Source organism: Paraglaciecola psychrophila 170 (assembly GCF_000347635.1).
Lineage (GTDB): Bacteria > Pseudomonadota > Gammaproteobacteria > Enterobacterales > Alteromonadaceae > Paraglaciecola > Paraglaciecola psychrophila.
Map to the genome: position 1 here is coordinate 3,575,630 of NC_020514.1, position 57,671 is coordinate 3,633,300.

Consider the following 57,671-nt stretch of genomic DNA (forward strand, 5'->3'; position numbering starts at 1 on the left):
AAACGTTTGGACTATTCCCACCTCAAAGATGAAAGGCAAAGAATCACACACCCTACCCTTACCTATTCAATGCACTAATATTTTAAAACGACGAGCTGAACACAAACACCCCAATGGCTTTGTGTTCCCTGCAAAAACCCAAAACAGTAAGTTAGGTCATATTGCAGAAAAAACCGGCGAGAACTCCTTCTGGCGAAGAATAACCAGAAATGCCGGGCTCTACTCAACAAACAAAGACCAAAACTTAACAGTGCACGATTTAAGGCGTAGTTTGGCCAGTTGGCAGATCAATAACGATGTAGACCTCTACACCGTATCTAAAACACTCGGCCATAAAAGCATCACCACCACCCAAAAAATCTATGCTCACTTAAATTCAGATAAAGTTAGAGATGGAGTATCAACTGCCGCATCAGCATTGGAGCTAGCTTCAGTTAAGAATAAGCATGATTCGCCCTTTCCCAAGCTTAAGCAGCTTGCTGAGTCGCTGAATGAAGATGAACGGAGCTATTTATTGGGTTTGTTATCGGCTGGAAATTGACTGAATGTTTAAGCTTTGCCAGCGAACTATTTACTTGTAGTCACAGATAGATTGGTAGAATGGACTCGTACTTCACTTGAACACACAAATTATCATGACCGTTTTCGCAAAAAAAACCACATATTAAGTGGGCTTGTTGATTTGAGGATGCTTCACTTAATGATGCTGTTCAGAATTAGTTTTATTTTCAATTCCAGCTTTTGCGAACTGAAGAATGTTATCCATGTCTGCAAATTGGTCAACCTTAACCCCAAGCTGCTTAATTTCACCCACCACGTCATCGTAGACTTGGATCATATCAGTCTTATCGTTAGCTGGGCGTTCAACCGTAAACAAGGCTCTTTCTTTAAGTACAACACGCTTTTCAATCAATTTCTCTACACGTCTTAACCAGTGAACAGCGTGTTCATATGCTTTCAACGGTGTTTTTTGTTCAAAGGCCAATGGTTTGATAACTCTATATCCTTGAGCTCCTTTGTGAACTAATGGCATAGGTATATCTAACACTCCTGCCATTAAATTCTGCTGAGTAAACTTTAGTTGTAATTCTTTAACAAAAGTTTGTCTCAATACTTTAACCATTTGCTGTTCGCGGTATTCATCATTAACAAAATCACGCACCACAAAACGCTGATAAAGTTTATCAAGCTCTACTAAATCGGTTTCCCCCATCATGCGGCCAATATTGCCAAAATGCAGAACAGACTCTCTATGGCGAGTAACTTCAGTAAAGTATTCAACTAACTCTTTACCGCGTATTCCATTGTTAATGCAATAATGTTGGATTCTATCTAATTCTGCAGTAAAAGTTTCGATGGCATTTTTATACAGTTGCCCATCTAAATCGTCGAAAAACTTAGTAACACGGCCAAAACGTTTAGGTGCAAGTTTAAATAAAAACTTTCCGGTCTTAGGCGCAATCAGCACTACACCTACGTTGGCAAACTCTCTGGTTTCAATAAAGGGCATAAAGCGCACTACTGCGTATTGGTAAACAGCGTTAAAAGTGTTGTTCATTGTAGTGCCCTCCAGAAGTCGTCGTGATTGTATGCGCCTAATACTACTCTTATCCGATCTATTTCGCCAAGTGCATCTGGTATCTCTTGTAACCATTCATCAGGAATAGTGGCAATAATTGCATCCAAGCCATCGAGTGCATTGGTAAATTTATCTACATACATTTGTTTTTCGAACATAGGTTCAAACATGTCAGTTTGGCCACGAAACAAAAAACTCGATACGTGTAGTTTTTTATGTTCTTCAATATTAAAGTCTTGCTCAAATGCTAAATTATGGTCGAAAACCACAAGATTATTTGAGGCTAAATTGAAGTATAGATTTGGATTCCCTCCAGCTTCAGTCAGAGTTCTATCGCCATTTTGAATCCAGTTATCAAACATAAACAAGTCAGTTAAAATTTGTTTATCTGCTCTTCGCAATAAATTGACGTTAACTTCCTGTAAATCAGGTTGCAAACGAGAAGCAAAAGCAACGCCAGAACCAAGCCCAACCAATAAATCGATGTCATACTCAACCAAAGATTCATCGACGTAAACCAGTGCACAATCTGGGATGGCCAAACCATATCGCTGCCCTAAATTGGCCGCAATCCATTCATACAAACAACCTTTAAACGTAGCATTCAAACGCTTAACTACATATTCATTATTATCATCACCCAAACAAAGCCAAGGCTCAGTTTTGCCCTGTGTCATTTTTTGCTTTATTTCGATGATGTTTATCATGCCTTATATATTCCTTAGTACAATTTAAACGTTAGCAATTTACAAAATGATTGCTCGTTTCATTGCTGTCCTATTCATTTGCCTGATGTTTGCAATCCCATCAAATTAATATGAGTGTCTTAGTCATTCATCAATAATGAACACCTTATATATCATTGACTCATCACTAAAAAGTCATTAATTACCATGAATTCAGTTGTCTCTTTTAGTGCTGGGCTCACAGTTCCAAACTTATTCATTAGATTTCCCAAGAGGTCATTATTCCATTTGTTTTGATTACTAAATATTTTAAACAGCAACTGAAAAGCTTCTTCTGGATACTTTTCAATTACATCGGAATTATTAAACTGGTCTAACACTAGGTACATATCATCAATTGAGCGTAGCATTGGTGTAACAGTTTTTAGTGCCTCAGGGAAAGTATCGTCTAACTGAAGTAGAAGCAGAGTAAAATGTTGTGCAATTTCTTGTGTTAAATAGCTCCCTCCCTTAGGCCACGCTTTACGAATTAAAGGGTTTATCCTATTCAACCAATAATTATCACGCCCTTCTGACTCATAAGAAACAGAACTCTCCATAAAACCTACAGCATAAGCAAGACCTTCGTTACCCATTGAACGAAATGCCTGTTGAATTTCTTTATTTGTATATAAGTCTTTGTATTGAAGGCAGGCTAATGTAAACAAACTTACTAATTGCTCTAAATTCCTCCCCGTAAGGCTTTTGGCTTCTAACGCTTGAAGCATGGGCTCCTTCAAATCTATTGCCAAGTCGGCAGACAACCGAGGATTCCATAAATAACCTTGCCAAAAATATTTTGCATCATCAGATGTATCAAAATTTAATAACGTAATCATTTTGGTTTGAGTCCATTCCGGCTCAACTGAATAAAAATACATTAGTCGTGAAAACAAAATCACTCGCCCTAACGTCAGTAAATCACTATCTAATAACTGATCTAGTAATTCAAAAGGTTGGGGCCTTGGCAATTCATCCTGTGATTCAAGTTTATATAGATTTAGTCGATCTAAAATGGCTTCAGTCATTATTCCAACAGGATCATTGATAGCCCTATCTATCGCATCGAAATCTTCTCCAGTTTCTAGTTCAGAATTCCCGCTCAATTCAAATAACCGTGATGCGATATTCCAAAGGTGAGCTTCATCTATACTTTGGGGAGCCACTTTTGTTCCGGCTTTTCTTGCCCACCATGCGACTGCCCATGCTTCTTCTCTGAAGAATTCATCCGGTAATTTTGCAACCATTGGAGCTACTGTAGACCAGGTATTTTCTTCATGCTCTGCTATGCCGGTTAATCCAGCACTCCATGATTTGTGATGCCAATCATCATGAGCAAACATATAGGCTAGTGTTTCAATAACATCGTTTGGCTGAGCCTTTCCAGCATAACGAAACACATCGTTTCGACCTTCATTAAATTTAGTGTTTTTTTCAGTAAGCAGCGCTACGCGCTTAGGTAATGGTAGTGAAAAGAGTGATTCGGATGTAATGTCAGTATCATTCCCGACACTAGTAGAATGCCAATGAGTAAACTCATCACGATCACCTTCACTTAGACTCCACATAGGGTACTGCAGTGAAAGCTTTTTATACAAAACCTGAGCTTCGCCAAATAATTCACGATCAAAAGTTTGTAATTTTGCCAACATCACCCAACGTTCTCGGTTTAACCTTGTGTGAAATTCTTCATCACTTATGTCTGTGACATACTGTAGTCTAGGGGGGCCATTTACAATAAAGTTAAGCAGAATTTCAGCTTTATTCTGACTGGCCTGCGGCCATGCTTTATTTAGTAACCTGTAAACCTCTCTTGTCATACCACTAGACCAAAGCCACCATCCATCATCTTCCAACAAATAATCGATAGTTTCGTCTGCGGGTATTACATCGTTATAGGTATAAGCATTTAAGATAAGACGTCGAAATATTGGAAACCGATAGCCATTCCAAATTTCTAGAATCAATCTAGCTTTAGATTCATTCGATTGAAATAACGCTCTCCATAAGTCTCGACATAATTCGACCAAAATCGGAAATGATTTATAATTACTATTTTGTGGATGAGGTTGAATTGAAATAATATCCCAATGAGAGCGATCCTGTTTTGCATTAGCTAGCCCAACAATAGCAAACAGTTCCATCGCATCTAAAAGCGCCTCGCTAGCAGGTACAAGCGCATCCGTATAGTCTTTGGGATAATTATCAGATTTTGTTAGCCGTTTAAATTCATGTTGGTCAATATTAAGGACTACATCTGTAGAAAATGCTTTTCTCTGTGTATTTCCATCACGAATATCCTCCCCGCCCCAATAGTATGCTTTAGTAATCTGATAGCACGGCCTTAATAGCTTTTTAAACGTCAAAAGTGTTAAGGCATCAGGGCCATTAGCCATTTTACTGATCACTTCATAATTATTTGACTGATTTGTGCGTCCTAGATAGATATGGTCTGACGTGACTATCTTCCAAAATGACAAGAATGGCTCAATGGGAGGTTGGCTACTTAGTTTCCAATTTACCAATTCTTTGAACAAAGGGTGTAAGCCAAGACCTTGATCAATAACCCATCTAATTAAGATTTCTTTGTCTAAATGATGAAGTAACCATTTCCAAATATTTTCTGATATTTTATTTGGCATGACTAAATTATTTCTGACTGGGTTAGTACAAATCAGATTAATTGTTTTTCTAATTTGACTAATCGAAAGTAATCCATTTTCCTGTAACAAAGGCAGCCACTCAATTGGAGCAGGTGGGTCTCTTAACTCAGAAAAAACTTTCGCCGGATAACCACTAACACTTTCATGATTGTTATCTACCCTTTCCTTTAAGGTATCAAGCACTTGCTGGATCGATTCATCCTGATCATAAGGCGCTCTTGGTGCTAACCTAGCTTTAGATTTAATAATACGCTGTTTGCTACTTAAGCCATCTCTCGCATGAGCAGCCCAAGCTTGTAAAGAGTTATGAAGATTAGGATGATTGGCACCACCCTTTACATAAAGTACAGGTTCAACTCCTTTCGCTTGCCATTCCTTAATCGCGTTTAGCCTTTTCTTATTTGTCGTATCCGCAATCACATAGGGGTCTTTGAATAATTTATTATCCTGTCTGCGGTCCGCTGCAATCGCATCTGTCATATACCTTATTACAGGATCATTAAGGCTGTACCCCACAAAAACAACAGTGAAGTTAACAAATAATTCCGTAACAAACTTACTCGCCCACCTCTCAGTTAAGTAAGCCGAACCAAAATCACCACTAGTAAAAACTAAATGTTCACCATTCGGGTCTTGTTCAACATCAATCAGACCATGAAGATGGACTACAGATGCCCACTTGTGTGATTTTGGCACTGGAAGCTTTGGAGCTGAGTCAGACCGTTTAATTGCATTACCTTCTGCTGTCAAAAAACCATGATCAACATTTGTTGTTACTAACCGATAGTTACCGGATCTAGTTTTTGATAATTGCAAAAGAGCCTTATGAGTGGCTACATTGGCGTCAGGCTTTAACGTTAGTTCATTGATAATTTCTTTACGTACTAAGTTAATACCAGTTGTATTTCCTATTTGAGTACGAGCCTCTAATAAACCCAGAGCCCGATCATAAAACCCTGCTTTTATTGCCTGTTCTTCTATTTCATCTTTTTCTTGATGTAGATTCTGATATACCGCTTCTACGAGGTCATTGAACCCTGCCAAGCCAGAAGGATAAGAAACTCCCGCGCCACAAAAAAAAACCAACTCATCATTTTCTTGAGCTTCAATTAATTCAAGTGGAATATCGGGTGCACCTTTTCTAGCAATAAATTTCATTTCAATTCCATTTTCAATTTACTAAAAAGCTTTATTTACAACAATAATTTCAGCTATGTAATTCATAATGCTTGTTCCACAATCGCATCAGTGAGGTGGAGTTGGGTGGTTTGGGCTTGGTTTAAACGTTCTTTAAGTGAGTCACATAAGGCCATTAACTCATCGACTTTTTCGACTATTCGTTCTTGCTCTGCGAATGGCGGCAATGAGATAGGCAATGTACCAATATGCGTTTGGTTTACTGTCTTTTGTCCGGCTGTGCTTACGAATAAATTAGCAATTTTGGAACGGATTAAATCCGATGAGCCAAGTAGAAATAGGTATGGCGTAAATAGGCACTCTATGGGGAAATTCATGCGAATAAAATGATCGCAGTAGATTGTATCAAGGTCGCTTTCGCAAGTAATGAATCGACCTACGATATCAGCGCTGCCATTAACACGGATAATCAATACATCTCCCTTCTTCAGCGAGTATCGTTTAATTGTTTCTGCCGCTATCTCAAGAGTCCTAGTGTCGTTTAACGATATTTTCCAATTTTTAATATCGGCTAATCTCAATACTATGACGTCTTTCCCACCCTTATCACCTCGACTTGATGCACCATTTTGAAACTGTGGTAGCAAACTATTTAAATACGCCCACTCCCAGCCACTTGGCAATGCAAACGGTTTCTCTTCATCTGATATTGGCGGCAGTGGTTTTTGTTTTTTAATTTTGCCGTCTTTGATCAGTTGTTGTTTTTCGGTGGCAATGCGTTCTAGTAGTTTGGATGCGGGTTCGTCTTTGGGGTCTTGTTTGACGAGTTTGCCCATGACTGCGAGTTGCAGGATGGTTTGTTTTAGTTGGTCTATGCTGGCTTGGGTGGTGAATAACACGTCGAAGTGTTGGCTAATCGTTTGCCAGTTTTCGTTGAGTTCGTCGGCGTCTTTGGCATCGGTGAGGGTTGCCAGCAGCACTTCTACCAGTGTTTTATGGGCGTCGATACTGGATTCGGTTTGCGCTTCAAGTTGGTCACATAGGACCATTAATTCGTCGACTTTGGCGACTATGCGGTTTTGTTCTTCGAAAGGGGGTAACGGAAAAACAAACTCTTGAATACTCTTAATACCAACATTTGGCTGAGTCGTTCTATTTTCAGCTTTTCTACACTGCTCTTTGACAAAAGGTGAAATAGAAAAAATAAATTGAAAATCCGAATTAATTCTTCCATGCAATGTTTTGATTACACAACAAGAGTATGACGCTAGAAAATCAATATCCGTATCAACTAAAACGTTAGCACCTATTGTTCCATAGCGAGGGAAAATAATATCACCACGTTGAGGTTGAATTTTTTGCAGCAAGTTTTTCAAAATCTTCTCTAGAAATTTTCTTGGCATTTTCAAATTTAATAACATTATTTGGATAAAAATCCCTTGGCGAAACATAAGGATATCCAGTTAATTCCTCACTAGGCATTTTGTGATCAATATCCCCAATTTTTAACGCTAAATTATTCCATCGTTGCCATTCCCAACCTTTTGGTAGCTCAAACGTTTTTTCTTCATCTGTAATTGGCGGCAATGGCTTTTGCTTTTTAATCTTGCCTTCTTTTATTAACCGCGTTTTTTCAACTTCTATTTTTTTAAGCAACTCACTAGCTGGTTCATCATTAGGATCTTGCGGGACTAACTTACCGCGCACCGCCAACTCTAGTATCAACTCACGGAGTTTTTTAACACCGACTAATTCCAGCTTTTTTGAACTCCCCCGCCCTGCTGCGGATTTGGTTTTGATGGCGGAAGTCCAGATATCCAGATGCTCAGTTATTAGATTTTCAACCGACATTACTTGGCACCTGTACTTAGAGCGTCGGCAAGTATGCCTTTAAGTTGGTCGCGCAGTTGTTGAATATCCTGCTGCTGGCTTGCATATTGACCGAGTAACTCTTGTGGATCGTGATTGATTTGCTCGCCCACATGAGGGTTTTTAATGTCGAGGTTAAAGTTACGGGCAATGATGTCGTCAATGCTGACTTGCCAGGCTTGTTCGGATTCTGTTCTGCTTGCAAAACCATCTTGCTCGTTGCCCCACCATTCGTTTTCAGTTTTGAATTCTTCAAAACGCATAGGTTTAGTTTTGTTGTAGTTTTTTACGCCTTCTGGGTAAGGGTGTTCGTAAAACCAAATGTTTTTAGTGGGTGTGCCTTTGGTGAAAAACAGGATATTGGTTTTAATGCCTGTATAGGGGGCAAACACACCATTGGGTAAACGTATAATGGTGTGTAGGTTACATTCTTCCGTCAGCATTTTTTTGATTTTGGTTTTTACGCCTTCACCAAACAAGGTGCCGTCGGGCAACACCACGGCGGCTCGTCCACCGTCTTTGAGGACTTCAATAATCAACTGCAAAAACAAATCGGCAGTTTCGCGGGTTTGCATGTCTGATGGGAAGTTTTTCTCTATACCGTCTTCTTCGGTGCCACCAAATGGCGGGTTGGTAGCGATAACATCAAAGGTGCTGTCCCACGATGAGAGGGGCTTATTAAGGGTATTGCCGTGTTTAACCTGCACGGGTACTTCGATACCGTGCAGCATCATATTGGTGGTACATAACAAATGGGGTAGCTGCTTTTTTTCTACGCCGTGAATTTGAGTTTGCAAGGTTTGATGGTCGCTGCCGGTTTTAACGTAATTGTCTTTAATGTGGTCAACAGAACAGGCCAAAAAGCCACCTGTACCACAGGCAGGGTCAAACACTTGTTCACCTAGTTTTGGGTCGAGACGGTCAATTATAAAGCGAGTGACAGCCCGTGGAGTGTAGAATTCACCGGCGTTACCGGCGCTTTGTAAGTCTCGTAGAATTTGTTCGTAAATATCACCGAACAAGTGGCGCTCTTTTGAATCCCCAAAGTCGACTTCGTTTAGTTTGTTGATCACCTGGCGCAGCAGTGTGCCGTTTTTCATGTAGTTAAAGGCATCGCTAAAGGCTTCACGCACCACAAAACCACGGGGGTTTTTATCTATAGGTGCAGTGAGATTTTTGAGTTTTTCAAAAAGTTCGTCGTTCACAAAATCCAGTAATTCATCACCGGTTATGCCTTCGGCATCACTTGCCCAGTTACGCCATAAGAACTGTTCAGGGATAGGTGCACGGTAGTTATCTAACTCAAGCTCTAGGTCTTCTTCTTGGGCATCAAATATTTTTAAGAAAAGTAGCCATGACATTTGACCTAAACGCTGTGCATCGCCGTCTACACCGGCGTCTTTGCGCATAATGTCTTGAATGGATTTAATTACGGAACTGACTGACATCTTATAAAAGTCTCTTATTTTAGTGCTTAGGTTTTAGTGCTTAAGCGGATTTTTCCGGAAAGGAGTTATATATAGCGGCTTCAAGCTCGGTAATGGCTTGGTCGTATTGTTGGCGGCCACCGAAGCCGTTCTTTAGAATTTCTTTAAACGAACCTATCTCAGTAAAGGGGTAAACCTTAATGGTTTGTAGGTTTTCTAATTCACTCACACCGGCATCAGCGTATTTTTCTAACAAACTGTTTAATACACTTTGTGCCTGCTCTGAATATTGGGTGAAGTAATTGCGTTTTTTAACGTTATTTGCCCGTTCTTTGCGAGTAAGTGCTGGCTGGTCAAATACTACGTGGCAGATCATATCAAAAGGGTCGAGGTCTTTTCCGACTTCTTGCTCAAGTGCATCCCAGATAATGCCTTCGTCGGCCATTTCATCAATAATGCTTTGTTTACGTTCGGCTTCGTTCCACTTGCGCACAAAGGCATCGAGGGTGGCGAATTGTTTGTTGAGGGTTTTGCGGGTGTAGTCTTTAAAGGATTCGGTGACTAACTTGCCGTCGGTATCGTAATACTGCACACGCTCGGCAACCTTGAGCACTTTGACGCCTTTAACATGATACTTGTGGATTTTTTCTTCGTCTTGCCAGTCGCCCCCCATTTCACCATCGGGTAGTGCATTGCCATCATCGAAACCAGCTTCGGGGAAATCCGTTGCATCGCTCGTTGAATCTGTTTGCTCCTCGTCTTCTTGCCCTTGCATTTTTTCATCAAAGTCAGACTCAGGATCGTTTATCTCTTCGGGTTTGCTCACAATGACTTTTTCGGGCACACCGTCGAATGCTTCATCGGCAAACAGTTCGGTGGCTTTTTTGAAATCTAATATGGTGAACCAGAGTTTGTTGTATTTGTCGTCGATACGGGTGCCACGGCCAATGATTTGTTTAAATTTGGTCATGGATTGAATAGTTTGATCGAGCACGACTAACTTGCAGGTTTTGGCATCGACGCCTGTAGACATTAACTCAGAGGTGGTGGCGATAACCGGATAGGCGCGTTTAGGGTTAATGAAGTTGTCGAGTTGCGCTTTGCCTAATTCATCATCACCGGTAATCTTCATCACGTATTTTTCGTTTTTGGCGTATTGCTCTGGGTTACAGTTAATCAGTGCTCGGCGCATACGATCTGCATGATCGATGTCGTTACAAAAGACTATGGTTTTGTCCATCTCTCCGGTGCGTTTTAGATAGTTGGTGATGGTTTCGGCGACTAACTGTGTTCGCTCATCGATGACCATAGTGCGATCAAAATCTTTTTGATTGTAGATGCGGTCGTCAATCAGATTGCCTTTTTTATCTACCTGCCCCTTTGTGGGTCGCCAGCCTTGTAAGTCTAGGTCAATGTCTACCCGCACCACTTTGTATGGCGCTAGAAATCCGTCTTCGATGCCTTCTTTTAACGAATACATGTAAGCGGGGTCACCAAAGTAATCAGTGTTAGAGACTTCTTCTGTTTCTTTGGGCGTGGCCGTTAAACCAATTTGGGTAGCAGCGCTGAAGTATTCGAGGATTTCACGCCACGCACTGTCATCGGCGGCACTGCCACGATGGCACTCGTCAATGATGATTAAATCGAAGAAGTCAGGGTCAACTTGCTTGTACGCTTTTTGTGATTCTTCGGGGCCAGTTAATGCTTGATAGAGCGCAAGGTGAATTTCGTAGGCAGGGTCGACATGACGGCCTTTGATTTTGGTCATAGCTTGGCCAAAGGGCTGAAAATCATTGATACGGGTCTGATCAATTAATACGTTTCGGTCGGCTAGAAATAGAATGCGTTTTTTGGCTTTAGCCTTCCACAAACGCCAGATAATTTGAAAGGCGGTATAGGTTTTACCGGTTCCGGTTGCCATTACTAGCAACACCCTGTTTTGGCCTTTGGATACGGCTTCTAGTGTTTTATTAATAGCTTGTATTTGATAATAACGCGGCGCTTTACCGCTACCATCGTCATAATAATCTTGAGTAATAATGGGCAGTTGCTGTGCGGTATATCCTTTATAGGCGCAAAACTTAGCCCAAAGCTCTTGAGGGCTGGGGAATTCAGTTAGGGAGATTTCGGTTTCAAGTTGGCTTGGGTTAGTTTTATCGTGAAAAATAAAACCGTCACCGTTGGATGCAAAAATAAAAGGTACGTCTAACAGCTTGGCATAGTCCAGACCTTGCTGAATGCCCTTGCCGACCTCATATTTGTTAGCTTTGGCTTCGACCACCGCAAGAGGCATGGATACTTTATGATAAAGCACGATATCAGCAGACTTAACCTTCATCCGTGCCGCAGCCATACCTCGCACAACTACTTTACCATCTCGAAGTTTTACCTCCTGACGAATTTGATACATATCATCCCAGCCTGCATCCTTGATGGCAGGCATGATGAACTTGGTAATTATGTCAGTTTCGCTAAGTGCTTTTTTATTTATAGGTGGCATACCGCTTTTCCCTGCCCTTTGCATTCTGATTATTTTCTGCAAACTTAGACTAGCATGATTGTGAATTATTTTTCACTAGGTAAAACCCAAGTTTGGGAAAAATATTCTTGAAAATTAGATGTTTAGTCATCTATTTTTGTTTAGCTAAATACATTTGAGCAGCTTGAACAAGCTCTCGATTTGCAGTACCAAAAACAATCTCTGCCGCTGTTATTGGATCCGCGGACGTTTTGTTAGTTCGATAGAGGTCAATAAACACCTCTTCATTAACATTATCTAAAGGGATATTTATATCTATTTGACTAGAAAAATCATTACGACATTTTGCACAATATACCAATAAACGACCAGCCTCATCTTCAGTATTATACCTGAGTGAAACCAGATTAAGCGGTGATTTACTTCCACAGCGAGAGCATTTGACGGGCTTATTCATTTAGATTCTCATCTCCCGCTTTTTGGGGTTTTACCCAGACTTTTTCCGTTCCTTTATAACCTGGCATTTGCCTGTAATAGTAAGCATTACAAAAACCACATGTTCCCCCCTTATTATTGCTTCGTGGGAGGAAAAACCAATCACCCACTCGAAAAAGGAGAAGAACACCGTCAACTACAGGCCAAAATACAGCGACAGTGGCGCATTCAGAAAGTATATCTTTCAGTGAATATTCCCTGTCTAGATCAGGGGAACGGATATGGCCAATCAAAATCACAAAAAAGCGAACAACTGCAACAACCAAATAAATCATCAGTACTGTAAACATAAGTTTTCCCTGTTCATCCTATTCACCAATTGAACTCCAAAAATACTGTTGTCATATCTGAATACTAGACCTCGACGAGTCACTAAGCACTCAATAAAATATGTCACCATGCTACAGCACCTTCCCCCCCCCTGTAATGGACACGCGTTAAATACACGCGTTATATTGCACGCGCAATGCTACGTCATTGTTTTACATAGCATTCCCCCGATTATAGCGTGCGTAAAACGTGCCATTTAATAGCGCGTAAGCCTAGAGAAACCGACCTCTTTTTCGCGCTACCTAGACGATTCGTCAATCAAAACATCAATCTCTTTGATGTAGATTGTGTGGGATTCTTATAGAGCCCACATGCTGTCTACATTTCCAGTAACACAGACTTTTTTGAAATACTCACTTTGTACTCAGTTTTAGGCTAAATAAAAAGAATATACAAGAAGCAATAAAACTACACTTTAGATAAGTTGCGGATTCTTATTTTCAAGTGAAAATTATCCTTTCATAAAATAAATACGTTCCACTAAACGCCCTATTTTAGGGATTTATATCTTTTAATATCAGATAGTTATGATCAAATAAGCTTGCAAATACTTAATCAAAAAGGTTAGATTAAATACCTTCCATTAATCTTCAGGAAAAAGAATGCAATGGCAAAAGTATTCGCTGTTTCTAGCCCCCCTTTAAAGCATATAGCTAGACCAACAGTTCGATATATTGCTTTATAAATAACCAATAGATGGGAAATCACCAGCAATGCTGATTGTTCATTTACGTAGAGTATTTTTGCCTGTTGTTTGGAATCGTTAGCTGATTAGTACTTATCAAATTGTAACTTTAGGAAGACATATGTTTATTAATACCGTACCAATTAGCAAGACAATTGATTTTAAGGAGCTCAGCAGTGTAATCAAACTTCGCGACCAGGTGGCTTTAAAACAATTACTGAATAGCTTTAACAAAGAAATAACTTCAGATGGGGCTCTGATAAAATCCTTAGATTCACAAGAAGGTGATTATGAGTTATTTATAATTAGTACCCGTCTAGTCCTTCGCACAATAACATTTGTCAATCCTGACCACATCATGCCATCAATCGACAGTATGCTTTGCGAAAGCGATCTACTTGACGATGGTTCAGAAGTAACTCGGAACCATCCCTTTAAGTTTTTACAGAATCATATTTTAAACGCAGGGGCTGATAGAATTATTGAATTCTATCTATCGTCATCCAAACAGATCCCCCTTGCAATAACTAACCTCTATATTGAACATGTGTTTAAGATGAAATTCCTTGATTTTAAACCGCTGTCTTTATCAAAGACAGAAGAATCCTTAGTCAACAATACAGGCGGCAATAAGTTACTAATTTTATTATTGATATCTTTGCAACGACTCGAGGAAGATGACCAAGTTCTGCATGTTTATCAAAAAGAAATCGAAACACAAAACCCAAAACTATACCGGAGTATACTTTCTCTTATCAATCCACTCGACGATGGGTTTCAGGAAGAAGAATACTACTCATATTTCATTGGGCCTTGCCGGGAATATTTGGCACAAATGCATACAGAAAGCACGCCTACAAGGATTCAGACCAAAGAGGTCCTTGAGTTTATTAATCATAATTTACAGAATATACACACTTACGGGAACAATCCCCATGAGTTTGATCAGAACTTTTTTACTGTATCAGTATTGGCTGTCTTTTATAACCAGCTGGACCGATTCAAATCAGTCTTTGCAACAGCAATACGAAAGTTAATCGAAGCTAAGCATCTACCTGGAATAAAGCCACGTCAATTTCCTTTGATAAAAGATTTTTATAAATACTTCACTAAACAAGAAAGAGTGTGGCTAGCTAAACACGATTACACGTTATGCTCCATTGAGATGCTGTATTACCCACAATTATACAAACCACATGAATTGAGGAAAATGCTGCTAAATTTAATGTGTTCAGCAGGTGATGAGGAACAAGAGTTAAGTTGGTTTAATGTAAATGAACAACCTGAATGGGATGAGGAGGGTTTGCACCTTATTAACGACGTGTTTTGGCCAATGGAAATGGCGGAAATGCTTAAACAAGTTTTTTATCCGTTAAACAATAAAGCAACTGTCAAAGCTACCTATAACGTGATATCTCGATGGATCGATGCATTTAGATATGACCAACTCGATGAAGAATGGACAGATGCACCTGACCCCAATTTAATTGATCCACTTCGCTTGGCGACTTTTTATAGTGACATTATACAAGACGTTGTGAATCATGAGCGTTTTGGTGATGACAAAATAGCCCGCAGGTTAACTAACTCTGTGTATCGCTTTTTGACTGATAAAGACGAATACTTACCGACAGATTTGTTGTTTTTCGTTGCATACTTTTCAACCGATAATAAATTTAAAGAAACTGCATATAAACAAGTTTTTGAAAGACAAGAAGACTATTCCTCTGCATCTGCAAACAATCTCATTTTAATTAAACTGGACCAAGGAGATTTGCAGGAAGCTCAAGCGATTGTAGACAACATGGAGGAAAGTGAATTAAGACAAAAATGTCAGAAGCTTATTAATGAAAAAGCTGAAAAAGCTAGAAAGCTTTCTGCTTTAATCGCTTTGCCAAAAACAGATTTGGCAGTTTCTGACCTCTCAGATTTGCATTTGATTTTTTTAACCGCAACCTGCCTGTCAGCACTGTCTGTTCGAGATGATCATATTAATCATAGAAAAAAACCACTTTCTGCCATGCTTGTACCGGATTACGACACTTCTCATAAGATAATACGCCAGTTATTAAGAGAAAACATTTTAAAACCTAAAAACAATAGTTGGATAAATATCGACCCCGAAAATGTATCTAAGTACGCTATTACAGAGCTTCCTCTTATCCCAAACGTAAAAGGTTACTTTCAATTTGAATCGTTCGTGGAATTACTTCGAGATGAACTACGGTGTCGCTGTATTGCTCCTTCAGTCGTTGCTAAAGCTAACGTGAAAATTAAGATGGGATGGCTACTAAATTCCTTCTACCACACTCTTGAAAAAGTGAGTATCCACTGGAGTATGTGGCGCTCGCTATTGACGATTACGAAAGAATTGAAGAACTAGTAGTGCGTTTTAGTTGCGCTCAATTGTCATCTATAGGTTGGAATACGGTAAATTTTGTGGCTGGTACCCAGAGAACTCATGGGTTCGGCCTTCAAGTAGCTTGTGATAGGATGATTCCTAGACTTATAAAAGGACTGGGAAATTTTTCTCCTCTGGACTTTAAGAGTAAAACATATAGTAGAAATAAAGCTCCTAGCTTTGGGCTAGAATCCGCATTATATCTTGTCGATGGAATAGAAGTTGAAGATCGCTATGAGCAAACCTAAGATGAATTAGTCTCATCCTCATTAGCTGGGATACTACCCAATTATTAGCAATTAAGTGAACATAACTAACTTAAATTTATGTTTGGAATTAATGGGATCTGATTCTTCTACTTATGAAGGCTAAAATGAGCAAATAAAATAGTCTAAATCTGCAAGTAAGAATAAAGAGTTTGCCTGCTGATTCCAAACTCTTTGGCTAATTCACTTTTGTTACTTCCAGCAACAACTCGTTCAATCAACACAGTAACCTCTTCGGCTGATAATGACCGTTTACGCCCTTTGTAAATGCCTTTTTTCTTAGCCAGCTCAATACCTTCCCTCTGGCGTTCTTTAATCAGTGAACGCTCAAACTCAGCAAAAGCGCCCATCATGGACAGAAGCAAGTTAGACATTGGCGAATCAGCTTCATTAGTAAAAGTTAGGCCTTCTTTAACAAAACGAATACCAATGCCTCTGTTCGTTAAACCTTTTACAATTTGGCGTAAATCATCCAAATTACGAGCAAGCCTATCCATGCTATGTACTACAACTTCATCCCCTTCCCTGGCAAACAATAGTAATTCTTTAAGTTGTGGTCGATTGGTATCTTTGCCAGAAGCTTTATCAACAAAAACACGATCTAAAATTTCTTGGTCTAATTGCCTTTCTTCATTTTGTTCAAATGAACTGACTCGCTTATACCCAATCTTTTGACCTTTCATAACTAAACTTCCCTAAATTGTTAAATTAGAGTCTAGACTTTACCTTACACATGTAAACAAATCAATAAATAGACTCTATTTTGACAATTTTAGCTTAAATAAAAATGTAAGGTTAAGGTATACCTTATTATTACAGTCAGAAATTCCAACTCATATGTTGGCAACCATCAAAGTGTGAAACTAAAATTTCATCTACTTTTATCAACCAAATGATTGCCATGAACAAAAAAGAAAAAGAATACCTACTTTACTATTTGGAGCAGCTAAGCCTGAAGCTAAGAAATAACATATCTGAAATGCAACAAGGACTAAATCATATTGCAGATATATCGAAAAATATCAGCCAAGAAATACCAACATCTCCAAAAGTAATGACTTTTGATCCATTGTCGACTGATAAGTTGGCCGAGAAACCACCTGAATGCTTGATTCGTATAAGGGAAGTCTGCCTTTTAGTTTCAGTAAGTCGTTCAACTATTTTCAGAATGGTGGAAGAAGGAAGTTTCCCTAAACCTTTAAACTTGGGACCTAGGTTTAAAGCCTGGCAAAAACGAACAGTGGTAGATTGGATAATTTCACACGATGACAATTAATGAAGCATTGCTTGGGTTTAGCGTTTGAACTCACGGCTAAAAGGGGCCATTCGCTCTAAGGCTTGCTGTTACCAAAAGCTTACGCTCAGTAATGCCAAATTAACTATGCCACTAAATAGCTATGAGTATATACAGCGGATATTAACAGCCTAGTATGCCATAGTGATATTTCTATTTAATAAATGGAGTTATTTAAAAGCGGACGTTCGTTAACGCCTCGTTTAGAGGCAATAAAATAGTTGGATAAAATTAGCGACTAAGGAGCAAAAGCCAACTGTTTTATTGCCTCTAAACGACTTGTTATATGTGCCATCCTATTGCCTAGAAGTTACCAACACTCCCTATTTGTTTTCTTTTAGGTGTTGTTTTATTTCGCTCACTCGATGGCCTTTGAAAATTGTATGTTCTTTATATGAAATATGTTTTGTATAACGCTGATCTTCTCTTCCCTTTTTAGTATATCTACCAAAATAATTTCTTTCGCTTTCATTACCAAAACCTAAGTGAGCGCCATAACAAAGAACTGAAATAAAGCAGATAACACCATATATAATAACCCCAACAGTACTTACAAAGTTTGTCAGTATTGCTGTTGAAGCAAAGCCAATAAAAAAAGATAGTATATATTTTCGTCTTTGCTGTACATACTCATAACAAAGTTCAATATTGAGAGTATTTTTATTCACTTTTACACCTTAACATTTATTCTGCCGTGAAATCTGAGGCCATTTAAGGCTGCGAATTTGGGGCGCGCGTTGTTTGCGCGTTCATACCATAATTTGTTTATTATATTTCACGCCCATCGAATCCAATTTACAAGTGCGTCTAGACCTGAATAATTGAGCACACGAATACGGTAAAGATTGATCGACTTGTCTAACAGTTCCGATACACGACCTAATGCAGTGCTTGGATTTTCGGAATTGTACTCAGCAGCCAATTTAACATCACCTGTTAAAAGTAAACGACTTGGCTTGTGAGTTACAAAAATTGAGGCTTCTTTACCTGTTAGTCCCTTCACTCTTGGGTCAAAAGCTATCTCAGCTCCAGTATCTAGACGATATGAAATCAGGTAACGATTGTTATCCTCTGCTAGCAAGGTGGCGAAAAAACATTTGTTTAGATAATTATCAACATCTGAGCCATTCATAATTCGAAACGTCCTTGTGAAATATAACGCCAAATTCAGGTGTTCCGTGGGCGTCACTTGGATTTTCTTGTTATGTGAATTACAGCTCGTAACATACATCAGACTCCGAGGCTGCTCGAATAGTATTCGTTGCCATTTCAGGATCCACAGAAATTAAGCGCCCATGTACCGACTTGAACCCTTGAGCCTGACCAAGAGCAGTGAATTTATAAAAGCCAGATAGGTGATACATTGATGTTTTCTTGCAGAAGAAAACCTCATCAAACCCAGATTTGGAATTTTCGACGCCATCTAAAAATACGCTAAATTTTTCCGGTCCATAACCAAACGACGCAACATAAGAAATTTCATCTTTTGTAAGATCATACTTTGGTAGACTGATTCTATACCCACTGTCATTTTCAATTTCCCTCAAGGTATTAGCATACATTTTTAGTCTTATGAAAATAGTATCGCCTTTTGTCGTTGACGCATTAATCAAGCTGGTAAGCTTCAATTTTTGGTCAAACTCACCCTCATATGCATATATTCTTAATATGTTGTCTGCATTTCTGTGTTCTTCACGTGTTTGAAAAGAATCGTAATTAAATTTTGAGGAGTCTAGATGAGCATAGTGGTCTACATATGATTGATAAGTTTCAATCTTAAAAGAACCTATCAAGTCGATACTTAAGGCATAAACTAGAGAAAGTAAACCAAGCAATGTACCTACTGCAGTAAGCTTGCTCGGCAAACTCCATTTTTTCCACTGCTTATCACTCGGTACTAACATATTCATCTCGATTCACATAACGGCCCAATAACAGGCTAAGTAATGGTTGGCTAAAGTTTTGTAACGAAACGTAGCCAACTGTTACGTGACCTTGTTAATTTGTTAGGTGAATTATTTACCAAGCTCCTATTACGCTATTTCCTTGTAAAGCAATAGAGTTTAGCTGCCCTTTTCCATCCTTAATTTGAATTGCACTGTTCATTTTCTTAGGAGGCTTTTTGTACCATTGACTACAAATATCTGCTAAATCAGAATACGCAAGACTAGAGGCTAAATATTCCATTCTATTCTCTAGGACTTCAGGGTTTGCATCAAAATAGAAATCACCTTCTTTAGTGAGATGATTTAGTGATTCAGCCATTTCAGATATCGGTTTCTGCATCATTTTGGCTTTTAGAGGAACTTTACCTGTTTTAATATCAGAAAAAGCTGGTGCCATGAAATCAATTAACCAGCCATCTACAACTACCCAACAGTGGAAAGCATCTATATCTGATGAGAAATTATCACCATCTAATTTTGCAAAGGATAAAACGTCGTTATTGCCACCCATATGATAGAAACACATACCAGCAAGGGGCTGAGCATCCATTTTATAATGTTCTCGTAGAATATGTGCACCATAAAAGCTAAAAAATGTACATGCAACAGTAGGGTCAGCATTTTCATTTTTTACGATGCTGTTAATTGTTTTATAAATTCTTTCGTAATCCTTCAGCTTAATCTTCATCTAAACTCTCGATTCACCTAACGAGGCTGTAGAATTTCTCTTTTAGAAAAAACAGTCTCAAAAATTATTAAAAATTAAGCCTCAAAACGCGTTCCTACGTGAAATCTGAGGCAATATCCTACTAGAAAAAGATTTTTACAGTCTCTCTGAACATAAATTTCAATCGCCATTTTCCACTTTGGAGAAATTTTAAAGCCTCAACGCCTCGTTAAGAAGCAAAAAAGTGTTGGCTAAAATTAGCGATGAAGGAGCAAAAGCCAACTGTTTTTGTCCTTTTGAACGACTTAGATTTACATTACACACCTACACCAAACCAACTGGGCTTCTGACAGCAAGCTAGTATTAGTGTTTAAGTAATTAGTACTGGTATCAATTATTCTTACAGCCTTAGTTTTCGTCTTATCATATGAGATTCTAGTTAACCTAGAAAATTGACCAGCGTTAATCCATAGGTCATCGTACGATTTCACACTATCTTCATAGAAAAAGCAAAATTTCAATTTTCTCCTTTTCTTATAGCTTTGACTTGGTAAGAAATTTAACAGTGTTACGTATACATATGGTAAATATTGCGGTTTTAAATTGGCATAGCTGTATACATTTAGTCGATTGGCTTCTTTGAGCAGCTTTAAAAATTCCTTTAAGTCTAAAAAGGGAACTATATCTTTTGTTCTAGCCCAAAGCTTATCCATATTCAAATCAGCAAAGTTTCGATTTTGTTCGACTGTTTGAGGATCTGGTCTAGTTGGTGTAAGTCCACGATATGGGCGTGCTGCGGGATCTTTTGTAGGGCAAAATTGGCTATCGTTATGATAAAAATGTGCGTTAGCTTTTGTATGACCCGCTTTTACTTTCATGTCTCTATTGCAAACTGGACACTGAGTACTAGGTGAAAGATTCATGTCTTGGAAGCCAAGCTGAGTAGCTAACTTCTTGAATTCCGAACAATCTATCAATTGATTTTTATAGGTTGGATTAGAGTGCTGTGGGTGTAATGCTTTATGCAACTTTATACTCCTGTAAATCTAACGCCCGCTTAAGCGAAACAAAAATGGTTGGCTATAATGTGAAGCCGAGCGAAACGTAGCCAACTGTTTTTGTTCCGTTTAAAGCGCTTATTAGGCCTTTAAGTTCAAACTTTCCGTATACCCAACCCACTAAGATCTTCACTTTCAACGACTTCGAAATATTCTACGTCATTTTGTATAACCTTATTGATGAGGATCTTATAAAAGTCTCTTCGCTCATTGCTCATTCTCATGCCAAAAACTACTTGGCTCAATATTCCGGGGAAATCAAATAACCCATGACTTTCTTCAACATAGCGCCATTCCTTTTCGTATTCCCATGCAGGTGTTTTAGTGCTTATTGTAGATCTAAATACATCATCTTCGAACGATACCCTTTGAACATTTTGTACCCCGCTACCTGGAGCCATAATTTGTACTTCATTCTTAATGCCAGCCTTGAATGTAGGCTTCTCTCTGTTGTATGTAGCAGGCAAACAATGTCTAGGGTTTGCTAATTTGCAGTCGTTAGACCAACTAAAACCAAACGCTACACCTTCATGGTTAGCACCATAATGCGCCCACATTAACTCATTAGCGGAAGTCCCACTAAGACTAAAGATCCCTACTGAAGATAGACGCTTTCGCATATCCCTAAATATATTCTCAGGATTAGACAACCGCATACCATGATCTGAATATAAAGACCTCATCGCTTTTACTTTCCTGCTATGAGTCAACTTTTTGAAGCGCTTTAACCATTGTTTAGTTTCTCGCTCACTCAACGAAAAAAGTCGTTTAGGTGGCTCAAAAAATGGTCGTTGAGCCACAAGGCCCATCAATTGCCCCTGTTCCATTTCACGGATTGTTTTAGCTTCCCAAACTGGGGGGATCTCTCCTATACGACATTCTAGAGGATCATTCAGCTGAGAAGGTGATGATAGCCAAATTTTCTGATTTCTTATGATATCTTGAGTACGTTCCGAGTCATCTCTGTACTTAAAGAGTACCTTAGGTTTTTCTTGTTCATTTATTTTCATTTATAAACTTCATCTATTGATAATTTACGCATCGATTCTGGCACTGAGGCCTAACGCTTCTAAGTACAGGCGCGCGCTTTTTGCGCGTCCGTGTGGCTTATTGATTAGCTGCCACATTGCGGGCTGCTGTTTGAATTGAATGATGAACTAACAAACTGTGACTGCCTTGTTTGAATTGTGTAACTGCAATTTCCGTTGCCTTAACTTTGTCAGTGTTTGATGATTAATATTGCCAGAACTTACTAGTTACGTGAATCTTTTTTACCGATTGTAATTAGCTAAAAAGCTAACCGCATTGCACACCACTTTAGGTAGCCCTCTGTAAATACGCTTTAGAATGCTAACGCTTATTATCGAACATGTCGTATATGCAACTTCTCGATTTGATTTTTATTTTCGTCACTTTCAGTACTTACCTTTTGATTTTATTAAGTATTTCTCACTCTGATTCGATCAAAATCACAAAAATTTGCGAAAGGAGACCTGACTTTAACGAGACTTTTCTTCTTCCTATTAAAACTATGTGAAAAACATTTTCCATAGTTAAATTATTAACTTAGCGTTTTTGAGAAAAACAAAGTGAGACAGACAAAATTACATAATAGGAAGCGACATAAGCATTATTCACTAAATTTCATTATACCTGATTTTGTACACCGTCAATTTCAGTAGAAACTATTTAGCGAACCAGTTAATTCAGAGTCCGCTCTATCGAAACTTATAACGAGAACTAAGCCAGTGGCGAATGACCGTTATTGGCACTTTTAAGTCTTAGTGGGCCGAAAAATCATAAGGATTTAAGTTGCTTGAGTTTACTTGAAAACCCTAGTCCGTGAGCTATGTTTATTAATAAACGTACTCACGGACGAGCATCATGCAAAATCCACTATACATACTAGTTAAAACTTGGCTTCAACTCCTTCAATTTGATTTGGAGCATGAAGCTAAAAAAAAAGTCGAAAACAAAATTGTAAAGGCTTTTGGCAGCATAGAGATTGCTATTATTTTTTGCAAGAGAGGGCTGGTGCTTGAGGTTGTAATGTCTGGATTTGGTGCTGACCAGTCTTATAGCTGACTGATTTAATTGAGGGATCTTCCGGTTGTCGCTTTTCATTCAATCCGCTGAGCGCTCTTTGAAAACCTTCAGATTGAGAACACTCCCCCCAACAGCAAATTTCAATGCATATTTCTACTGGGTAAATCTACACACAATCCGTAATTTCATCATGCCACTTTTCTAACTCGCCACGGATAATTTTGAATACACTGGTGTGTATATAAGTTCGGTCTAGCGCAGTCATTTTATGGTTCAAGATGCGTTCTACAACATAATAATCTACTTCCATATCCCTTAGGTAGGAAGAACCGTATTTGCGTAAGTCATGGAGTCGAAGTTTTGAATTAGAATGCCTAGAAATAGCATGAGCAGCCTGTGATGGCGTAATTGCTCTATAGCCATTGGTTCGTGGAAATAGAAATTTTGAACGTAGCCGTTTTCGCTGCCAAGCTTTGTAATGCAGTAAAATATATTTCATTTTTGGAGTAATGGGGTGAGTAATGCTCTGCCCCGTTTTGGTATTGCTCGCTGGTATATGCCAGAGCATCTTATCGAAATCAAAGTCGTTCCAGGTTGCCAAAGCTGTTTCACCATTTCTGGTTAGATAACCCAAGCAAAGTATGCAGAACATTTTTGTGTCTTCTGGAAACGCCAATATTAGATTCAATAATTGCTTAAGTGTCCAACGTTCAATCTTACTTTTTCTGGGTATTACTTTGCCTGCTGTAATATCGCTAAAGGCGATTTCTTTAACAGGGTTATTGGCCAAATATCCCAACTGTTGGGCTTGGCCAAACGCTGCCTTTAAACATTGAAAGGCTCCTTTAAGCGTCGATAGCCCATATTCATTAAGACTGGGAATTATCCAGTTCTCCGCCAAGTACATTGGCGAAATTTGTTCTATTTTTACTACCCCAAAGCTTGGCATTAGTAGATGCGACACTTGATGGATAACATTCCTTTTGGTATTTACTGATATCCCTAAATCTGACAAACGAAATTCGATATACCAGTTCAGTAGGTCTTTGCCATTAACGAATATTCGTTGACGAGACACCGTAAACTTATGTTTTTCTAATTCCAACAAGTAGTTGGAAGCCGCTAATCGAGCTACTTTAATAGTTACTGTCGGGTATGAGCCAATAACTTTACTGGACGTTTTTCCTCGCTGAGTAAAGCGCACATGAAATGTGCCTATAGGCGCGTATCTTTTTGAGTAACGAAAAATAAGGGAGGGACATCCTTTATCTCTTAATTGAACGCTACCACTTATATTGTTATTAATTGATTGGCTACTCAACAGCAACGTAATTGTCTTCATTTGCTTGGTTTCTGAGTTGTAATATCAATCAATAATTCTGAAAATTTCTCCTTAATATATTCGTCCTGAATGAAGGGTAATCGCTTTAATTTTTTGACTTTCCCGGTCGAGTAAGTAGTTTAATAGCTTCTTTTTCACCAACGACATTTACTAACGCTTGGTTTATTCTCCCGTATTGATGTCTAGAGTACATCGCTGAACGCCCCAAATTAGCGGCATACTCAAGGCTTTCCCGAAAGACGGGTGGGTAATACTTCGCGCTATTTACTAATGAATGAAACAACTTAGGGTAAGCGCTAAAGAAATAGTCTGTCTTGTAGTCAAGTATCTCTTTAGGAATGAGGTCACGGCTATTCGAATTAAATCGGACTTCTGCCCTAACCCAGTCAATAAATTCTTCATGATTAATACCTAGTTGCTTCGCTTTCTCATAAATACAGGCTTGCTTGTAAGCAGTTGGCCCGCCAATGTAACGTGTCCGACCTTGTTTTTTATTACCTACATTTCGTTTCATTGGGCGACGACCGGTTATGCTATTACAATTACCTCGACTATGGGCCCTATCAACTTTTTCTATCTTGAATAATCCAGTGTAATCATCCACTGCTAAGTCAATCCGTTTAATTTTTACATTATTCTGAAACACAATTGAGCGGATCCAAGTAAATGAATCATATTTCTCTGCCATAGAGCAGCCCCGCCCTGTTAACTCAAATAGGAACCGACTTAATTTCACACTGTATTTAATGCTGCCACATACGTCGTTTTCATCTGACACTGTGCATATTTGATATGCGATGTCGTAGCCAATGGGTATAGCTGCCCGTCTTTTAGAAATGGTTAATCCAAAAGACTTAAGGTGATTATTAACCCACATAAGGTATGTCGCGTGGTCATTGATGTTGCTAATAAGTAATGTTAAATAGTCAATAAACACTGGTGACTTATCGGGTGATACTCTACCGTCTTTTTCTTTGCTATTTAGTGGGACGAGACTTTTAAAACTATGCATTTGATGCCCTTACAATAAATACGAATGATCCGTTTGTGATCTCTGTAGATCTACCAACATTAATCAGACTAACTTTCATAAGGCACCTCCAGTCTTTTTGAGATGCGTATGCAAATGCGTTTGTTCACTAAGAAACGCGTCGATATCTGATGTCTTATATCGAACACAGCGACCAATCTTTAGATATGGGATTTGACAGGTTCCGGTGCTTCGCCAAACAGCCAAAGTGCCAATGGTGACACCAAGTTGCTCAGATACCTGCGTGGGGGTTAATAATGTATTTTGTGATCTTTTGGGATGCATAATGTTCGCTCTTGTTTATTCAAATTGAGCGGACATTGAAGGTGAATATAGTTAATTTTGTAAGATAGGTAGGTTAGGCCCTCTCTAATAAAAATCACAATATATTCAAAAATTTTTATATAAATCAAATGGATAACTGACCGTAGGTTATGATAGGAAAATTTAGTCTGATGGGTCGTACATAGTGAAAATATGGGTTATTTAAATTAAGAGTTCGGTGTACCACCATCATGGTTTAGATTGCATAGGGTCAAAATCCTATTTTTCATTTCGTTCGAAAAATTGTCTATGTCTATTCCCTCTTTGGAAAGACCATCTTTCATTGCCTCACCTTCCCAAATGCCCTTCAACAAATTTTTATACCCTTTTCGACTAGCCTTGAATTCTTCAAAAGTTGGTGACAACTTATATAATTGTATTGCTGCTCTAAGTGCATCTGGAGCTTCTTTAAACGGTTCTAACCATGTTTTTTGTTCAACCTCATCAATTAACTTTTGCTTTTCTAATCTGATTTTATTCCGCGCTTTAACTTTTGCAGTTTTGACTTTTTCCCGGGCTGCTTTTTCAAAACGTTTTTCTGCAGATTCATGAACTTCAATAACTTTATGATAGCTAGATATGTAATCTAATCCTAACTTAAGATCTTCAAGTACAGGTTCAAACTGTCGATTTGCATAAGCTTTCTTTTGTTTAGATTTAGGTAAATTAGAATAAGTGTTAAGTACTATTTCAATTGTTTTCTCCAATCCAATAACTTGATCTATAATGGAATACATTAATTCTACTTCAACATCATCATTATCCTGATTGTCATCGATGTTTGACGGCATATAATCAGGGGGATTAGATTTTGTATCAGAATTAGCGTTTGTTTGAGGATTGGTATCTATATCGGTTTTAGGCATTTATATTCCAAAATAAAGTAATTTAAGTAACTTCCCTTTCTATATTGCTGTAAACAATTCATTCGTATACATAGTTCTGTCGCTCGTTTCAAAGATGGTTTTGTTAAAATGCTAAGATTACCTAAATAGCTTCAGACTAGAAACGGTTTTATATATTTGATCAAAAGATTAGTAAGAGTTGAAATTTAAGTGATGACAAAATAAACAAAGCTGTTGCACATGTGTTGCACAAAGATAAATATACAAATTAAACACTTAAATATCAAATGCTTATGAAATTAAATGCTGAACAGGTGGGGATACCATTCAGTACAAATAAATAGCACTTCAATTTTTATCTACTTATTCATCCCCAAGTTACATCAAAATAAATATTTATAGAACTTTGTATTACGGTAGGAAAGACCTCCTAGGATATGTGGAATATTGCAGGATTATTGACCAAAACTAAAATAGGCAATCCAGCTTTGGGCGCCTGAAGTACATCGCTTAAAATCGACATTAAAGAAACGTTTAGGGCTTTTACACCTGTGTTGAACCAATTCAGAAGATAGAACTCATTCAGTCATAGACTCATCTTAAATTGATGTGCCCAATTCGCTCTGAAATGCGTATCTTGAGGTGGTTTGGGTATACATTGCTATGTATAATAAATTTATATTTACTTCAATAAAGAATGACATGGCGACTGACCCTTTAGATGACATGCCGAAAATCAGGTTAGAAAAAGATGATTTGGAGTCTTTTCATCGTACTAGAGCACAATCAACCAAAAAAAGCTTAAACAAAGGTAACTTGCCAGATGAGACACCTGCGACTTCAAGTTCCCCATCTTGGTTTGCTATTTTGTTTTTACTTGTCGTTATTGTTGCCGCAGCTGGTTATTGGTCGGCTCAACAATATAAAGTATTACAACAGTCACAAAACCGTATCGCTGAACTAGAGAGCCGTTTGTCTGCAACAGGTGAGGACATGGATCAATCAGCTGCAGCTTTGCAAGTTAAGGTATCTGAATTAAGTGCAAGGACAGAAGATTTGTGGTCACAAATGGACAAACTGTGGGCCTCGGCTTGGCGACGTAACCAGAGTGAAATTGGCGAATTAAATAAAACCGTGATGTCGCTAAAAGCATCAACTGAGAAAAGCACAAAAAGCCTAGGCAATGAAACGGCTAATAACAATACAAGCATCGGCTTAGCTAAAGAACAACTGGAAAACCAAGCGAATTTGCTGAAACAATTAAATGATAAATTTGGCCAAGTTAATAATGTTGATGCCGACTTTGAACAGCAACTTGCTAGTTTGCGTGAAAAACTGATCTCAACTGCATTAGCAAATAATGATTTAACCAATCAAATTGATGACTTACGTCGAAGAGTAGTGGCTGCAGAAAAAAAGGCCAATCAAGTAGAAAACATGCTTACTGGGCCAACTTCATAGTAATTAAAGACAAAAAAATAGAGCGCTAAGGGCTCTATTTTTATATCTGGTGTTGGGTTTATTCAGCTGGAGTCTCACCGGCTCTTTTAGCCGCAGACTCTTTGATTAAAGTCTGTAACTCGCCTTGTTGGGTCATTTCCATAATGATGTCACAACCGCCAACTAACTCACCATCAACCCAAAGTTGCGGGAACGTTGGCCAATCTGCATATTTAGGTAACTCAGCCCGGATATCAGGATTTTGTAAAATATCAACATAAGCAAACTGCTCGCCACAAGACATCAGAGCTTGGGTGGCTTGAGCAGAAAAACCACAGTTAGGTAATTTAGGTGAGCCCTTCATATATAAAATTATGGGATTTTCTTCGATTTGTTGTTTAATTTTTTCAATAGTATCCATGTAACGGCTCTCATTTAAATTTTGATGATAAGGATCTGGTGATAAGTTTAACGTTTTCAACTAGTGATTAATACTCTACTGATCTTTTGTTAGATCGTTTTAGTAAATTACATACTAAGAATTAATTAATCTTACACTTGAAAAACATTATCAAGACGCAATATCTATACATATAGAATTTGTTTTAACAAATAACAAACCATTGCTCTTACATTATAATATAAAGTACTAGCATTTATCGGTTCTAAATTAAAATACACATCACCCTTTATGGAGAAATAAAATGGCTTTTGAATTACCAGCACTTCCTTATGAAAAGAACGCGCTAGAACCACATATCTCTGCTGAAACCTTGGAATACCATTATGGTAAGCACCATGCGACGTATGTCACTAAACTAAATGGTTTAGTTGAAGGCACTGACATGGCCAGTAAAAGCCTAGAAGATATTGTTAAGAATTCTGAAGGTGGCGTGTTTAACAATGCTGCACAGATATGGAATCACACGTTCTATTGGAACAGCTTAAGCCCGAATGGCGGCGGCGAACCCACGGGTGCTTTAGCTGAAGCTATAAACGCCAAATGGGGTTCTTTCGCAGACTTCAAAGCGGCCTTGAATGATAAAGCGGTTAACAACTTCGGTTCTAGCTGGACTTGGTTAGTTAAAACAGCTGACGGTAGCTTAGATATAGTTAACACTAGCAACGCAGCCACACCTTTGACTGATCATACCTTAACGCCTTTACTGACAGTTGATTTGTGGGAGCACGCTTACTACATTGATTACCGTAATGTACGTCCTAAGTACCTTGAAGGTTTCTGGGCATTAGCTAACTGGGATTTTGCTGCTGCAAACTTCGCCTAATAGCCAACTATCCAAAAAATAAATATCAGCCCTGTTAATCAGGGCTTTTTTTTGCTATTTTTCAGCAGACAATACCTATCAAAAGTAAATAATGTGAAATGAGGTTTTTATGTCAATGTCTAATATAATTTGTGGCATTGTTGTGGTGATGTCCATGCAAATGTCGCAACTGGCTTTTGCAAGTGGTAATGGCATAGTGGTATTCCAATCAGATTTTGGTTTAAGTGATCAGGCTGTATCAGCGATGCATGGTGTTGCATTGGGTGTAGATAAAAACCTTAAAGTAGAGGACTTAACTCACGATATTCCTGCCTATAATATTTGGGAGGGTGCATACCGTTTAGACGCAGTAGCCGACTTTTGGCCTGCAAATACAGTATTTGTGTCCGTCGTCGACCCAGGGGTGGGCAGTGATAGAAAGTCAGTGGTTTTAAAAACCAAAACTAATCATTATTTTGTTACTCCAGACAACGGTACTTTAACGCTAGTGGCTAAACGATTAGGTATTAGTGAGGTCAGAGAAATTGACGAAAAAGTCAATCGATTAAAAGGTAGTGAAGCATCTCACACTTTTCATGGCCGTGATGTTTATGCTTACACAGGCGCCCGTTTAGCAGCCAGCGCAATAAATTTTGAACAAGTAGGACCTAAGTTAGCGCCAGAGGTGCTAAGTATACCATTTGAAGCCGCACGTATTGATGCCAACTCGTTAATCGGCGGAATTCCCATCTTGGATCCCGCTTACGGCAATGTATGGACCAATATTCCTATGTCATTACTGTTGTCGCTCACAAAATCAAAAGATTATGCGAGTCTTTATACCCAACAGTTTCTAGTAACTGTGACACGAGGGGATAAATTTGTTTTATCCGAAACCATCAGTTTTGAACGTTCCTTTGCAGGTGTAAAAGAGGGACAACCGTTACTGTATGTCAATAGCTTAGAAAACTTGGCGTTAGCGCTGAATCAAGCTAACTTTGCAGCCGCATTCGATATTCAGGCAGGCGGTGAATGGCGAATTGAAATTGTACCTAAATAAAGAACTTCTATGACTGAACAACAAAACAACCCTCTTCATGGCCTAACCTTGCGAGTTATTCTAGAAACACTTGAAAAAGAACTTGGCTTTGAAAAAATGGGGCAACAGGTCAAGGTAAATTGTTTTACCAGTGAACCGTCTATTAAATCAAGCTTAAAGTTTCTCCGTAAAACGCCTTGGGCAAGAGAGAAAGTTGAGCAGCTCTATTTATACACCATTAAAACTTCAACCAGTCAAAAGGCTAAAAAGCCAACGGAAGCCTTTGTTTGGCCAGATATCACTAAAGATAATGCCAATCAAAAGACGTAATTAATATTTATCCAAATATCTAAACCAATTTAAGGAAATCTAAATGAGTAAAAATGTAGACTCACTTTTTAAACCTTTTAGCTTAAAAAGCTTGTCACTTAATAATCGAATTGCCATGGCTCCTATGACTCGTAGCTTTTCGCCAGAAGGCATTCCTACTGAAGATGTGGCCAGTTATTATCGCCGCCGGGCAGAGGGCGGCACTGGTTTGATCATTACTGAAGGTACAACAGTTGATGATCCTGTTGCTACTATGGATGGAAAAGTCCCACAAATACATGGGCAACAACCTCTCGCGGGTTGGGAAAATGTGGTAAAGGAAGTACACGCTGCTGGAGGCAAAATAATGCCTCAACTTTGGCATGTGGGTATGGCCCGAAACCCTTCAAAAGCGCCCTTCCCTGAATTACCTAGTGTTGGCCCTTCGGGTTTATTAGCACCTGGAAAACAGGTTGCAGAGCCGTTGACTGTGGCACAAATTCATAACCTAATCGAAAGTTTCGCCAGTGCAGCCGCTGATGCAAAACGAGTAGGATTTGATGGTATTGAAATCCACGGTGCTCATGGTTATTTGCTCGATCAATTTTTCTGGAGTGGAACCAACCAACGTACCGATGAATGGGGCGGTACTATGGCTAATCGAGGCCGTTTTGCAGTCGAAATAGTCAAAGCGATACGTGCGGCTACGGGTCCTGACTTTCCGATTATGTTGCGTTACTCACAATGGAAACAACAGGATTACACCGCTCGTTTGGTAGAGACTCCACAACTACTAGAAGAGTTCTTAGCGCCATTAAGTGATGCAGGCGTAGACATATTCCATTGTTCGACGAGACGCTACTGGGAGCCTGAGTTTGATGGCAGTGACTTAAACCTTGCCGGCTGGACTAAGAAGCTCACTGGCAAACCAACTATGACGGTAGGCTCTGTTGGCTTAAACGGCGACTTCTTTGGAGCCTTTGCTGGTAAAAGCTCAACGACCCGCTCGATCGATGATTTAATTGAACGTCTTGATAAAGGCGAATTTGATTTAGTCGCTGTTGGCCGTGCCTTACTGCAAGATCCTCAGTGGGCAAATAAAGTCCGTCAGGGAAGTATGGAGCAACTAGAAACCTATTCAGGTGACGCTTTAGCTACTCTATCCTAGATTTAAAATACACATCAAAAGCGCCCATAAGAACAGGGCGCTTTACATTTAACTGAAATGAGAGCTCAGTAAATTAGCCTTCCACTTTACTCATATCACCCGCTTTGATAATTGAGAAGTTTTCGATTTTTAGATATTTATTCATCACACGTTTGACATCATCTGCAGTTAGGGCCGCTAGCCTTTGCTCATAAGCTTTGTTCCACTGCATAGTTCTGTCTGATAGCAAGTTTCTACGTAATGTTCTGACTAACTCTGGGTCTTGTGCACGACTCACCTTCTTGCCTTGCAATAGACCTGATTTAGCACTTTTAATTTCTTCGTCAGTAAAGCCATCTTTTAACATGCGACTAAGCTCTTCATTAAAGCCCACTTCAACCTTGGCGAGGTTTTGTGGTGCACAAATCGCATAAGCACCTAAGGTAGCTTTGTTATCTTCTGGGTTCATCGTTATAAACGAGCCTGCCCCATAACTTAACCCATCTTTTTGTCTTAACCTAGTGGCTAATCGACTATTTAGAAATCCACCACCAAAGATATAGTTCCCCAACTCTAATGCCGCGGCATCGTCACTATTTTCACCAACAGGAAGCATAATAGCGGCAACAAAAGTGGCGTTTTCTTTATCTGGTGTATCAAAATCAGTCGGGCTGGCCGCAACTTTTATATAGGGGTCTTCCACTCGTAGATAAGCACTCTTAGATTTCCAACTACCATAAAGGTTTTCTAGGTCAGTTTTAATTTGAGCTTGATCAAAATCTCCAACAACACCAATTTTCATATGGTTGCCGCCAAAAAATGACTGATGAAAAGTTTTTAAATCACTTAGCTTAAGATTTTGAATGCTTTCTAAGTCTTCTGCGAAGGTTGGCTGATAGTTTGGATGACCTTTTTTATACGGGTTTTGTTTACGGCCGTATTCGTTAAATGCCAGTTGCTGTGGATCTTGCAAGTTTTTTTCAATATCTACTTTCAAAGTTGATTTGTATTGTTCAAATTCCGTTTTATCAAATCCAGGATCACTCAGTATCTTGTGCATTAGCAACAATGCCGAGGACAAGTTTTCTCTCGTCGTAGTGATATTGGCCACCAACCAATCCGCACCACCAGAAACAGATACCTGAGTTTTTAATTTGTCAAACTCATCCTGAATATCTTGACGTGATAATTTGCTGGTTCCGCGCATTAACATCGCACTGGTTGCGTCGCCAACACTAGCAAGGTTTTGTAAACTTTTTTCAGTCCCCATACTCATCATGATAGAAGCAACTACAGATTCACCACGTGTCTTTTTAGACAATAACGATAACTCAGAGCCATTACTAAGCTGAGTGACAACAGTACGTGAGTCGATATTATCAAACGAGGGTTCAAACACTTCACCAGCCGCAATTTTTGCACGACCTTGGTAATCTTTGACCATGTCATTCACACTAATAACAGTTGGTATCTCTATGCGGGCTGGCTTTTCTGTTGGGATAAAGTGTCCAGCTGTACGATTGTTTCGTTGCAAATAAGTGTTCGCTACACGTTGTACATCACTGGTAGTGACTTGTTCAATCCTATCACGATGTAAAAAATATAAACGCCAATCCCCCATCCCTAACCATTCACTTAGATTTAATGCGATTCGCTCAGAAGAATTAAAAGACAACTCAATATTTTTTAATAAGTTACGCTTTGAACGTTCCACTTCTTCATCGGTAATCGGCTCAGCACTCAATTCCTCAAGCACCGATACCATCGCGTCAGAAGCACTGCTCAGATCAGCTTTTTTATCTACCTCGGCAAAATAAATCGCCAGGCCTGGCTCTTGCCACTGAAAATTAAAACCATAAACACGACTGGCTAATTTTCCTTCAACCAACACTTTATGTAAGCGGCCACTTGGGGTGTCACCTAATATTTGACTCAATACGTCAATAGCCGCGTAATCGTCGTGTGAGCCGGCAGGAATATGATAAGCCGCGCCAGTCATTTGCACATCCCCGACTCGTCTGATGGTGACACTTTTTTCACCATCTTGCGCTGGTTCAGCGGTATAAAGGAGCCTTATCACTCTTTCTGGTTTTGGAATAGGTGAAAAATATTTATCCACTAATGCAATCATATCTACTTCTTCAAACTTACCCGCCACAATAAGCGTCGCATTGTCTGGCTGATAATACATTTTGTAAAAAGCTTTTAACCTATCGATTGGCACATTTTCTAAATCAGAACGGGCGCCAATAGTGGATTTACCATAGTTGTGCCACATATACGCCGATGCAGCCATTTTCTGTAAGGTAATACGAAATGGGCTATTTTCACCACGCTCAAATTCGTTTCGAACCACCGTCATTTCACTATCAAGATCTTTTTTAGCAATAAAAGAATTGACCATGCGATCTGATTCCATGCTCAAAGCCCAATTGATATTTTTTTCGTTTGCTGAAAAAGTTTCGAAATAGTTAGTGCGGTCAGTCCAAGTGGTGCCATTGGGACGAGCACCATGGGAACTCAACTCAGCCGGGATATCTTTATGCTTTGGGCTACCTTTGAATACCAAATGCTCTAAGAGATGAGCCATGCCGGTTTCACCATAGTTTTCGTGTTTTGAACCCACATGATAAGTAACGTTGACGGTCACAGTTTCTTTAGTTTGATCGGGGAATAACAAAACCTGTAAGCCGTTATCCAGATTATATTCACTTATCCCTTCGACTTCGGTCACTTTTTCAAACTTATCATTGGCAAAAGCCAAAGCTGACACAGTCAAAGTAATACTCATCACTGCGCCAGTAAAGAATGGTCTATTGAACATCCGTATTTCCTTTTAATTGTTGCAACCACTGCATACACGTGGCGGCTTAGATTTAAGCCTATAAACAATAATTGACTTTGTTTGCCAAAACAACGATTGTCTCGTCATATTTGGGTAAATTTAATACCGTTTCATTTTTCTGGGGTAACGACAAAGTTAAAGACAGGACAGGACAGGACAGGAAAGATAACAAAACAACTAACCAAATATAAAAAAGCCGATTCTATGAACCGGCTTTAATATACTTATTTAAAAATAGCTAATTTATAACACTGCGGCTAATCGCGTTCCTTGAGAAATGGCTCGTTTAGCATCTAATTCTGTTGCCACATCCGCCCCACCAATTAAATGATGGGGTTTAGTCAAACCTTCAACCAATTCTCTGAGTGGCTCTTGACCAGCACAAATAATAACGTTATCAACGTCCAATACCTGCACATTATCATTCACCTTAATATGTAGACCTGCATCATCAATTTTCAGATACTCAACACCCGCCAACATACTTACACCTTTACCTAGCAGACCTGCTCTGTGCGCCCAGCCGCTGGTCTTACCTAAACCTTTACCAACTTTGGTCGATTTACGCTGCAACAAATAAATTTCTCTAGGTGATGGTGTAGGAGAAGGTTTCATACCTTCAATGCCAGAACGAGAACCAAAGGTCATATCGATTCCCCACTCTTTCATAAAGGCAGGGATATTTTGACTCGTAGACTCGCCTGCGTGCGAAAGATATTCGGAGACATCAAAACCAATACCTCCTGCTCCTATAATTGCTACTTTCTTACCAACTGGTTTTTTATTAACAATGACATCAACGTAACTCATCACTTTACTGTGTTCAATACCTTCAATGGGTGGTTTACGAGGAGCGATGCCTGTAGCAATGATGACTTCATCAAATTCACTGCTGTTAAGAGTATTAGCATCCACGCGAGTGTTGAGTTTAATAGTGACATTATGCAATTCCATCTGGCGAGCATAATAACGAAGGGTTTCAAAAAATTCTTCTTTACCAGGGATTTGTTTGGCGATATTAAATTGTCCACCAAGCTCACTAGCAGAATCAAAAATGGTAACCTTATGACCACGTTGTGCTGCAGTAGTAGCCGCTGCTAATCCAGCCGGCCCAGCGCCGATTACCGCTATATTTTTTACCCTCGAGGTAGGCTCAATCACCAACTCTGTTTCATGACAAGCACGAGGATTCACTAAACAGCTGCTCGTTTTACCTTCAAATACATGGTCTAAACAAGCCTGATTACAACCGATACAGGTATTAATTTCGTCTGAACGATTTTCCATAGCCTTGATTACAAACTCAGGATCAGCCAAAAAGGGTCTTGCCATTGATACCATATCGGCATCACCACGGGCTAGCACCTCTTCTGCCACTTCGGGGGTATTAATACGATTTGAGGTGATAACGGGAATAGATAACGCTTTTCTGAATTTAGCTGTTACCCAGGTAAAGGCTGCTCGAGGGACTTTGGTAATAATAGTGGGGATACGTGCTTCGTGCCAACCAATGCCGGTATTGATAATGGTAGCACCTGCTTTTTCAATGGCTTTACCTAACTCAACTACTTCGTCGTAAGTCGAACCGCCTTCTACCAAATCTAACATCGATAAACGGTAAATAATAATAAAGTGTTCACCCACAGCTTCGCGAACTCGGCGTACCACTTCTATCGGCAAACGGATCCGATTCTGATATGAACCGCCCCATTCATCATCCCTATGATTAGTGCGTGCTGCAATAAACTGGTTTAAGAAGTAACCTTCAGAGCCCATTATTTCTACGCCATCGTAACCCGCTTTCTGGGCATGTATTGATGTATCTATAAAGTCTTGAATTTGTTTTTCTATACCTTCTGCGTCTAGGGCCTTAGGCTTAAAAGGGTTAATAGGAGCTTGTACCGCAGAGGGAGCAACTAGGGCAGGGTTATACGCATAGCGACCAGTATGTAATATCTGCATACAGATTTTACTGCCATGCTCGTGTACCGCGTCGGTGATTGTTTTATGTCCAGCTATGGCCTCATCAGTATCTAAGCGACGAGTATCTTTGTGGGTTGAACCTTCATCATTTGGCCCTATTCCACCTGTGACAATAAGGCCCACCCCTCCTTTAGCTCTCTCAGCAAAATAAGCGGCCATTCGTTCGTGGCCATCTGGCGCTTCTTCTAAGCCTGTATGCATAGATCCCATCAAAACTCGATTTTTGAGTTGTGTAAAACCTAGATCTAATGGTTTAAGTAGATGCGGGTATTTTTCTAAGCCTTGGGCTAATGCGGTATTAGTAGTCATATCAATATTGTTCCTATTGGTTCGAATCAGTTTTTTTATAACCCTGACTTACATGCCAGACGATTTTTTTATATAATTCTGCATACACCGGTAAACGCTTTTGTTGCGCTGCAGTCATGGCTTCTTGAACATCGGGCATTTGGAACATGCCGCTTTGCCATGTGGCCATGTAGGTTAAGCTGTCGGTAACACTGTGATCACGCGTATAGTTGATCATTTCTTTACAACCCGCCACTGCCATAGGGGAATGCATGGCAATCTTAGCTGCGATATTCATGACGCCTGCAAGCATCGCATCTTGGTCTGCAAACACTTGATTAACAAAACCACATTCTTTAGCTTCGCAACTTGGCATATTGCGACCGGTGTAGGCCAACTCGCGGATCAAACCCTGTGGCATAAGATGCGGTAATCGTTGTAACGTGCCTACATCCGCGGTCATGCCCAACTCGGTTTCCTTGATAGTGAAATAAGCATCTTCAGTACAATATCGACTATCGGCAGCACAAATCATGTCTACCGCACCACCGATCACACCGCCCTGCACTGCCACTAATACTGGCATACGTACTTCTTCAAGAGCATTAAAACTATCTTGTAGTTCAAGTACCAGTCGACGAGTTCGTTCTGCTCTTCTCGCTGGTTCACCCTGAAAGTCTTTTGCCATATTAGTGAAGACAGACAAATCCATGCCCGCACTAAAATGTTTACCCTGTGAAGAAATCACAATCACCCGTGCTTGCGATCCCTCATCAATTTGTCTTACAACAGCAGGTAGTTCACGCCAGAATGCTGGCACCATACTATTGAGCGCCTCTGGACGGCACAATTGGATATGAGCAATGTGGTTTTCGATATTCACAGACAACGTTTCTAGCGCAGCTAAATCGATATCAGTCACAGGTATTCTCCTTGGGTTAACCATGGTCTTATTGCTGGTAACTCAGCACATAAATCCCAAACTGTTAACAAAACTTTAAACTAGACAGCGTCAAGATAAAAGCATATGTTGACGCTGTCAAGATATCAAACATCAAATTTATTAATAGACATTTATGAGCCATCAAATAGAACAAAAACTTAAACCCAATAAACCCAGCTATCACCACGGTGACCTGCGCAGTACTTTGCTCAGTGCCGCGAATGTATTGTTAAAAGAAACGGGCATTGAAGGTTTATCGTTACGTAAATTAGCCGACAAGGTTGGAGTGTCTCGCACCGCTCCTTATCACCACTTTAAAGATAAAAATCAATTACTGTGCGCGATAGCGGAACAAGGGTTTGTGCATTGGCAACAAGATGCTGCATTTATTTTTAACCAAACGGGATTGTCTCCTAAAGAGAAATACCGGCAATTTTTTCATGGCTATATTAACTACGCAGCTGACAACCCAGAGTTGTACGATTTAATGTTTGGACGCACTATTTGGAAGCAAAATAGTGCCACTAATGAATTACGAGATGTGGCTTACCCAAGTTTTCACCATCAAGTAAAAATGACCAAAAAATGGCAAGAACAAGGTTTAATGCACCGCGGTGAAGATACGTTACGCTTGTCGCAAGTTACATGGGGCACCATGCATGGTATAGCTCGACTGTTAATTGATGGTATCTACGCTGACCGCAGCCATATTGATGAAATGTGCGACTGCGCAATTAATTTGTTTACACAACAAATTCCCCCTGCCGAAGCACCAAACTAATTGAGACTAAGCTAGTCATTTTTAAACATTAAAAATAAGGTCAGTATTAACGGGTATTGGTTCACACCACAGGGCATGAATAAGAAAGCATTGAAAGGTCAAACCATTACTGCACTAACTATGGGTGTTACCCAACTGGTTGACTAAACAATGTGGGTTAAACCTTCAATTGCTGGGGTATCGGAGAAAGTAACAACCTACATTTGAAGGCTAACAAATGTGATGTGCTAGATTGGGCCACTCAAGATTATATTGCTGCATTACAACTTGTATTGGATACCGATTCGACATCAGCAATATGTTGGTTGGGTCATAGTTTAGGCGGGCAAGTGTTTCCATTAGTCGACAATATTAGCAAGTTAAAAAATGATTACTGTGTCATCTTGCACAGAATATTGGAAACACAATGTCCCAGCGTTGCGTACCCCCTTTATTCTGGTATTGAATTATGCCTCTTAGCACCGGCTTTTTTGCCTACGTTCCTGGTAAAAGGATGGGCGATTTACCGGAATGGGTAATGTATCCATGAAAACGTTGCTGCTTGCATCTTGACTACTGCGTGGGATTTGAGTCTGAAACTGTAAAATTAAGTGTCAACAAATAGATGTGACACTGGTTTCCAATACCTTTTTTGATGATGAGATGTGGTTGTTAACCAACCTGCGTGAATTACATGCGTTGTTTGAAGATCAAAACAAAGCATCGAAGCCAGTGCATCCCAAAAAAGAAGGTGAAAAAAGTATTGGCCCCTTGGATTTCTTTAAAGAATAATTTAAATATAACTTGTGGCAACACAGCTGTTGCTAAGTGAATCAGATTAAAAATCCTAGGCTATTTCCAACCTTGAACCCATTGTGCTGTGTCTTTTAGGTCTCTCCATTGAATGTGAATTGAACGTTTTGACATAATCGCTTCGATTAAACATGAAACCACAGCTGAATCTTCATCATACTCAACCTCAATAATGATGAAGTGTTTTTCTTTATTCAATGGCACGACGGCAGTCCATTTACTGTTCAAGAGTTTTTTGGGGGATATGCTATTCAACTGATTTCCTAAAATAATGCATTTTATAAAGTTGTAATACCTTAGATACCGATAAATTGATTAAAATAATTTATTTATTAGTGACATTATTGCTTTGCAGAGCCCAATTCAAAAAAAATTAAGCATATGAAGAGGTCAGGAATTTAAACTGTATTACTTGCTAAAAACTACCCGACTGAATAAATAACCCGCATGGCTGGCGAAGTGTCAGGCGGATTAACCACCAATAAGCCTGTTAGGGCTTTGACATTCTGATCACCACTCGGCGGTTTTTAGCTCGTGTGCTTTCGTTAATGTTAGGTGACGAATGACGCCTCTCACCATGGCCAGTAATTTCTATTCGTTCTGGGGCTACCCCCATAGAACTGAAAAACGCTTTTATTTCCACGGCTCTTCGAACAGAAATCTGTTTGTTAATAGCTCTACCACCAAAACTGTCGGTATAGCCGTCTAATAAAACCAATTCTAAATCAGTATCTTCTTTTAAGTATTCGCCAATCATCGCCAAACGTTTCTGCGAGTATTTCGTCAAATTAGTATTATTAAATTGATATGTAAGAACGGTATACGAAATATCTTGAAAACTATAAGGCAACAAATTTGACACACATTCAACAAATTTCACGTATGGGACAGCAAAATTACTGGCGTTTAGTCCTACTGCCACAGTATCGTATTTGTTATACCAATCTTGATAATAAATGGTTGGCCAGAATCCCTTTTCTAGCTCTGTCAACATAGTCCAAGCAGCTTGCTCAGGTAAGTCACCGTCATATTGTTTACGGATTGTCATGTCGGCAATAGTGCGTTGCACTTTGCCTGGCATCCATGCAGGTGGGACTGAATACACCGCAGCGACACCATAAGACTTAGGCAAGCGCAACATATCCAGTTCAAACTCCATGTTTAACTGTTTTGACGCAAAACTGCTAAACATGGCTTCCCCATAGCCAGGTAGTTTATGGCTAAGGGTGCACTGCAAACGATTTTCATCCTTAAGTTGCCAATCAGAGTTTTCAACTTTGGCTGAATACTGACGTAAAGCTGCAGCCACGTTTAATGACAATGATATTAAGGTGACACAAAGAATGGATTTAACAATTTTATTGAACATGAATTAGGAGCCCCTAGCTTCTTCACATTATATCGACAAAATTGCGTAAACGTTTAGTTAATTGAGTTTGATTAAAATTGCTGTGGTTTAGCGTTTTAGGCTGGCTACTCAAAAAGAACCTTGTCATAATCGAGACTCACAAGAATTTTTTAGGTTTCCATGTCAGAATTATTTAAAATAAAAAATCGTTTTAGGGGATATTTTCCTGTAGTAATTGATGTTGAAACCGCTGGTTTCAATTCACAGAACGATGCTCTACTGGAAATTGCAGCCGTCACCACTAGAATGGACGAAAATGGGTTCTTCTTCCCAGATAAAACATTTCATTACCACGTCAATCCATTTGAAGGCGCTAATTTAGAAAAAGCAGCCTTGGATTTTAATGGTATAGACCCATATTGTGCGCTTAGAGGTGCACTGGACGAAACAGAGGTAATGAAAGACCTGTGTAAAAAAATTCGTAAAGAACAAAAAGAGGCTGATTGCCAGCGCTCAGTCATTGTTGCTCACAACGCCGCTTTTGACCAAGGTTTTGTCAACGCAGCTATCGAGCGTAGTCAAATCAAACGCAGTCCGTTTCATCCCTTTGTGTCTTTTGATACCACGACTTTGTCTGGCCTGGCCCTTGGGCAAACTGTACTAGTAAAAGCGTGTATGGCTGCGGGGATTAGCTTTGATCAAAATGAAGCTCATTCCGCCTTGTATGACACAGCAAAGACGGCTGAATTATTTTGCTACATTCTCAATAAATGGCAAAGTTTAGGCGGTTTTGAAGCGCATAATTAACATCAAAATACACAATAAAAACCGCTCAAAGAGCGGTTTTTTTGTTTTATACAACTTAATGATTATAAGCTACCAGCATTCTCTACTAAGTAACGAGCCAAACCTTCCGGGCTATCAACCATACCTTTTGAACCTTGTTGCCAACCAGCTGGACACACTTCACCGTACTCTTCATGGAAATTTAACGCATCAACCATCCGTAACATATCATCGATATTACGGCCAAGAGGTAGGTCATTCACAACTTGGTGACGCACTAGACCTGCTTCATCAATTAGGAAAGAACCGCGTAAAGCGATGCCTTTTTCTGGATGCTCAACATCATAGGCCTGACAGATATCATGTTTAACATCGGCAACCATTGTATATTTTACTGGACCAATACCGCCCTCATTTACGGGCGTATTACGCCAAGCATTATGGGTAAATTGAGAATCAATCGAGACAGCAATCACTTCAACACCACGCTTGACGAATTCTTCGTAGCGTTTATCGAAAGCGATCAACTCAGATGGGCAAATAAAAGTGAAATCCAGCGGATAGAAAAATAAGACCGCTTTCTTGCCTTTAATGGCCTCGCTTAGAATAAAACTGTCAACAATCTCACCATTACCAAGTACCGCTGCTGCTGTGAAATCTGGGGCTGGACGGCTCACTAGTACGCTCATTAACTTCTCCTATTTAAGTAATTGAATAGTCCAAAAACTGGTAACTGTGCCTTATAGTCTCAATAATATTATACTTTCTTACTTCATGTGAGTGCATGTGGGTGAAAAATAATTCTTAGTCTCAGAAATTATCCAAGGCTAAGTATATAAATTTAATAGAGTTTGTTTTTTTGTTCAGTGTTGTTAAGCATAATGTTGATATCAAACACTTGATCTTTATGCAAATAACAATTATTCTTATTTGCATAAAGGTTATTGAGATATTTTATGTACGTTTGTATATGCCTTGGCATCACAGATAAAGCGATTAAACAAGCAGTCTTAGATGACGGAGTGGGTAATATGCGTCAACTAAAACAAAAGCTCGGTGCCGGCACACAATGTGGCAAATGTGTACAAATGGCGCAAACAATTATTGACAATATTATTATTGATGAGTCCTTGTTTAAAGAGGTTTGTTAATACTGCTGCCATCGAATATTTCCTTGTTATTAAAGAAAAAAGCCAGTCTAGATGACTGGCTTTTTGCTGTTTGAATCTCCAATATAGTTTATTGAACAAAGCCTTCGTTAGCTTTTATGGTTAGCGGATGATAACCAGATTTGGCTTCTGAAAACGCTTTCTGAGCCATAACTTTGCCTTCAGGAGTGTGTGAAAGCGCTTTGTACAAAGGTTTTACTAACTTGTTACGGCCGATAGAGGTTAAGTAATCATGCAAACGTTTGAAGGCAGGCTGATACCAGTTGCTAACGCTTATCAATAACCAACTGTGGGCAATCTCATTGTTTTTACTGTTAGTTAATGCAAATGTCTTATCTAAATCCGCCAACTGCTTCTGACTTAACTTTTCTGGCATATTATTTAAAAAATACAACCATTGATGTACTACCCACTTTTCGCTATCAATTTCATTAGCCTGAATTTCGCCAGCTAACCAGGCATCCCTTGCTACATCGACCACACTAAACGCGTCAGATTCAGGAACGGGTGCATCATCAGGTATACCGGGTTGAAAAATCCATTGCTGTATTCTTTGTTTTGACAATTTATCACTATGCTCTTTAAGCAGCGTTTGTTCTAAATAACTAACAAATTGGTCTGTTGTGATGCTTTTGAAGGCAAATCTTTCAAAGTAACCCAATAAAAATGTATCAAAACTTTCTCTACCTACTTTGTGTTCTAATTCACGTAAAAATAATGCACCTTTTTCATAAGGAATATTACTAAATACGTCATCAGGATCGCGGCCTCTTAAATCAATCGCCATAATCTGATCATTGGCAGGTAACGCATCAATATCTGCCTGTAAATCTTGTCGACCTAATACCGCTTCCATTTCGAAACGCTCATCGCCATAAACCATCTGCATAATTCGATAGGTTAAATAAGTGGTAAAACCTTCGTTAAGCCAAAGATCTCGCCAAGTGGCATTCGTTACTGTGTTTCCAGACCATGAATGAGCTAACTCATGAGCAATCAGCGATACTAAACTTTTATCACCCGCTATCACTGTGGGAGTAATAAATGAGAGCCTAGGATTTTCCATACCACCAAAAGGGAAAGAGGGAGGCAAAATCAATAAATCGTATCTATCCCAGCTATACGGACCAAAAGCTTTCTCCGTGGCAATCAGCATAGACTCGGTATCAGAAAATTCATCAGCTGCAGCATCTAAGATACCTTTTTCAGAATATACGCCAGTACGCTTACCCATAGATTTAAAGTGCAAGTCACCTACCGCTAGAGCGATCAGGTATGACGGTATTGGTTGTGGCATCGAAAATTCGTAGACTCCATCACGTTCGGTGTCAGGATCGTTAGACGCACTCATCACCGCGAGTAACTCCTTGGGGGTGCGAATAATCGCTGTATAAGTCATTCTGACTTGAGGAGAGTCTTGCAGAGGAATAAAACTACGTGCGTGAATAGCTTGCGCTTGTGTGAACAAAAACGGATGTTTTTACCTGCGGTTTGCTGGGGTGTTAACCACTGTACACCGGATGCTTTGGGTGAGGTCTGATAACTAATCAGCACACTGTCCACATCGGCAGGCACATCAATGGTTAAGGCAGCCCCTAAAAATGAATCGCCGCTGACCACATCAAAATTAAGCGCATTACCCATAGCCGTGACACTGTTAATGGTTAAGTCACGTGTATCCAATATTAGCTGGGTGGCATGTGAGTCTACTTTTTGAAAGTCTAACTGGGCAGTCCCCACTAACACCTTTTTAGCAAAATCTACTGTCAAGTCCAAGTTTAAGTGAGTCACTTTAATAGACTCTGGATTTGCAAACGAATGATAATCCTTACCAACTTGGATCGCTTTAATTGCCTCTTCAATAGCAGGTCCAGATTGATCTACTTTAGGGGTAGCGGTGGTATTAGATGCCGTGTCTTCAGAACAACTGCTAAGAATAGTTGAAGCCAAAGCGGCAACAATAATATATTTTATGAACATGGTCTTACCTAGTAAAAAGTACTTATATAATTGTGGCATATTTAACGCTACTTAAAAATATGTAATCCCTGGGATTTGTTTGAAATAACAATGCGTCAAACATAAAATACACTACGGGGCAATGTGGAAATAAAATGACCAATAATGAAATATGGGATGATGATTTAGATGCGTTTTTAAATGAATTTAAAGACGTTAAACCGATTAAAAAAACAGACAAAGTGCTTACTGGTCAACAAAAAAACACATTAGCACAACAATTAAAAAGGCAGGCAATAGAAGCCAGTCAACACATTATAAATAATTATCTGAGTGTTGAAAAAGTTGAGCCTGTCGATCCATATGACCACATCAGCTTTAAACAGGATGGCGTGCAACAAGGTGTGTTTAAAAATGTAAGATTAGGTAAATACAAAATCGACTTTGTATTAAATTTACAACAACATAAATTTGAACAGGCTAGAACATTACTTTTTACGCAAATATTAAAAAGCCACCATGACGGTGAACGCATGCTGTTAATTAAGCACGGCCTTGGTTTACGCAGTCAGCCATTCCCAGCATTTTTAAAAAGTTACGTGCAGCAATGGCTACTGCAAATGCCAGAGGTTATTGCTTACTATACCGCTCAACCCAATCATGGAGGCAACAGTGCCGTTTATGTCTTACTAAAAAAGAATCAGCAAGAAAAAGACGAAAATCGAGAATTACATCGGAAAAAGTAAGCTTTTATGAAGCGAAACGAACCTTTTAAGGTTGTGAGTGCGTCTTAATTTGCGACTCTGATAATGAGTCTGAAGAAAACGGGGAAATAGTAGAAGACTTGGCCGAAGCGCTAAAAATAGCAGCAACAATCAAAAAAATAACCGTGACTATTACACCGGTTAAACCAAAGCCTTTATTCGAACGATTCATGAGCGTCTCTTATTATTTTAATTTGATTTTATCAAACACATTTTTTACACTTAATTAACATGCAGAATACGGACTCCTTGTCAAACTTTGACTAAATATTAATCACTATTTTACTGATATACAAGGGTTTTATTTTTTCTTTAACAAATAACTTGAAATTGTTAAATGTACAGATGACTGGAATTGTAAATTTTACAGTCATCTTCAAAAATTAATACCCATAAACCCAGTTTATAACTGGGTTTGTTCATTACCTATTCATCGTATATTTGAATATCATGTTTAGGAAATCTTAACTCTTATCCCAGATACACTCTAGCGTTTCTAAACATACGCATCCAAGCACTGTCTTCTTGCCAATCATCTGGATGCCAAGAGTTGGCAACCGTTCTAAACACTCTTTCAGGATGAGGCATCATAATCGTTGCCCTACCGTCACGACTGGTTAACCCGGCAATGCCAAGTGGTGATCCGTTCGGATTAGCAGGATAGTTTTGCGTGACATGACCGTAATTGTCAACGTATTGCAGTGCAACTGCAGCGTTTTGTAAGGCGTTTAGTGCGCCTTGATCGTTGCTAAACTCTGCACGACCTTCACCGTGAGAAACAGCAATTGGCATTCTTGAACCTTGCATACCATCAAAAAATACTGACTTTGATGATTTAACTTCTAGCATCGCTACACGTGCTTCAAAACGTTCAGATTGATTAGTCACAAAATGTGGCCACAAGTCTGCTCCGGGAATAAGTGACTTTAAATTAGACATCATCTGACAACCATTACATACCCCTAGAGAGAAGGAATCTTGGCGAGCGAAAAACTCAGCAAATTGATCTCTGGCTTGACTGTTAAACAAAATAGATTTTGCCCAGCCCTCGCCTGCCCCTAAAACATCACCGTACGAAAAGCCACCACATGCGACTAAACCTTTAAATGACTCCAGTGATTGCTTCCCTGAAAGTAAATCACTCATATGCACATCAACTGCACTGAATCCGGCACGATCAAATGCTGCAGCCATCTCGACATGGGAATTAACACCCTGCTCACGTAGAATAGCGATACGTGGAGCAACACCTTTGTGTATATAAGGCGCAGCAACATCTTCAGTGACATCAAAACTTAAGTTGGCATGTAAACCGGGATCTTTCACATCAGCCTTAGCGGCATACTCTTGTTCAGCACAACTTGGGTTATCCCTTAGTTTTTGCATATGCAGCGTAGTTTGAGCCCATGTTTGACGATAGAATACACGGCTATTTTCGAGCACAACTTGTCCGTTTTGTGTGAACACAATCTGGTCAGTGTTATTGAGGCTACCAATACTGTGCACTAAATGCTGGATTTCAAACTTAGCAAACACTTTTAATACATGTTCTTTTTCAGCTGCAGACACTTGTACTACAGCACCTAACTCCTCGTTAAATAACAATTCAATTGCTGCGCCACTAAGCTCATCCAGATGGATATTCACACCAGTTTTGCCTGCAAAAGCCATCTCTACAATAGAGGTGAACAAGCCACCGTCAGATCTGTCGTGATAAGCCAACAAACGTTTTTCATTAACGAGTTGCTGCACAGCAAGAAAGAAACCTTTTAATATTGGAGCAGAATCGACGTCTGGCGCCACATTACCTAACTGCTGATAGACCTGAGCTAAACAAGAAGCACCTAAACGATTTTGTCCTTGGCCTAAGTCAATCAGTAATAATTCAGTTTCACCTACATTACTTTTCAATTCCGGAGTTAATGTGTTGCGAATATCTCGGACTGCTCCAAAAGCAGTGATCACCAAGGAAAGCGGTGACGTGACCGACTTATCACCTTGCTCATCTTGCCAAGTGGTTTTCATAGACATTGAATCTTTGCCCACAGGAATAGTGATATCCAAAGCAGGACATAACTCTTCACCCACGGCTTTAACTGCTTCATACAAACCTGCATCTTCACCTGGGTGCCCTGCTGCAGCCATCCAATTAGCTGATAGGTTGATACGCTTTAAATCGCCAATATCTGCTGCGGCTAAATTAGTTAACGCTTCACCGACTGCCATACGTGCTGACGCGGCATAATTAATTAATGCAATAGGGGTGCGCTCGCCCAAAGACATCGCTTCGCCCTGATAACTATCAAAAGAACTGGCAGTCACTGCGACATCGGCTACCGGCACTTGCCAAGGCCCGACCATTTGATCTCTGGCTACCAAACCCGTCACTGAACGGTCACCAATGGTGATCAAAAAGGTTTTTTCAGCCACAGTAGGTAAAGTTAACACTCTCGTAGCCGCCTCAGCTAAATTCATTAAACTGGTATCAATTGCTGGCGCGTCGAGTGTTTTAGATGTGACATCACGATGCATTTTAGGCGTTTTACCTAACAATACTTCGAGAGGCATATCAATCGCGTTGTTGTCAAAATGTTGATCACTAAGGGTTAAGTGCTCTTCTTTTGTTGCTTCGCCCACAACCGCAAAAGGGGCACGTTCACGGCGACATATGTCTGCAAAAGTTGCAAGATTTTCTGGCGCAACCGACATTACATAACGTTCTTGTGATTCGTTACACCAGACTTCTAAAGGTGACATACCAGGTTCGTCATTCGGCACATTTCGCAATTCAAATTTACCACCACGTCCGCCATCACTGACTAACTCTGGAAAGGCATTTGATAAGCCACCAGCACCGACATCATGGATAAACTGGATTGGATTTTCGTCACCCATCTGCCAACATTTATCAATCACTTCTTGGCAACGACGTTCCATTTCTGGATTACCTCGTTGAACCGATGCAAAGTCTAAGTCTTCGCTAGATTGCCCCGAAGCCATAGATGAAGCTGCACCTCCGCCCAAACCGATATTCATTGCCGGGCCACCTAAAGCTATCAGCTTAGCCCCGACCGTGATTTCACCTTTTTGGATGTGAGATTTACGAATATTTCCCAAACCACCTGCGAGCATAATGGGTTTGTGATATCCCCTCACCTCTTCGCCGTTAAAACTGGTAACCTTTTGTTCGTAAGTACGGAAGTAGCCTAAAATACTGGGGCGACCAAACTCGTTATTAAACGCTGCACCACCGAGCGGTCCATCCATCATAATGTCATAAGCGCTAACAATACGTGCCGGCTTACCAAAATCTATTTCCCAAGGTTGTTCAAAACCAGGAATACGCAAATTGGACACAGAAAAACCAATTAAACCCGCCTTAGGCTTTGAGCCCCTTCCTGTGGCGCCTTCGTCTCGTATCTCACCGCCAGAACCGGTTGCAGCTCCAGAAAATGGTGCAATCGCAGTGGGGTGATTATGGGTTTCGACTTTCATCAGAATATCGATATCTTCATGATGATAGCGATATTCGTTGTCATGAGATGCGGGGAAAAAACGCCCTGCAAAACTGCCTTCCATCACCGCAGCATTATCTTTGTAAGCTGAATGAACGTTTTCACCACATTGTTCATAAGTATTTTTAATCATTTTAAATAATGATTTAGACTGAACTTCACCGTCGATTGTCCAATCGGCGTTAAATATTTTATGGCGACAATGTTCAGAATTGGCTTGCGCAAACATATATAACTCAACGTCATTAGGGTTGCGTCCTAACAGAGTGAAGTTATCAAATAAATAATCCACTTCATCATCAGCTAAAGCTAAACCCAATCGAACGTTGGCCTGTTGAAGCTTAGCTTTGCCCTGACCGAGCATATCTACAGAGGTCAAAGGAGCTGGCTCGCTTTGCACAAACAACGATTCTGCAGCTTGAAAATCAGTCATGACTACTTCTGTCATTCTGTCGTGTAGCAATGTTTTTGCAGCCACTAATTGCGCGTCAGTTAGATTATCGGTTTGTAGATAATAGGCTACACCTCTTTCTAAACGCTGCACTTTGTCTAAACCACAATTATGCGCTATATCCGTTGACTTAGAGGACCAAGGCGAAATAGTACCTGGCCTTGGCGTGACCAAAATCAACACACCTTCAGGCTGGTATTCTTGAATTGTAGGGCCGTAAGTTAACAACTTGGCCAATATTGAATTTTCTTGCAGTGTAAGTGACTCTGAAACCATCACAAAATGTGCGTATTCAGCGTAAATACCATTTACTGGCAGACTGTATTCGGCAAATTGAGAAAGACACTTTTCAATTCGAAAATCGGATAACGCAGGTGTACCGCGAAGCACTAACATAAGGTCATTACCTTGTTGCGGAATTCGCATATTCCTTACACATATAGCTTAGAATTTGCGAATTAATGAATGAGGGATTTTTAAGGCGCACATTATAGGGTAATTTAACGACATTTATAAGCGCCAGTTTGCCTAAAAACCTAGTTTATTTGTTTTAATTCATAACTTTACTTGTTTTGTGACATGACCAAATAGTCTACTTTTGTTAGACTAACAATTAAACAAAGCACTGGATGAAACCTAATAATTTGTTCACAATAGGAATCTTTTACATTTCTACCTAATCCTGAGGGTATAGTTATTCGTTTACAGCGCAGTCTCATTTTGCTTTTAGTACTCATAATTGGTGGTTGTAATGACATCAAGCAGTCTTCCAGTTTGGGAGATATATTAGATTCGGGGGTATTAAAAGTTGGTACCACTTATGGACTAACCACCTATTACAATGGCGCCACTGGGCCTGTTGGCTTTGAATATGAGCTGGCCGAAGGCTTTGCAGATTACCTAGGGGTTAAGCTTGAAGTTTTCCCTTACTACAATTTAGACGACTTGTTTCCTCAATTAACTGATGCACATCTGGATATGATTGCAGCAGGCATAAGTGTTAGTCCTGAACGATATCAAAAATTCAAATTTGGCCCCGGTTATCAGCGAGTCAGTGAGAAACTGGTTTTTAAGCAAGGTAAAGAGTGGCCGAGAACAATTAAGGATTTAAATGGTGACTTGGTTATCGCTGCGGGCAGCAGCCACCATGAATCACTACTTCGGTTGCAACAAGATAATCAACAACTTAGTTGGCAAGAAACTGACGACAGTGATATGGAAGAGCTGTTAGAAATGGTATTAAGTGAAGAACTAGATTACACAATAGCCGATTCCAACATTTTGGCATTAATGCGCCGCCGTTACCCTGAACTCTCTATAGGTTTCTCCATCAGTCCTGAACAAGATATTGCTTGGGCCGTGAATAAAGACAGAGATGACTCTTTGCTGGCAGCGCTAATTGAGTATTTTGGCATTATTCAGAACAATGGCACTCTAGCGGCTTTAGAAGACAAATATTTTGGCCATGTGCGACTTTTTAACTATGTTGATACAAGGGAGTTTATAAAATCGTCTAGGGAAGTGTTGCCCAAATTCAAACCTTGGTTTGTACAGTATTCGAATGATCTAGATTGGCGCTTAATAGCTGCCATGAGCTATCAAGAGAGTCACTGGCAACCCAAAGCGAGGTCTGTTACAGGTGTCAGGGGCATGATGATGCTAACACTAACTACGGCTAAAGAATTAGGCATTGTTTCTAGGCTCGATCCAGAACAAAGCATCAAAGGCGGTGCAAAGTACCTAACTAAACTGCTTAAACGTATCCCAGATCGCATTACTCAACCTGACCGCTTATGGTTTGCACTCGCATCGTACAATGTAGGTTTAGGACATTTAGAAGATGCTCGTGTATTAACCGAGCGCCAAGGCGCTAACCCTGACATGTGGGTTGATGTGAAAATCAGATTGCTGCAGTTAAGACAGAAAAGATACTATAAAACAACTCGATATGGCTATGCGCGTGGCAATGAAGCTGTTGCCTATGTGGATAACATTAGGCGTTACTACGACACTCTCGTTTGGTTAGACGAACAACAACCGCAAATTTTAGAGCCTGAAATTGTCCCGGATGATACATCTGAACAAGATGATTCAGAGGTCGGTGACTAAGTTAGCCACTTATTATGCATTGATCACCCATCAAACAAACCGTCCAACATCTCTAAATCTACAATAATGAGCTCTTTTCCATTTCGGATAATATTCACAGTCAACAAATTAACCGTCACATGGAACCAAAGATTAAGCATCGCGTCCAAAAAATAACATCACTGGGTTTGAAGCTTTATTAATTATTATAATTATCGCTTTAGTTGATTTGAATCGAAGGTGATTTATTGGGCAGTAACTGCAGGGGTCACTATTAAATCGAAATCAGACATAGCATGATTTGAATTAAAAGGCCTAAAAGGTTCAATTGTCATAAATTTTTAACAGAGTTAATTTATATTAATTAAACTTTAATACGTTTTGATAAGTATTAGTAAGCAAATAATTAGGAGTTGTAATGAAAAAACGCCCTACCATCATTTCTAGGAATCGCTTAGGCAGCAACAGCAGAAGACGTCAACTGCTTAAACGAGTTCATCAAAAAGTGGCATCACGTCGCCAACATTTCCAAATAATAGAAGCGACTGAAGAATTAGCACTGGCCGGCTAATACAGTTTATTAGCCTTTCTCCTTTAATTTTTTTCTTTGTTCCCTGCGCAACTTGAAAAACGCTGACAATTTATCACCACATTGTTGAGCCAATACGCCTCTCATCACTTCAACACGATGATTCATTCGAGGGTCGCCGAGTAAATCGAATAAACTTCCGACTGCCCCGGTCTTAAAATCCGACGCTCCAAACACTAAACGATGAATACGACTGTGGATTAATAAACCTGCACACATAGAACAAGGCTCAAGCGTCACGTACAAGCAACTGTCAACTAACCGGTAATTCTCTAGGTTTTTCCCAGCTTCACGAATAGCCATCATTTCTGCATGAGCAGAAGGGTCATGTAAACTAATTGATTGGTTCCAGCCTTCTCCAATAATCTTATTATCTTTGACCAACACCGCTCCCACAGGGACCTCCCCTTGCTGCTGCGCGTTATCGGACAAAGATAAGGCATGGCGCATCCAATACTCGTCTTGTTCAATACTCAATGGCTTTATTTCTCTACTTTTGGTTAATTACGTTACTCAATTGGCCATTTTCGCCAAGTAACAAAATCAAAAACCTACTGTAAAACCCTAACTATATGATATATATATATTTATAATTATGGTTCGATTATTTGCTTTGTAATTGGCATAAGCATAAACTTTTTACAAATCGTGACAAGGTGAACGGGATAAAACATGAATTCACAGCAATAATAATAGTCGCAGTAATATGTTGGGCAATAGTCGAACTAGTCAATGGTCCAAAAAGTAAGAAAAAAAGATAAAAAAGAGGCCGACCAAGTCAACCTTGCACATAATCTTGAACGTGACATGGCTGTGATGCGTGAACGCATCGAAACCTTAGAAAAGATTGTAACCGATGAAAAATATGACCTTAATCGTCAATTCGATGAATTGAAAAAAGATAAGGTAGCCTAGGGTATAAAGGACATTGAGGATTGAACTTTAAATTTGGCTTATACGCTATTATTCATTGTTTTACTGTCTTGCCATTAATGTTGATTAAAGATGCATATAGCCCACTTCTTAGGTAGGCTTTTTAATGTGATTGAATAGATGAATTACCTCAAAGCAGATGCCGAACATCCCCTTGTTGCAGCTGTTATTATTGCTTTAATTTTAATCATACACCACGTTATCTGTGATGAATCGACCTATGTGCAGTAACTGGCGATTTCTTAGAACATGTGTGCTTAAAGGATATAAATAATGAAAGAATAATATTACGGTTCGCCTTAATAATAACTCTGCTTGCCATAATAAATTTTTGTTATGACCGATGGGTGGAGCATAGAACAAACAGCAGCTTAGTCCTTAGTCATGACAGGATGAAGTAGCTGAAAATGGAAAATAACCAGCCAATTATATTCATGAAAACTTCGTGTCATGTGCCGCATCTTGGCCTCAACCTAGAAACAGTGCGTCTATTACTATAGAGATCAAAGTTCGACCAACAAGCGGGTAAGATTCGTATTTATGAGCTATTTCCTGTTGCAGTGGTGTGGTTGGGGATACCGCTGTTGTCAATTACAACTCGGTAACATTGGCTGAGAACTATAAGATGAGGCGCAAGCGTTCGACCACGGGTTTGATCGAGACATTGGTATACGATGGTAAAACCTGGAAGTTTATGTCCCTGACTAGCTTTGAAATCATATCTGCCGACTAACTCACCCAACAGAGCAGCGGGGTAAAACCTTTAGTAATCAGATTTAAAGGTGACCTAGTTCCGATCTTTTAAGTTTGATTTAAAAAATCAACTTCCACCATTAGCTTCAAAATGTGTTTCAAGCCAATTGACTATCCCGTAGTTTTTGACCGATATAAAAATAATCGGATGCCATAATTTAAAAAGTAAATAAGATTGTAGCTGGACGTTTTTATTCATAGTTGTCCCATTAAATAATCCACCATTTGTGAAAATGCAAAGCATCTATGGTAAGAAATATTTTTTCTAGCAGTTATTGTTTGGATTATGTTTGCTAATTGCTTTATTTCTACTCTCATTTGATACATATTTAAGTTCAATAGTCCATTTTATGTGAACTCAAAGCACTTCTGCCTAATACAAAAATGGATGAGCTAGTAATACAGCCCTTATAAATAGAAGGTAACAATGCATAAAATAATCATATTATTATCAATCTCTTTGGTTTTTCTCTGTGCTTGTGACAGAAGTGAAATATCTGACACAAAACCGCTTATTTCGGATACACACGTTGCAAGTCGAACGAATACAGTCACTGCTAAAAAGATTATTCAAGCTGACTCTTCTGGGTGGCTGTCACATGGACGTACATACTCAGAACAGCGGCATTCACCCCTGAACGAAATAAACACTGAGACCGTTGCAGAGCTTGGTTTGTTTTGGTCATTTGATTTAGGCACCAGTCGGGGTATTGAAGTAACGCCAATCGTGCATGACGGTATTATGTATGTCACATCGACTTGGAATATTGTGCATGCCCTTGACGCCAGAACGGGTGAGCCGTTATGGCGGTTTGATCCCATAGTGGATAAAGAACAAGCAAGTAAGGGCTGTTGTGACGCCGTAAATAGAGGTGTTGCTATTTGGGGTGACGCGGTATTTACCGCTACTATTGACGGCCGATTAATTTCACTCAATGCAAAAACAGGGCTTAAGAATTGGGATATCAGTACCATTGATAAATCTTACCCTTACACCATTACCGGCGCACCACGAGTTGTCAAAGGTAAGGTAATCATTGGTAATGGAGGAGCAGAACTTGGAGTACGGGGTTATATCTCCGCTTATGATGCAATTACCGGCGAGCGAGTGTGGCGCTTTTTCACCGTACCAGGAAACCCAGCCGATGGCTTTGAAAATGAAACAATGGAAATGGCAGCAAAAACGTGGACTGGCAAATACTGGGCTGCTGGTGGCGGTGGCACCGCTTGGGATTCAATGGCTTATGATCCTGAATTAGACTTGTTATATGTTGGGGTAGGTAATGGTACTCCATGGAACCAAGCCATTCGTAGCCCTGATGGGGGCGACAACTTGTTCTTATCATCTATTGTTGCGGTGCGCCCCGATACTGGCGAATACGTGTGGCATTATCAAACGACACCCGGTGAAACGTGGGATTACACGGCAACGCAGCATATGATATTGGCGGAATTAAATATTGCTGGTAAAAACCGTAAAGTCATCATGCAAGCACCTAAAAATGGTTTTTTTTATGTAATTGACCGTACTACGGGTGCGTTTATTTCTGCGAAAAACTTTGTGCCCGTAACCTGGGCTACCCATATAGACCAAACCACGGGGCGGCCCGTTGAAACGGAGGGGGCACGTTACGTGGGTAAAACACCTGCGTTACAACTGCCAGGACCGCTTGGTGCTCATAATTGGCATCCTATGTCATATAGTCCAGATACAGGCTTAGTATATATTCCTGCCCAAGAAGCACCGCATGTGTATGCAAACCAATCTGATTATAAAAGAACCAACGGTTTTTGGAATACCGGTACAGAGCTTAGTGCAGCTGCGTTGCCCACTGATAAAGCAACGTTCAAAGCTTTAAAAGCGATGGTAAAAGGTCGCTTGTTAGCTTGGGATCCCGTCACTCAAAAGCCAGCGTGGTCTTTTGAACATGGCGGTCCTTGGAATGGTGGGGTGTTATCCACATCTGGAAACCTAGTTTTTCAAGGCACGGCTGATGCACATTTTGCCGCTTATGATGCCCTTACGGGTAAACGTAAATGGCGGTTTTATACACAAACAGGGGTGGTAGCAGCGCCTATTACCTATGAGCTGGACGGTGAACAATTTATAGCGATTGCTTCTGGTTGGGGCGGTTCTTATGTCTTGAGTGGGGGGGTGTTTTCCCAACCGGTAGCAAAGCTAATGTAGGCCGAGTAATGGTCTTCAAACTTGGAGCAAATGCCGCCTTACCAAAGTTACCAGACGCTAACTTTGTATTACCCGATCTGCCTAGGTTACTCGATGTATCTGAAGCAACCCTCGCCATGGGTAATCGTGCCTACGACAATAATTGTCTAGTGTGCCATGGATTTCAAGCCTACTCTTCAGGCCTCATTCCAAACTTACGTTATTCTGCCATAACTAACAGCCAGCAGGCTTGGAATAGTGTGGTGGTCCGTGGGGGACTAGCAGAGCAAGGTATGCCAAACTTCGGCAAGATAATTGATGATGATACCGCAGAGGCAATAAGGGCGTATGTTATTTCTGAAGCAAACAGTGGGCGGAATCAGGAGTTCTACCAAACTGTCGAAAACTAAGCCTTGTAAAGCGAGTCAGCCATAAAAAGTTAAGACTAGACCCAGATGTTAAGCATTAAGATTTATGCAGCGCTGCAAAGGGTCTAGTTTATTTTTCTAATATGAGCACATGCGTACATACTAAGTAACTTGTTTTGTTCTTCTTTAGATAGGTTGACTAATCTAGCTTGTAAATAATGAATAGCGGCAAGGGTGTAATGGTCTGACTCGGCAACATCGCTACCTAAATCCTTGTCATCGTTGCTGAGCATGTCTGCGGCGACCTGCCCTGTAGAAAAAGAGTCATAACCTTGTAATATTTGCTGATCGATGTGTGCAGCTACTTCTTTAGCGTTACTAAACTCGGATGCGAGAACCTCACCAAAATGAATATGCACTCTGCCCTTTTGACCGGTAATGCCGTTGACAATGCTTCTAACGTCTTCATTATCAGGCTTGTCATAACTACCTTCACGTTCGACTTTTTGTAATTCTTTGGCCTTATTGATGTCGCAGGGATCAAACTCATAGGATATTGTCACAGGCACAATGCGTAAGCTTCGAATATATTGTGAAAACTCAACATCTTTAGTTTTATTTAATGCCAACATCGACACAATAGCAGGATTAGTAATGTCATTACCGTCTTTTGCTCGTCCTTCCCTTTGTGCAATCCAAATATGCTGTTTCTCAGTATTTAGAGAGAATTCAATATATTCACTTAATAGTTTGGCTGCCGACAGTTTCTCACGTCTATCAGTGGCTGAACGCTTAACAATAAAACACTTATTTAGCCTTATGAGGTCAGCAACCCATTCTTTTTTAAGTAAATTATCACCTACCGCAATCCGCACGGTATCTTGACCATTTATGTGTAATGCCCAGTTCACAAAAGCAGGGTCTAAGGCAATATCACGATGATTGCTCATAAACAAACAGGTTTGAGATAAATCTAATCGGTCTAATCCACTCACAGTAAACGATTCTGTAGTCGTGTTAATCATTCTCTCCATATAAGGTTCAACTAAGCGTTGAAAATCTCTATGTGTGGTGACTTTATTGATCTGTTTGATAATGTAATGGCGAGTAAATAAACCTAGAGCTGGTCGCATAAATCGAGGCCAAGCGCTAAACTTGAAAGCGACGATGCTCTCGATGAATTCTTTATTATTAAAAAGTTTCGGTAAAACCACACATAAATCTGCGTCGTCAAAGGGCCGAATTGAGTCAAATTTAGTAGGCATATTATTTTTATTGTTTCTACTGTAAAAAAGGTGGCATATTTTGCCGTCTAATTTGCCAACGGGCAAATTGTTTAGT

General features: G+C 39.7%; 48 protein-coding genes and 4 pseudogenes (1 of these 52 cut by a window edge). 19 read left to right on the forward strand and 33 right to left on the reverse strand.

All coding sequences use genetic code 11. The annotated features are described in order from the left end of the window. A protein-coding gene (locus C427_RS15665) for a tyrosine-type recombinase/integrase (protein ID WP_007637810.1) crosses the window boundary here: on the forward strand, positions 1–541 show its end. It extends 803 nt beyond the left edge of the window; 541 of the gene's 1,344 nt are visible here — the last part of the coding sequence; its start codon lies beyond the left edge, outside the window; its stop codon occupies positions 539–541. 156 nt (positions 542–697) lie between these two features. On the opposite strand, the gene C427_RS15670 is transcribed toward C427_RS15665, so the two are convergent. From C427_RS15670 to C427_RS15705, 10 genes and pseudogenes are all read right to left on the reverse strand, one after another. Beyond that, positions 698–1,558, reverse strand: coding sequence for a DUF3037 domain-containing protein (locus C427_RS15670; protein WP_007637808.1), 861 nt, complete (start codon positions 1,556–1,558; stop codon positions 698–700). Continuing rightward, positions 1,555–2,286: a HipA family kinase gene (locus C427_RS15675; protein ID WP_007637807.1), complete on the reverse strand. Its 732-nt coding sequence runs from the start codon at positions 2,284–2,286 to the stop codon at positions 1,555–1,557. Before C427_RS15675 ends, C427_RS15670 begins: the two co-directional genes overlap by 4 nt. A 152-nt stretch (positions 2,287–2,438) precedes the next feature. Next, the gene (locus C427_RS15680) at positions 2,439–6,125 is read right to left on the reverse strand and encodes an SIR2 family protein (RefSeq protein ID WP_007637806.1); all 3,687 of its coding nucleotides are present in this window, start codon (positions 6,123–6,125) and stop codon (positions 2,439–2,441) included. A 62-nt stretch (positions 6,126–6,187) separates the two neighbouring features. Further along, positions 6,188–7,036, reverse strand: a pseudogene (locus tag C427_RS29020) (restriction endonuclease subunit S); the annotation flags it as partial. A gap of 132 nt (positions 7,037–7,168) precedes the next feature. After that, positions 7,169–7,555 (reverse strand): annotated as a pseudogene (locus tag C427_RS29025) (restriction endonuclease subunit S); the annotation flags it as partial. Further along, entirely contained in the window at positions 7,440–7,955 is a 516-nt protein-coding gene (locus C427_RS29030; protein WP_015431052.1) for a restriction endonuclease subunit S domain-containing protein, read from the reverse strand. The gene C427_RS29030 and the pseudogene C427_RS29025, both read right to left, overlap by 116 nt. Continuing rightward, a complete protein-coding gene (locus C427_RS15690) occupies positions 7,955–9,421 on the reverse strand; it encodes a type I restriction-modification system subunit M (RefSeq protein ID WP_007637804.1) in 1,467 nt (488 codons plus the stop codon). Before C427_RS15690 ends, C427_RS29030 begins: the two co-directional genes overlap by 1 nt. Positions 9,422–9,461: 40 nt before the next feature. Then, complete coding sequence (gene hsdR, locus C427_RS15695; protein WP_015431053.1) at positions 9,462–11,900, reverse strand: EcoAI/FtnUII family type I restriction enzme subunit R; 2,439 nt, start codon at positions 11,898–11,900, stop codon at positions 9,462–9,464. Positions 11,901–12,030: 130 nt separating this feature from the next. Beyond that, positions 12,031–12,336: a hypothetical protein gene (locus C427_RS15700; protein WP_226991135.1), complete on the reverse strand. Its 306-nt coding sequence runs from the start codon at positions 12,334–12,336 to the stop codon at positions 12,031–12,033. Beyond that, positions 12,329–12,664 (reverse strand): hypothetical protein, encoded by a 336-nt coding sequence (locus tag C427_RS15705; protein WP_034899272.1) that lies wholly within the window; start codon positions 12,662–12,664, stop codon positions 12,329–12,331. Before C427_RS15705 ends, C427_RS15700 begins: the two co-directional genes overlap by 8 nt. A gap of 846 nt (positions 12,665–13,510) precedes the next feature. Here C427_RS15705 and C427_RS24170 point away from each other — a divergent pair. Then, the gene (locus C427_RS24170) at positions 13,511–15,772 is read left to right on the forward strand and encodes a hypothetical protein (protein ID WP_015431054.1); all 2,262 of its coding nucleotides are present in this window, start codon (positions 13,511–13,513) and stop codon (positions 15,770–15,772) included. A gap of 409 nt (positions 15,773–16,181) precedes the next feature. On the opposite strand, the gene C427_RS15715 is transcribed toward C427_RS24170, so the two are convergent. Further along, on the reverse strand, positions 16,182–16,739 hold the full coding sequence (locus tag C427_RS15715) for a recombinase family protein (protein WP_007637798.1): 558 nt from the start codon (positions 16,737–16,739) through the stop codon (positions 16,182–16,184). 218 nt (positions 16,740–16,957) lie between these two features. Here C427_RS15715 and C427_RS15720 point away from each other — a divergent pair, with 218 nt between their 5' ends. Next, positions 16,958–17,332 (forward strand): helix-turn-helix transcriptional regulator, encoded by a 375-nt coding sequence (locus tag C427_RS15720; RefSeq protein WP_226991134.1) that lies wholly within the window; start codon positions 16,958–16,960, stop codon positions 17,330–17,332. Between the two features lie 341 nt (positions 17,333–17,673). On the opposite strand, the gene C427_RS15725 is transcribed toward C427_RS15720, so the two are convergent. The 6 genes from C427_RS15725 to C427_RS15750 form a co-directional block, all read right to left on the reverse strand. Beyond that, positions 17,674–18,018 carry a hypothetical protein gene (locus C427_RS15725; RefSeq protein WP_007637796.1) on the reverse strand — a complete coding sequence of 115 codons (345 nt, stop codon included), beginning with the start codon at positions 18,016–18,018 and terminating at the stop codon, positions 17,674–17,676. A gap of 107 nt (positions 18,019–18,125) precedes the next feature. Beyond that, positions 18,126–18,482: a hypothetical protein gene (locus tag C427_RS15730; protein ID WP_007637795.1), complete on the reverse strand. Its 357-nt coding sequence runs from the start codon at positions 18,480–18,482 to the stop codon at positions 18,126–18,128. A gap of 79 nt (positions 18,483–18,561) precedes the next feature. Further along, a complete protein-coding gene (locus C427_RS15735; RefSeq protein ID WP_007637793.1) occupies positions 18,562–19,260 on the reverse strand; it encodes a hypothetical protein in 699 nt (232 codons plus the stop codon). Positions 19,261–19,369: 109 nt separating this feature from the next. Continuing rightward, positions 19,370–19,984, reverse strand: a complete 615-nt coding sequence (locus C427_RS15740) for a DUF2026 domain-containing protein (RefSeq protein WP_007637792.1) — start codon at positions 19,982–19,984, stop codon at positions 19,370–19,372. Positions 19,985–20,274: 290 nt separating this feature from the next. Next, on the reverse strand, positions 20,275–20,991 hold the full coding sequence (locus C427_RS15745; RefSeq protein WP_007637789.1) for a hypothetical protein: 717 nt from the start codon (positions 20,989–20,991) through the stop codon (positions 20,275–20,277). A gap of 125 nt (positions 20,992–21,116) precedes the next feature. Further along, complete coding sequence (locus C427_RS15750) at positions 21,117–22,031, reverse strand: DUF2971 domain-containing protein (protein ID WP_007637788.1); 915 nt, start codon at positions 22,029–22,031, stop codon at positions 21,117–21,119. Between the two features lie 874 nt (positions 22,032–22,905). On the opposite strand from C427_RS15750, the gene C427_RS15755 reads away from it, so the two are divergent. Then, on the forward strand, positions 22,906–23,106 hold the full coding sequence (locus tag C427_RS15755) for a hypothetical protein (RefSeq protein ID WP_034899269.1): 201 nt from the start codon (positions 22,906–22,908) through the stop codon (positions 23,104–23,106). 127 nt (positions 23,107–23,233) lie between these two features. Here the strand turns inward: C427_RS15755 and C427_RS15760 are convergent, their stop codons facing one another. The 4 genes from C427_RS15760 to C427_RS15775 form a co-directional block, all read right to left on the reverse strand. Beyond that, the gene (locus C427_RS15760; protein ID WP_007637784.1) at positions 23,234–24,409 is read right to left on the reverse strand and encodes a tyrosine-type recombinase/integrase; all 1,176 of its coding nucleotides are present in this window, start codon (positions 24,407–24,409) and stop codon (positions 23,234–23,236) included. 85 nt (positions 24,410–24,494) lie between these two features. Then, positions 24,495–25,421: a replication initiation factor domain-containing protein gene (locus C427_RS15765; RefSeq protein WP_015431057.1), complete on the reverse strand. Its 927-nt coding sequence runs from the start codon at positions 25,419–25,421 to the stop codon at positions 24,495–24,497. A 75-nt stretch (positions 25,422–25,496) separates the two neighbouring features. Continuing rightward, positions 25,497–25,724 (reverse strand): helix-turn-helix domain-containing protein, encoded by a 228-nt coding sequence (locus tag C427_RS15770; RefSeq protein WP_034899266.1) that lies wholly within the window; start codon positions 25,722–25,724, stop codon positions 25,497–25,499. 206 nt (positions 25,725–25,930) lie between these two features. Next, positions 25,931–26,629 (reverse strand): BAR domain-containing protein, encoded by a 699-nt coding sequence (locus tag C427_RS15775; RefSeq protein ID WP_007637782.1) that lies wholly within the window; start codon positions 26,627–26,629, stop codon positions 25,931–25,933. 642 nt (positions 26,630–27,271) lie between these two features. On the opposite strand from C427_RS15775, the gene C427_RS15780 reads away from it, so the two are divergent. Further along, positions 27,272–28,069 carry a hypothetical protein gene (locus C427_RS15780; RefSeq protein WP_236613702.1) on the forward strand — a complete coding sequence of 266 codons (798 nt, stop codon included), beginning with the start codon at positions 27,272–27,274 and terminating at the stop codon, positions 28,067–28,069. 58 nt (positions 28,070–28,127) lie between these two features. On the opposite strand, the gene C427_RS15785 is transcribed toward C427_RS15780, so the two are convergent. Further along, the gene (locus tag C427_RS15785; RefSeq protein ID WP_007637780.1) at positions 28,128–28,469 is read right to left on the reverse strand and encodes a Grx4 family monothiol glutaredoxin; all 342 of its coding nucleotides are present in this window, start codon (positions 28,467–28,469) and stop codon (positions 28,128–28,130) included. A gap of 283 nt (positions 28,470–28,752) precedes the next feature. Here C427_RS15785 and C427_RS15790 point away from each other — a divergent pair, with 283 nt between their 5' ends. The 4 genes from C427_RS15790 to C427_RS15805 all read left to right on the forward strand — a co-directional run bounded on the left by C427_RS15790 (position 28,753) and on the right by C427_RS15805 (position 31,829). Next, positions 28,753–29,334, forward strand: coding sequence for a Fe-Mn family superoxide dismutase (locus C427_RS15790; protein WP_007637779.1), 582 nt, complete (start codon positions 28,753–28,755; stop codon positions 29,332–29,334). 115 nt (positions 29,335–29,449) lie between these two features. Continuing rightward, positions 29,450–30,373, forward strand: coding sequence for an SAM hydrolase/SAM-dependent halogenase family protein (locus C427_RS15795; protein WP_007637777.1), 924 nt, complete (start codon positions 29,450–29,452; stop codon positions 30,371–30,373). Positions 30,374–30,382: 9 nt separating this feature from the next. Beyond that, positions 30,383–30,682, forward strand: coding sequence for a VF530 family protein (locus C427_RS15800; protein WP_007637776.1), 300 nt, complete (start codon positions 30,383–30,385; stop codon positions 30,680–30,682). A 43-nt stretch (positions 30,683–30,725) separates the two neighbouring features. Then, positions 30,726–31,829, forward strand: a complete 1,104-nt coding sequence (locus tag C427_RS15805) for an NADH:flavin oxidoreductase (RefSeq protein WP_007637775.1) — start codon at positions 30,726–30,728, stop codon at positions 31,827–31,829. Positions 31,830–31,902: 73 nt separating this feature from the next. Here the strand turns inward: C427_RS15805 and C427_RS15810 are convergent, their stop codons facing one another. The 3 genes from C427_RS15810 to C427_RS15820 form a co-directional block, all read right to left on the reverse strand. Then, on the reverse strand, positions 31,903–34,632 hold the full coding sequence (locus tag C427_RS15810) for a M16 family metallopeptidase (protein WP_007637774.1): 2,730 nt from the start codon (positions 34,630–34,632) through the stop codon (positions 31,903–31,905). Positions 34,633–34,896: 264 nt separating this feature from the next. Next, positions 34,897–36,945, reverse strand: coding sequence for an NADPH-dependent 2,4-dienoyl-CoA reductase (locus tag C427_RS15815; RefSeq protein WP_007637771.1), 2,049 nt, complete (start codon positions 36,943–36,945; stop codon positions 34,897–34,899). A 13-nt stretch (positions 36,946–36,958) separates the two neighbouring features. Then, positions 36,959–37,846, reverse strand: a complete 888-nt coding sequence (locus tag C427_RS15820) for a crotonase/enoyl-CoA hydratase family protein (RefSeq protein WP_015431058.1) — start codon at positions 37,844–37,846, stop codon at positions 36,959–36,961. A gap of 154 nt (positions 37,847–38,000) precedes the next feature. On the opposite strand from C427_RS15820, the gene C427_RS15825 reads away from it, so the two are divergent. Together C427_RS15825 and C427_RS26450 are read left to right on the forward strand one after the other, a co-directional pair. Beyond that, complete coding sequence (locus C427_RS15825) at positions 38,001–38,648, forward strand: TetR/AcrR family transcriptional regulator (RefSeq protein WP_007637768.1); 648 nt, start codon at positions 38,001–38,003, stop codon at positions 38,646–38,648. A 606-nt stretch (positions 38,649–39,254) separates the two neighbouring features. Then, positions 39,255–39,419, forward strand: a complete 165-nt coding sequence (locus tag C427_RS26450; RefSeq protein ID WP_007637765.1) for a hypothetical protein — start codon at positions 39,255–39,257, stop codon at positions 39,417–39,419. A 60-nt stretch (positions 39,420–39,479) separates the two neighbouring features. On the opposite strand, the gene C427_RS15835 is transcribed toward C427_RS26450, so the two are convergent. Both C427_RS15835 and C427_RS15840 read right to left on the reverse strand, forming a co-directional pair. Then, complete coding sequence (locus C427_RS15835; RefSeq protein WP_034899259.1) at positions 39,480–39,695, reverse strand: TIGR02450 family Trp-rich protein; 216 nt, start codon at positions 39,693–39,695, stop codon at positions 39,480–39,482. A gap of 235 nt (positions 39,696–39,930) precedes the next feature. Further along, positions 39,931–40,809: a flagellar protein MotY gene (locus C427_RS15840; protein WP_007637762.1), complete on the reverse strand. Its 879-nt coding sequence runs from the start codon at positions 40,807–40,809 to the stop codon at positions 39,931–39,933. A gap of 159 nt (positions 40,810–40,968) precedes the next feature. Here C427_RS15840 and rnt point away from each other — a divergent pair, with 159 nt between their 5' ends. Next, positions 40,969–41,595: a ribonuclease T gene (gene rnt / locus C427_RS15845; RefSeq protein WP_007637761.1), complete on the forward strand. Its 627-nt coding sequence runs from the start codon at positions 40,969–40,971 to the stop codon at positions 41,593–41,595. Between the two features lie 62 nt (positions 41,596–41,657). On the opposite strand, the gene C427_RS15850 is transcribed toward rnt, so the two are convergent. Beyond that, on the reverse strand, positions 41,658–42,263 hold the full coding sequence (locus C427_RS15850) for a peroxiredoxin C (protein ID WP_007637759.1): 606 nt from the start codon (positions 42,261–42,263) through the stop codon (positions 41,658–41,660). A gap of 267 nt (positions 42,264–42,530) precedes the next feature. On the opposite strand from C427_RS15850, the gene C427_RS15855 reads away from it, so the two are divergent. Then, positions 42,531–42,725: a (2Fe-2S)-binding protein gene (locus C427_RS15855; RefSeq protein ID WP_007637755.1), complete on the forward strand. Its 195-nt coding sequence runs from the start codon at positions 42,531–42,533 to the stop codon at positions 42,723–42,725. Between the two features lie 88 nt (positions 42,726–42,813). Here C427_RS15855 and C427_RS15860 read toward each other — a convergent pair. Further along, positions 42,814–44,723: pseudogene (locus C427_RS15860) on the reverse strand (M1 family metallopeptidase). 134 nt (positions 44,724–44,857) lie between these two features. On the opposite strand from C427_RS15860, the gene smrA reads away from it, so the two are divergent. Next, positions 44,858–45,448, forward strand: a complete 591-nt coding sequence (gene smrA, locus C427_RS15865) for a DNA endonuclease SmrA (RefSeq protein ID WP_007637750.1) — start codon at positions 44,858–44,860, stop codon at positions 45,446–45,448. 25 nt (positions 45,449–45,473) lie between these two features. Here smrA and C427_RS26455 read toward each other — a convergent pair whose 3' ends face one another. Together C427_RS26455 and purL are read right to left on the reverse strand one after the other, a co-directional pair. Further along, on the reverse strand, positions 45,474–45,638 hold the full coding sequence (locus tag C427_RS26455; protein ID WP_162471184.1) for a hypothetical protein: 165 nt from the start codon (positions 45,636–45,638) through the stop codon (positions 45,474–45,476). Positions 45,639–45,937: 299 nt separating this feature from the next. After that, positions 45,938–49,828 carry a phosphoribosylformylglycinamidine synthase gene (gene purL / locus C427_RS15870; protein WP_007637748.1) on the reverse strand — a complete coding sequence of 1,297 codons (3,891 nt, stop codon included), beginning with the start codon at positions 49,826–49,828 and terminating at the stop codon, positions 45,938–45,940. A gap of 324 nt (positions 49,829–50,152) precedes the next feature. Here purL and mltF point away from each other — a divergent pair, with 324 nt between their 5' ends. Next, positions 50,153–51,541 (forward strand): membrane-bound lytic murein transglycosylase MltF, encoded by a 1,389-nt coding sequence (mltF, locus tag C427_RS15875; RefSeq protein WP_081589002.1) that lies wholly within the window; start codon positions 50,153–50,155, stop codon positions 51,539–51,541. A 397-nt stretch (positions 51,542–51,938) separates the two neighbouring features. Further along, on the forward strand, positions 51,939–52,091 hold the full coding sequence (locus tag C427_RS26460) for a hypothetical protein (RefSeq protein WP_007637745.1): 153 nt from the start codon (positions 51,939–51,941) through the stop codon (positions 52,089–52,091). A 9-nt stretch (positions 52,092–52,100) separates the two neighbouring features. Here C427_RS26460 and tadA read toward each other — a convergent pair whose 3' ends face one another. Further along, a complete protein-coding gene (gene tadA, locus C427_RS15880) occupies positions 52,101–52,586 on the reverse strand; it encodes a tRNA adenosine(34) deaminase TadA (RefSeq protein WP_007637744.1) in 486 nt (161 codons plus the stop codon). Positions 52,587–52,774: 188 nt separating this feature from the next. On the opposite strand from tadA, the pseudogene C427_RS15885 reads away from it, so the two are divergent. From C427_RS15885 to C427_RS26775, 3 genes and pseudogenes are all read left to right on the forward strand, one after another. After that, positions 52,775–53,024 (forward strand): annotated as a pseudogene (locus tag C427_RS15885) (hypothetical protein). Positions 53,025–54,222: 1,198 nt separating this feature from the next. Beyond that, positions 54,223–55,983, forward strand: coding sequence for a PQQ-dependent dehydrogenase, methanol/ethanol family (locus C427_RS15890; RefSeq protein WP_201765502.1), 1,761 nt, complete (start codon positions 54,223–54,225; stop codon positions 55,981–55,983). A gap of 8 nt (positions 55,984–55,991) precedes the next feature. After that, a complete protein-coding gene (locus C427_RS26775) occupies positions 55,992–56,372 on the forward strand; it encodes a c-type cytochrome (protein ID WP_015431063.1) in 381 nt (126 codons plus the stop codon). A gap of 83 nt (positions 56,373–56,455) precedes the next feature. Here C427_RS26775 and C427_RS15895 read toward each other — a convergent pair whose 3' ends face one another. Continuing rightward, positions 56,456–57,595: a 1-acyl-sn-glycerol-3-phosphate acyltransferase gene (locus tag C427_RS15895; protein ID WP_007637739.1), complete on the reverse strand. Its 1,140-nt coding sequence runs from the start codon at positions 57,593–57,595 to the stop codon at positions 56,456–56,458. Positions 57,596–57,671: the final 76 nt, after the last annotated feature.

Excerpts from the sequence above, each read along its gene's own strand:
- C427_RS15800 (WP_007637776.1), top strand. The coding sequence starts at position 30,383 with ATGACTGAACAACAAAACAACCCTCTTCATGGCCTAACCTTGCGAGTT.
- C427_RS15855 (WP_007637755.1), top strand. The coding sequence starts at position 42,531 with ATGTACGTTTGTATATGCCTTGGCATCACAGATAAAGCGATTAAACAA.
- C427_RS15775 (WP_007637782.1), bottom strand. The coding sequence starts at position 26,629 with ATGCCTAAAACCGATATAGATACCAATCCTCAAACAAACGCTAATTCT.
- C427_RS15815 (WP_007637771.1), bottom strand. The coding sequence starts at position 36,945 with ATGACTACTAATACCGCATTAGCCCAAGGCTTAGAAAAATACCCGCAT.
- C427_RS15770 (WP_034899266.1), bottom strand. The coding sequence starts at position 25,724 with ATGCATCCCAAAAGATCACAAAATACATTATTAACCCCCACGCAGGTA.
- C427_RS15810 (WP_007637774.1), bottom strand. The coding sequence starts at position 34,632 with ATGTTCAATAGACCATTCTTTACTGGCGCAGTGATGAGTATTACTTTG.
- C427_RS15715 (WP_007637798.1), bottom strand. The coding sequence starts at position 16,739 with ATGAAAGGTCAAAAGATTGGGTATAAGCGAGTCAGTTCATTTGAACAA.
- C427_RS15895 (WP_007637739.1), bottom strand. The coding sequence starts at position 57,595 with ATGCCTACTAAATTTGACTCAATTCGGCCCTTTGACGACGCAGATTTA.
- C427_RS24170 (WP_015431054.1), top strand. The coding sequence starts at position 13,511 with ATGTTTATTAATACCGTACCAATTAGCAAGACAATTGATTTTAAGGAG.
- C427_RS15825 (WP_007637768.1), top strand. The coding sequence starts at position 38,001 with ATGAGCCATCAAATAGAACAAAAACTTAAACCCAATAAACCCAGCTAT.
- C427_RS26460 (WP_007637745.1), top strand. The coding sequence starts at position 51,939 with ATGAAAAAACGCCCTACCATCATTTCTAGGAATCGCTTAGGCAGCAAC.
- C427_RS26775 (WP_015431063.1), top strand. The coding sequence starts at position 55,992 with ATGGTCTTCAAACTTGGAGCAAATGCCGCCTTACCAAAGTTACCAGAC.
- rnt (WP_007637761.1), top strand. The coding sequence starts at position 40,969 with ATGTCAGAATTATTTAAAATAAAAAATCGTTTTAGGGGATATTTTCCT.
- C427_RS15675 (WP_007637807.1), bottom strand. The coding sequence starts at position 2,286 with ATGATAAACATCATCGAAATAAAGCAAAAAATGACACAGGGCAAAACT.
- C427_RS15740 (WP_007637792.1), bottom strand. The coding sequence starts at position 19,984 with ATGAAGATTAAGCTGAAGGATTACGAAAGAATTTATAAAACAATTAAC.
- C427_RS15755 (WP_034899269.1), top strand. The coding sequence starts at position 22,906 with ATGCAAAATCCACTATACATACTAGTTAAAACTTGGCTTCAACTCCTT.
- C427_RS15705 (WP_034899272.1), bottom strand. The coding sequence starts at position 12,664 with ATGTTTACAGTACTGATGATTTATTTGGTTGTTGCAGTTGTTCGCTTT.
- smrA (WP_007637750.1), top strand. The coding sequence starts at position 44,858 with ATGACCAATAATGAAATATGGGATGATGATTTAGATGCGTTTTTAAAT.
- C427_RS15850 (WP_007637759.1), bottom strand. The coding sequence starts at position 42,263 with ATGAGCGTACTAGTGAGCCGTCCAGCCCCAGATTTCACAGCAGCAGCG.
- C427_RS15680 (WP_007637806.1), bottom strand. The coding sequence starts at position 6,125 with ATGAAATTTATTGCTAGAAAAGGTGCACCCGATATTCCACTTGAATTA.
- C427_RS15765 (WP_015431057.1), bottom strand. The coding sequence starts at position 25,421 with ATGCATAGTTTTAAAAGTCTCGTCCCACTAAATAGCAAAGAAAAAGAC.
- C427_RS15720 (WP_226991134.1), top strand. The coding sequence starts at position 16,958 with ATGAACAAAAAAGAAAAAGAATACCTACTTTACTATTTGGAGCAGCTA.
- C427_RS15735 (WP_007637793.1), bottom strand. The coding sequence starts at position 19,260 with ATGAATATGTTAGTACCGAGTGATAAGCAGTGGAAAAAATGGAGTTTG.
- C427_RS15750 (WP_007637788.1), bottom strand. The coding sequence starts at position 22,031 with ATGAAAATAAATGAACAAGAAAAACCTAAGGTACTCTTTAAGTACAGA.
- hsdR (WP_015431053.1), bottom strand. The coding sequence starts at position 11,900 with ATGCCACCTATAAATAAAAAAGCACTTAGCGAAACTGACATAATTACC.
- C427_RS15805 (WP_007637775.1), top strand. The coding sequence starts at position 30,726 with ATGAGTAAAAATGTAGACTCACTTTTTAAACCTTTTAGCTTAAAAAGC.
- C427_RS26455 (WP_162471184.1), bottom strand. The coding sequence starts at position 45,638 with ATGAATCGTTCGAATAAAGGCTTTGGTTTAACCGGTGTAATAGTCACG.
- C427_RS15670 (WP_007637808.1), bottom strand. The coding sequence starts at position 1,558 with ATGAACAACACTTTTAACGCTGTTTACCAATACGCAGTAGTGCGCTTT.
- C427_RS15890 (WP_201765502.1), top strand. The coding sequence starts at position 54,223 with ATGCATAAAATAATCATATTATTATCAATCTCTTTGGTTTTTCTCTGT.
- C427_RS15730 (WP_007637795.1), bottom strand. The coding sequence starts at position 18,482 with ATGAATGGCTCAGATGTTGATAATTATCTAAACAAATGTTTTTTCGCC.
- C427_RS15785 (WP_007637780.1), bottom strand. The coding sequence starts at position 28,469 with ATGGATACTATTGAAAAAATTAAACAACAAATCGAAGAAAATCCCATA.
- C427_RS15795 (WP_007637777.1), top strand. The coding sequence starts at position 29,450 with ATGTCTAATATAATTTGTGGCATTGTTGTGGTGATGTCCATGCAAATG.
- C427_RS15700 (WP_226991135.1), bottom strand. The coding sequence starts at position 12,336 with ATGAATAAGCCCGTCAAATGCTCTCGCTGTGGAAGTAAATCACCGCTT.
- C427_RS29030 (WP_015431052.1), bottom strand. The coding sequence starts at position 7,955 with ATGTCGGTTGAAAATCTAATAACTGAGCATCTGGATATCTGGACTTCC.
- C427_RS15780 (WP_236613702.1), top strand. The coding sequence starts at position 27,272 with ATGTATAATAAATTTATATTTACTTCAATAAAGAATGACATGGCGACT.
- C427_RS15840 (WP_007637762.1), bottom strand. The coding sequence starts at position 40,809 with ATGTTCAATAAAATTGTTAAATCCATTCTTTGTGTCACCTTAATATCA.
- C427_RS15760 (WP_007637784.1), bottom strand. The coding sequence starts at position 24,409 with ATGAAGACAATTACGTTGCTGTTGAGTAGCCAATCAATTAATAACAAT.
- C427_RS15690 (WP_007637804.1), bottom strand. The coding sequence starts at position 9,421 with ATGTCAGTCAGTTCCGTAATTAAATCCATTCAAGACATTATGCGCAAA.
- C427_RS15790 (WP_007637779.1), top strand. The coding sequence starts at position 28,753 with ATGGCTTTTGAATTACCAGCACTTCCTTATGAAAAGAACGCGCTAGAA.
- purL (WP_007637748.1), bottom strand. The coding sequence starts at position 49,828 with ATGTTAGTGCTTCGCGGTACACCTGCGTTATCCGATTTTCGAATTGAA.